Source organism: Mesorhizobium sp. B283B1A, from assembly GCF_020165735.1.
GTDB lineage: Bacteria > Pseudomonadota > Alphaproteobacteria > Rhizobiales > Rhizobiaceae > Mesorhizobium > Mesorhizobium opportunistum.
This window is the reverse complement of the sequence record NZ_JAIUIQ010000045.1, coordinates 1-48,606: the sequence shown is the minus strand read 5'-3', so window position 1 is coordinate 48,606 and position 48,606 is coordinate 1. Positions and strand designations below refer to the sequence as shown.

Below are 48,606 nucleotides of genomic sequence, written 5' to 3'. Positions count from 1 at the left end.
CCTCGCAGGCGATGAGATAGCGGCTGGCGAAGTCGGTGATGGTCAGGGGATAGCAATAACGTCGGTCGGCGAGCATGAACTCGCCCTTGTAGTCGGCACACCAAAGATCGTTGGGTCGATAGCCGTTTGAAAGCGGTGTCCCCGTCGCCCTGTTGCGCCTTCGCTTGCGGTGCTCGACCATGCCGTGCCGGTCGAGCACCGCATGCACTGTCGAGATCGCGGGCCGGTGCACATCGGGATACAGCCGGGCCAGCCGCTCGCGTATCTTCGGCGCCCCCCATGTCGGCTTATCTTGCTTCAGGCGCACAATCAGCTTCTCGATTTGAAACGGAAGCTGATTGGCGTGGCGATAGGGCCGGCGCGATCGATCCGTCAGCCCTTCAAGGCCGCTGTCATTGTAGCGCGTGAGGATCTTGTAGCCGGTCTTGCGCGAGATATCGAACTCCCGGCAAAGCACCGCCATCTTCTCGCCGTCCAGCAACCGGGCGACGAACTTCAGCCGCTCTTCCATGACGTTACACTCCTTCCAAGGCACCTTGCTCTCCTTGCAAAGGGCCGAAAGTGTAACCCATCTATCCGGAATGAACTGTCACCCATCTCTCGGGAAGGGCAATCTGTACGATCCTCGAGAACCGAAAGCCTTCCAAGGGCGATCGCAGCGCCGATATCCTATGAGGCGCTAGCGACTTGCTCAGATGCATTCGTCCTGGTGAACGTGTTCCTCACCCTGACGGACCTGCAGACATAGGCGACCCAGATGCCGGTCCCCACAAAGGAGGCTATCGGCGTCACCAGCGCATCACCTGCGAGCACCTGGCTCACCGGAACGCCCAGAAATGAAGAAATCCAGATCGTGTCCAGGACAAAAACGACAGGGATCGCAAGCCACTGGAGCAGAAACAATTGCGGGAACCGGCGGCTTTTCCGCAGCATTGAAACGAGCACAACCAACTGAAGAGCCAGAAAGGCCAGATTGAGTGTAACCTCGCCATAAACCGCTAGTGGCCCATTTGAGAGGGTCATGAGTTGCTGGTAGCCGTCGGCCGAGTTGGCCAAGTCGGCGAGTGTGCGCAGTGGTGACAACGCCTGACCGATCGCCAGCAGCATCAGCCAGCCGCCGAATCCGACAAGTGGCTCAGGATTCTGTGACGGCTTCGCGGCTGACCGAACAGCGAAGAAAACAGGTACGCCGATCAACAGCAGTACAATCGCCCAATGCCAGATGGAAAACGTCCCCATTTCACTCCCCCTTTTTTATGCCCTCCTAAGTTGTATCAGATTTCAACCTCAACTCAAGACGTGAAACTGATGCGGAACGACGAAGCGACGGTTTCTCCTGCCTGCTCCTGACTCGCTCACACCCCGATCGCCGACACCAATATCCGGTTCTGCCTCCGTATCGCCGCGCGCAGTTCCGGTATCCTGGCCTCGTCGCGCTTCACGAACTCGATGAACATCATGTTCATGTTGTTGAAGATCAGTTCGCCGAGCGCTGCCCCGTCGATGTCCTGCCGTACCAGCCCAATCTCCTGCAGCCGGGTGATCAGGGCGCGGATCTGCTCCGTCAGCGAGCGGTCCAGCGCCGTATAGGCCTGGCCGAACGGACTGTCGGGCAGTTGCGTCGAGATCGCCATCGCCTGCCGCCACATCTCCTTGCTGAGGTAATGCAGCGAGTGCTCGATATAGATGCCGACCAGCGTGTCCAGCGCGTCGCCGACATTGGCCGGCGGCCTGGCGACGACGCCGCGGCCGGCGTTGAGCACCTCGTTGACCTCGAGCGAGACGATGGCGCCGAGGATGTCGCCCTTGTTCTCATAGTAATTGTAGATGGTGCCGACCGACACCTCGGCTTGCATGGCGATCGCCTCGATCTTGGCGCCCTCATAGCCGGCGTCGCGGAAAAGTGCGGCCGCCGCCTCGATGATGCGCCTGTGCCGATCCGCCTTTTGCCTTGCCCGCAATCCGCTCATATCAGCCTCTTGCCACAAAAATAGAATTGACTCAATTTTAAAACTGGTTCAATTTTTTGCGAGAAGCCACAAAGGCAGGGAGAACACTCGATGTCCGCACAGTCAAAAGCCATGAATCCGCTTTCCGTCCTGAAGAACCAACTGCGCGCCGCCTGCGCTGCCACGGCGCTGCTGCTTGGCGCCGGCAGTCTCGCCGAGGCCGCCGATCTCAACGCGCTGATCTGGTGCGATCATTCCGATCCGGCGCTGCTGCAGCCCTTTGAGGAAGCCAGCAACGTCAAGGTCAACGTCAAGGAATTCGAGGGCACCGGCGCCGGCCTCGCCATCGTCGAACAGTCGCAGCCCGGTGACTGGGATGTGATGGTGATCGACAGTATCGATGTGCTGCGCGGCGTCGAAAAGGGCCTGTTCGAGCCACTGCCGGAAGACAAGCTGCCGCTGGCCGACCTGTTCCCGCAGGTGAAGATGGACGGCTCGACCGTGGTCGGCGGCAAGCGCTACGGCGTCACCGAGAAGTTCGGCTACAACACGATCGGCTTCAACAAGACCAAGGTCGACCCGGCCGACATGCAGTCATTGGCGTCGCTGACCAGCGACAAGTACAAGGGCAAGGTCGCCATCTACGACTATTACCTGCCGGTCATCGGCATGGCGGCACTCGCCATCGGCAAGAAGACGGCGGAGCTGACCGAGGCCGACCTCCCCGCCATCAAGGCCGAGCTTCTCAAAATGAAGGCCAACGCCAAGCTGGTCGGCGAAGTCACCGCCAGCCAGACGGCGCTCGCGACCGGCGAGGTCGACATACTGGTCGGCGGCGGCGAATGGGTGACGGCGGGGCTGGCCAGGGAAAACCCGGCGCTCGACTTCTCCATTCCGAAAGAAGGTGCGGTGCTGTGGTCGCAGTCGCTGGCCATGTTCAAGGATTCCAGGAACAAGGACATGGCGCTGAAGTTCATCCAGTACATCATGAGCCCGGAAGGCCAGGCGCGGCTTGCCACCTCGTCCTGCTATTGGGGCATGCCGTCCAACTCCAAGGCGGCGCTGACCGACGACCAGAAGAAGATCCTGCGCTTCGACGAGCAGCCCGGCTTTCTTGCCCGCGCCCAGGCCTATCCGGCGCCGAACGCCGATCTCGACAAGAAGATGCAGGATATGTGGACTGAAATGCTGCAGGCGAAGTGAGCGGATACCGCTCGTGAATTCGACTGCAAAAAACGGGCGCGCCCTGCCCCGGGCGGGCAATGCCCTGCCCCGAGCAAACCTGGCCCTGCCCTGGGCGCTGGTCACGCCGGCACTTGGCTGGACGCTGCTGTTCTTCGTGCTGCCCTTCATCGCCATGGGGTTTTCCAGCCTGACAGCGCATGAGGGCGGCGGCTTCACGCTCGCCAATTACAGCCAGTTCTTCACCGACCCGTCCTACTGGCAGGCCATGGTGAACTCGCTCCAGGTGACGGCGATCGTCACCGTGGTCTCGGTGCTGCTCGCCTACCCCTTCGCCTGGATCCTCGCCGAACAGGTGCCGGAACGCTGGCAGCGGCTGGCGCTGATGCTGGCCGTGCTGCCGTTCTGGACCTCCTATGTCGTGCGCTCCTACTCCTGGCTGCTGGTGCTGGCGCAGAACGGCGTCATCAACCGCGCGCTGACCGGCGCCGGCCTCATCACCGAGCCGCTGCAGCTCGCCAACACTCGGCTGGCCACGGTCACCGGCTTCGTACATTTCTTCGTCATGCTGTTGACGCTGACCATCTTCGCCAATCTGAAGCAGCTCAGCCCGAGCTACCGCAAGGCCGCGGCAGATCTCGGCGCCGGGCCTATACGCACTTTCCTGCACGTCGTGCTGCCGCTGACGCTGCCCGGTATCATGGTCGGCGCCTTCCTCACCTTCGTGCTGTGCATCGGCGACTACATCACGCCGCAGATCCTCGGCGGCAACAACGAGCTTCTGATGCCGCAGCTGGTGATGATGCAGATCGGCCGGCGCGGTGACTTCCCGCTCGCCTCGGCGCTGTCGATCATCCTGATGGCGGTCGTCACCGTTGCCTATCTCGCCTGCGCCCGCTGGCTGAAGATCGAGCGGGCCTGACCATGCGCAGGATTGTCCGCGTCATTTCCTGGCTCTACGCGCTTGCGGTCTACGGCTTCATCTTCCTGCCGGTGTTCGTGCTGGTGCTGTTTTCGCTGCAGGCGACGTCATTCCCCATCCCGCCGTTCACCGGCCCGTCGCTGCGCTGGTACGAGGCCATTCTCTCCGACACGCGGCTGACCTCGGCGCTGGTCAATTCACTGCTGGTCGCATCGATCTCGTCCCTCGCCGCGGTCACGCTGGGTTTCCTCTCGGCCTGGGGTTTTGCGCGCTTTGTGCTGCCCGGCTCGGGCCTGCTGCGCGGGCTGATCACGCTGCCGCTGACGGTCAGCTACCTGATCATCGGCATGGGGCTCCTGGTGCTGTTCAACTGGGCCGGCGTGCCGAAATCGCTGCTTGCCGCCGGCATCGGCCATGTGGTGATCAATTTGCCGCTCTGCTTTGCCATCATCTACAGCCAGATGGGCGACCACCAGATCAACATCGAGCGCGCCGCGCGCGATCTCGGCGCGCCGGAAGGGAAGGTGCTGCTGCTGATCACGGTGCCGGTGATGGCACCGGCGATCTTCGCCGGCTTCTTCCTGTCGATGACCTTCTCCTGGGATGAATTCGTGATCTCCTTCCTGCTGACGCGCTTCGACACCACGCTGCCGGTGGAAATATGGAACCTGCTGCGCTCCGGCCTCAATCCCAAGACCAATGCCGTCGGTTCGCTGGTCTTTGCCGTTTCCATCGTGCTGGTCGTGCTGTTCGAACTGACATTGCTGCGCAGGAGAAAGACATGACCGCGCCCCTGGTCGACATACGCAGCGTCTCGCACCGTTTCGGGCAGTTGGCCGTGCTGAAAGATGTCTCGCTGCAGATCGAGCCCGGCAGCTACACCATCCTGCTCGGACCGTCGGGTTCCGGCAAGACGACGCTGTTGTCCATCCTTGGCGGCTTCGTCACGCCCAGCGAAGGCAAGGTGTTGATCAGCGGCAAGGATTGCACCTTGGTGCCACCGGCCAGGCGCCCGACCACGACGGTGTTCCAGGACTATGCGTTGTTTCCGCATATGAGTGTCGGCGCCAATGTCGGCTTCGGGCTGCGCATGCAGGGCGTCGACGGCGCAACCCGTGCCGCCCGGGCGCGCGAGGCGCTGGCTCTGGTTGGACTTGCCTCGGCGTTCGACAAGAAGCCGCACCAGCTTTCGGGCGGCCAGCGGCAGCGCGTGGCGCTGGCGCGTGCGCTGGTGATCGAGCCGGCGGTGCTGTTGCTCGACGAGCCGCTCGGCGCGCTCGACCTCAAACTGCGCCGGCAGATGCAGGACGAATTGAAGGCGATCCAGAAGCGCGTCGGCACCGCCTTCATCCATGTCACCCATGACCAGGAAGAAGCGATGGCGCTCGCCGACCACTGCGTGGTGATGAATGACGGCCGCATCGAGGACGAAGGACCGCCCGAGCGCGTCTATGCCCGGCCGGCGACGCGCTTTTCCGCCACCTTCATGGGCGAAAGCACGATCCTCGCCGGCACTGTCACCGAGGCCAAGGACAAGACAAGCACGGTCGCGACGCCGGTCGGAGCGGTTTCGCTGCCCGGTGCGTTGCCGGTGGGCTCGGCCGTTGCGTTGGCCATACGGCCGGAACATCTGAGCCTGGGCGCGGCCTCGGGCGCCACAAGGCTGGGCACGGCCAAGGTGAGCGACGTCGTCTTCCAGGGCAGCTTCAAGCGTGTGCTCGCGATGTCCGTCGAAGACCCCTCGGTGCGGTTCATCGCCAAACTGCCCGCAGCGGCCACGGTCCAGCCGGGCGACACGGTCGCGGCTTCGTGCGATACCGACCAGATCATCCTGCTGACGGATTGAAAATGGGCACGCTTGCGGTCATCGACGCACCCGACTGGTACGAGACCATCCGCATGGCCGACGGCGTGACGCTGATTCATGAGCCATGGATAAAACCGTTCTTCCGCTGCAACATGTGGCATGTGCGCGGCCGTGACCGCGACCTTCTGTTCGACACCGGGCTCGGCCATTTCAGCCTCAGGCAGCACGTGCCGCTGGTGGCCGAGCGCAAGCTGACCTGCGTGGCCAGCCACACGCATTTCGACCATATCGGTTGCCATCACGAATTTCCCGACCGCTGCGTGCACCGCGCCGAGGCGGAAATCCTAGCCGATCCGCGCAACGAATGGACGGTAGCCGATACCTATGCGACCGACGAGATGTTCGATGGCGTCCCGAAAGGTTGGGACACCGCGCGCTACGGCATTTCAGCCGCGCCGGCCGGTCGGCTGCTCGAACATGGCGACGTTATCGATCTCGGCGACCGCGCCTTCGAGGTGATCCACACGCCTGGCCATTCACCGGGCGGCATCGCGCTCTACGAGAAAAAGACCGGCATCCTGCTGTCCGGCGACATCGTCTATGACGGCCCGCTGATCGACGACGTCTATCACTCGGACATCCAGGATTATGTCGAGACACTCGCCGCCCTGCGCGACCTCGACGTCTCGGTCGTGCATGGCGGCCATTTCCCGAGCTTCGGCAAGGTCCGCTATCGTCAGTTGATCGACGAGTACCTGGCGCGAAAACGGCAGGTCGGCTGCCATCTGCGCAAGAGCCGCTGACGATCTTAACGCACCAGTTCAAAAGTGTCGCGGAAATGCCTGATGCAGCAGCAGCAGCATGGTTTTGCGCAGCACATCGGTGTCACGGCCGGAAGGGTTCAGATGGTCCCAGTACCAGGCGCCATGAACCAGATAATTCAGGCTCTCCGACAGGGTGTGTATGTCGACGCCGGTGTAACCACCGCTGCGCGAAATCTCGATCAGCAGTTCGCGCGCTTCGGCGGTGTAGGCGAGATCGCTCGGCAGGCCGATTTCATTGTAGATCTGCATGCTCTTGCGGTCGCTGGAGAACACGACAAAGACCGAAACCCATTTCGGATGCTGCCGGGCAAAGCGTTGCGCGCAGTCGACGGCGCCCAGCAGTCTTTCGACCGGCGACAGGCCGGGCGCCCGCACCAGAGTGACCCACAGCTCGTCATATCGATCGCTGAGATGCTGCAGGACGGCGCGGAACAGGTTTTCCTTGCTGCGAAAGTGAAAGACGACCAGCGCGTTGGACGAGCCGACATGTTCGGCGATGCGCTGCATGGTGACGCTCGCCAGGCCCTCCTCCGCGATGAGCTCGATCGTGGCGTCGATGATGCGCTGCACGCTCGCTTCGCCGCGCTCGCGCCGACGGTCCTTGGGGGGAGCATCGTTTGCCGCGCCCCTGCCCTTGGCCGTTACAGCTCTGCGTTTCTCCGGCTTTGCGGTTGCCTTGTTTTGCGCCATTTTCGTCAGGCCTTTCGGACCCACGGCGGGAATATCCCGCCGCATAGTTACTTCGCTCGCTCCAGAGGTCACTCAGAGCGAAGGGCGTGTCCCGGCGTCTCCATACCATTGCCCCCGGGCCGTTTCATAGGCCAGCCCGGCCCTGAAGACATCGGCATCGCTATAGGTACGGCCGACGATCTGGATGCCTGTCGGCACGCCGCTTGCCGCATGCCCCGAGGGTATGGACAGAACCGGGCAGCGGCTCATCATGTTGAACGGCGTCGTCATCACCCAGCCGAGCGACGGGTTCACCTCTTTGCCATTGATCTCGACCCTGTCCCTGGTCTGGTCGAACTCCGCCGGCACCGCCGGAAGCGCGTTGGTCGGGCAGATCAGCACGTCATGGGTTTCCAGCAGCGGACCCAGCGTCTGGTACATCCTGGCCGCCACATCGAGCGTCGCGACAAAATCCGTTGCCTTGGATTTTTGTCCATCCTCGGCGAACTGCCGGGCGTAGCTGGTCATGTCCTTGCCGTGCTTCCCGAGCAGTTGCGACAGCGATGCGCCGAAAAGATGCTCCAGGTAAGCCATGCCGGCCTTGAGCACATCATCCCCCCAGCCCAGATCGACCTCCTCGACGGTGGCGCCGAGCGAGCGGAACACGTCGCAGGCGGCAAGAGTGTTCTTGCGCACGTCAGGGTCGACTTCAAAGGAGCCGAGATCCATGGAAAAGGCTATTCTCCAGCCCTTGATCGGCTTGTGGTCGAGCGGCAGGCGCAGCTTCGGGCGTAGCGTGGCGATATCGAGCGGGCTCGGTCCGGCCATGACGTTCTGCAGCAGGATCGCATCCCTGACGTTTCGCGCCAGCGGACCGGTGTGGCAATAGAAGTCGAGGTTGAACGGCGGTTCGTCCGGATTGCGCCCGTAAGGCGGCTTGAAGCCGACGAGGCCGCAGGCCGAGGCCGGAATGCGGATCGATCCGGCAATGTCCGAGCCGGTGGCGATCGACGACGTGCCGGAGGCAAGCGTGGCCGCCGAACCGCCGGACGAACCGCCCGGCGTGAAGTCGCGGTTCCACGGATTGCGGGTGACGCCCCAGCGCTTCGACCAGGTGTAGCCGGCACAGCTGAACTCGGGCGTCGCCGTGCGGGCATGGATGATACCGCCTGCCTTGATAACGCGCTCGTTCATCGTCGAGGTGTGGCCGCCAATGGCGTCCTTCGACAGCAGGGAGCCGTGCGATGTCGGCTTGCCCTTGATGTAGCTCTCGTCCTTGATGCCGATCGGCAGGCCCTCGAGCGCGCCGGTGCGGGCGCCCTTGGCATATTTTGCCTCGGCCTTGGCCGCCAGCCCCATCGCTTCCTCGAAATGCGTGAAGGTGAGGCAGTTGATCGCCGATTTGGTGGCTTCGGCACGGCGGATGGTGGCGCGCATCAATTCGACGGGCGACAGTTTCTTCGCCTTGAACAGCCTCAGTGCTTCATGGGCCGGCATATAGCAAAGGTCGAGATCGGACATCGGAAATCTCCCGCGATCGCGAGACCGCACTTGGCATCAAGGGTCGGATATGAGGGTGGCCGGACCGCGCGCTGCGGTCCGGTGGCTGTTCGTAGGGTCGGCCGGCGGCGCTACTTCTGCAGGTCGGTCCAGATCTTCGTGTAGAGCGCCTGCACATCCGACGGACAGGCCGGCATGAACTGGCCCTTGGCGGCGAATTCGGCCGGAACGTTGACCTCCGGTGCGTTTTTCATGTCGTTGGGCATGAAGGCTTCCGAACCTTTTATGCCGTTCGCGTAGCGCGCAAAGGCCGAGATCATGGCAGCGTTCTTCGGGTCCATGATGAAGTTCTGGAAGAGCTTGGCATTCTCGACATTCTTGGCGTCCTTGAGCACGGCGACATTGTCCATCCAGATCGGAAAGCCTTCCTTGGGATAGCCGTAGACGATCTTGTCGTTCTGCAGTCTCTGCCGCAGCGAAATGCCGTTCCAGTTGACACCGGCGGCGATGTCGCCCCTGCCCAGGCCGTCGACGGCCGCGTAGTCGAGCGAAAGCCATTTCGCCTTGGCCTCGACCAGCTTGTCGTGGACCTTCTTCAGCACCTGCATGTCGCTGGTGCAGTACTGGCCGCCTTCATAGGCGATGGCGAGGAACATGATGTCCCCCATTTCGGGGACGACATTGATCTTGCCGACCAGCTCGGGCGGCGGGTCGAGGAAGAGCGCCGAGGTGTTGGGGTCGCCGGCATAGACCGACTTGTTCACCGAAATGCCTGTCGTGCCCCACTGCCACGGAACGGTATATTTGCGGCCCGGATCGAAGGGAACGTCTGCCCATCTGGGATCGACGTTCTTGAAATTCTCCATCTTGTCGGGATCGGTTTCGAGCAACAGGCCTTCGCTAATCCAGATCGGCACGACGCTGGCGGAGGGCACGACGATGTCGTAGCCGGAAGCGCCCTGGCGGACCTTGGCCAATGCGGTGTCGTTGGAATCATAGTCGGTGACGGTGACCTTGACCTTGTAGGTCTCCTCGAATTTCTTGATCAGGTCCGGGTTGGTGTAATTGCCCCAGTTGTAGATGTTGAGTTCGCCATCGGCGCGGGCGACGCCGGTTACGGCGAGCAGCGACAGCCCGACGGTTGCCGCGGTCAATTTCCAGTTCATGCGAGTGCTCCCATTGTTGGGACCGGCAGCGTATCGCCTCAGGTCCATTTCCTGCTGATGAACAAGCCTGATGACGCCTTCGCCCCGATTGCGGGCCGGATGGCCGTCACGATATTCCCCTTTTCGCGGCCATTCACCGGCGCATGCCGGCTGGCCAACTCTTAACGCCAGGAATAATTGTAACTAACCATACAGTCAATATGTTTTCACAGGCTTTGCCAGTGCGGCCGGCTTCATCGGCGTGCGCGGCCGCTGCCTTCCCGAGCGATTTCCAAAGGGACGTCAGCGACTGGAGGACGGGCCGGCTTGCCTAGTGAGACCATGCAAGGCGCCGGCAGGCGCTGCCACGAAGTCCGCGACCCGACAGATCTTGCCTGGACGCCCGACGGCGATGCCAACCTTCAGGTTGTGACGGGTGGAAGCGAGATCGTATAGTGCGGTGGTGTCGACGCCTTCCGGCCTCTCCTCCACTGCTTCAACCGATCTCTCAGGCGGATCGGAGGCTTCTCGTAGATCGGAGGAACAAGGCCAGCGAGTTCATAGTAGCCATCGAGGATGTTGGTGCGCAGCAATTGGCGTTCCTGCGGATAGAAGCTGAAATGCGCCACGATCAGGTTACCAAATATCTTGCCCGGCCGGTCCAGTCTGGTGGGCAAGGTCGCCGAAAGCCACTCCTCCTCGTCGCCCGACGGCGGATGAAAACTCTCTCCCAGGCTGACGATATCCGATCCAAAAAAGCCGAGTGCATTGATCGAGAAGCGCGACAGCCTGATCTCCCTATCCGGCACGCGGAAGTCATCAAGCCGGTTGGCGCGGACGGCGTCGATGAAGACCGGATGAAGCGCCTGTGGAAAGCTGGCATGAGCCCAGGAGAATTCGCATGACGCCTGGCAAGTCAGCGGCCCGTCCACCAGGACCCTGGAAAGCTGCTTGATCAGTGAATTGCAGATGGCGTTGTTGATGATCAGCGGCGCGTACCAGATGGCCGATCCTCTCTCGGCCATGACCCTCGTCATGAACTTTTGAAAGAAGCCATCCTCGACAAAAACCACATCGTCGTCGAGGCGCAGGTAGAAAGCCTCGGCATCATCGCAGAAGCGATAGAAGTCACCGATGACGTTAAACCCGCCATCGGCGTGTGGAAGTTTCTTGATCCGGCATCGCGGGTCGGAGGCGGCCAGCCGTTGAAGGTAGGCGCGATCGGCTTCGTTGCGGCAGTTGTCCCACAGGTGCCATTCGTGCACGTCGGGGCTTTTCAAAACGTGATGGCTGAGCAAGCGAAGATATTTCTCGCGCCCTGCCGGAGTCACAACGATCAGCTTCATGAAACGTACAATCCTGTGACGGCGGTGGTGTAGTCGGCCGATTGACCAACGATGACAAATCAGGTGGTCGAATACTGATGTTTCTTTCAGGCTACAACAAAGCTGATGTAGCTTGCCTAAAAATCTTTCCATCCATTCGGACTGCCACCGCGAGTTCCAAACACTTCAACCCCATGTCGTTTTTCGCTTGTGTCGTGAGCGGCGGCAGCGAATAAGGCACGGACTTCAAACGCTGGATGGATCGGCCGAATGGACAAGAACCTGCTGACCGACGCCGATATCCTCATCGTCGGCGCGGGATTCTACGGCGCGACGCTGGCGGAGCGTATCGCCACCCAACTCGGCCGGCGGGTCTTGGTGATCGACCGACGCACGCATATCGGCGGCAATGCCTATACCGAGCAGGATCCCGTCACCGGCGTCGAGATCCATCGCTACGGGCCGCATCTGTTCCACACATCCAACGAGGAGGTCTGGACCTATCTGCGGGGTTTCACGGGCTTCACGTCCTATCGCCATCGCGCATTCTCGACCTATCGCGACAAGGTCTATCCGCTGCCGATCAACCTCGCCACGATCTGCCAGTTCTTCGGCAAGCGGCTGAGCCCGGACGAGGCACGCGGCATGATCGCCGAGCAGGCTGCGGAACTTGGCGATCGCCCGCCGGCCAATCTCGAGGAGAAGGCGATCTCCCTTGTCGGCCGTCCCCTCTACGAAGCCTTCATCAAGGGCTACACCGCCAAGCAATGGCAGACGGACCCGCGCGAACTACCGGCGCAAATCATCGCGCGCCTGCCGGTCCGCTATACGTTCGAGGACGGCTATTTCAATGACCGTTTCCAGGGCCAGCCCGTGGACGGCTACACCGCGATCTTCGAAAAGATGCTTGCACACGACCTCATCGAAACACGGCTTGGCGTCGACTTCTTCGACATCAAGCCCCTGCTGCCGAAAGACCTGCCGGTCGTCTATACCGGCCCGATCGATCGCTATTTCGACTATTGCGAGGGCGAGCTTGGCTGGCGGACCATCGATATCGATCTGGAGGTGATGAACGCAACGGATCATCAGGGCACGGCGATCATGAACTATGCCGACGAAGCCGTGCCCTACACCCGCGTGGTCGAATTCCGGCATTTCAATCCGGAACGCCAGCACGGAAGCGACAAGACACTCATCGGCCGTGAGTATTCCCGTTTCGCCGGCCGCGCCGACGAACCCTACTATCCAATCGACACACGCAAGGACCAGGCGGTCTACCGCCGTTACCTCGAAAGGGCGGCGGCCGAGAAAAACCTGCATCTGGGGGGACGGCTGGGCACCTACCGGTATCTCGACATGCACCAGGCGATCGGCGCGGCTCTCAAGGCCTTCGAAACCGTCTTTGCACCCCATTTCACAGGCAAGCTCGATTCACTTCCGCGATCGGCATAGTTTCACGATCGCAACGACTTCACGGTCGGAAATAATTTACGATCGGAATGAAGGCCGTACGGCTTACAGCTCCGCCCGTTGCGGGCAAGGCATTCCGGCGGCGTCGCCACAGCGAGATGCCGTGGGCACTGGTCTGTTGCTCATTTCTTCCGACTGGCGAACCAGCTCGGCGAAGACCAGCGCAAAGCTTCCCAGGATGACAAAAACGATGATCAGGCGTGCTAACGGCAATGTGTCGGCCTCGTCTGTTAGCGCGCACATCCCCGAACATCAGGATATTCTCGAGGGATCATGCACACAGATCAAAAGTGCCGCAGCGTCCTTTTGATGTCCCGAGGGATCCGGCAATGCTGCGGGCGCCCCACGCCACCCATGCCGGCTAACATGATCGATCCAGCTTTACGAGAGGTTACGCCCGGCCTTAACCATCACATTCGTTGGTGCCTTGACATCAACCGCGACCGGCCCGCTTCGGCAGGCCGCGGCGCGATCGCTTTGCCGGCCGACACAACGGCTCTCTTTGCAGACCTGCCCGCCCCATGCTACCCCGGCGCTGGCGCGGTCGGAACTGCCGCCAATCGGTCGCGATCGGGAAGCCATGAGCACAGCCGCCAACAGCATCGCCTTCGTCTCGTCCGACACAGCAGACGCCAAGGCGGCGCTGGAAAGCCTGTCGGCGCGCTATGGCCAATGTCCAGTCGCGGATGCCGGGGTTGTCGTGGCCTTGGGCGGCGACGGCTTCCTGTTGCAGACCTTGCGCGACACGATGGGGACGGGAAAGAAGGTGTACGGCATGAACCGTGGCACCATCGGGTTCCTGATGAACGAGTACCGTTCCGGTGGGCTCACCGAGCGCATCGCGGCAGCGGTCGCCGAGACGATCCGCCCGCTGGAGATGCTGGCCGTCACCTCGGAAGGCGAAACGGTCTCGGCTCTGGCGATCAACGAAGTGGCGCTGTGGCGCCAATCCTATCAGACGGCCAAGATTCGCATCAGCATCGATGATCAAATACGGCTTGAAGAGCTGAATTGCGATGGCGTCATGATCGCGACGCCGGCCGGATCCACGGCCTACAATCTCTCCGCACATGGCCCGATCCTGCCGCTCGATGCGCCGCTTCTGGCGCTGACCCCGGTCAGCCCGTTCCGTCCGCGCCGCTGGCGCGGTGCATTGCTCTCGAACAAGGCGACCGTGCGCTTCGACATTCTGGAGCCGCAAAAGCGGCCGGTGAACGCCGCCGCAGACCATACGGAAGTCAAGGCGGTGACCTCCGTGACGGTGCGGGAGTCGCCGACGGCGACGGCGACCTTGCTGTTCGATCCCAACCACTCCTGGAACGAGCGCATCCTGGCCGAACAGTTCCGGTATTGAGCCGGCACAGACACAAGCAGCCGGATTAAGCATCGCGATTAAGGTTACGACTTCACAATCGCGCCAATCCCGCCCGTTTCTGTTGACAAATCGCGGGCTTGCGCCTAATCGCAATACCAATCTTGCAGGCGCGTGGCGCTTGCCGCGACGAACAACGTTGCGCTTCCCCGAACCAGCCAAAGACAGCAACACTTGTCCTCAGACACCACGACCGCTCAAGAAGCGTTGACCTTTTCAGACCTCGGCCTGTCGCCGAAGGTGCTTTCCGCAGTTACCGATGCCGGCTACACGCAGCCGACTCCGATCCAGGCCGGCGCCATTCCGCACGCCTTGCTCGGCAAGGACGTGCTGGGCATTGCCCAGACCGGCACCGGCAAGACGGCTTCCTTCGTACTGCCGATGCTGACCCGGCTGGAAAAGGGCCGCGCGCGTGCCCGCATGCCGCGCACATTGATCCTGGAACCGACGCGTGAGCTTGCCGCGCAGGTCGAGGAAAACTTCATCAAGTACGGCAAGAATCACAAGCTCAACATCGCGCTCCTGATCGGCGGCGTGTCGTTCGACGAACAGGACAAGAAGCTGGAGCGTGGCGCCGACGTGCTGATCGCGACGCCCGGCCGCCTGCTCGACCACCGCGAGCGCGGCAAACTCTTGCTCAACGGCGTCGAAATCCTCGTCATCGACGAGGCCGACCGCATGCTCGACATGGGCTTTATCCCCGATATCGAACGCATTTGCGAGATGATCCCGTTCACCCGGCAGACGCTGTTCTTCTCGGCGACGATGCCGCCGGAAATCACCAAGCTTACCGAAAAATTCCTGCACGCGCCGGTGCGCGTCGAGGTCTCCAAGGCCGCGTCGGCCGCGACCAACATCATCCAGCGGCTGGTCAAGTCGGGCTCGAAACCCTGGGACAAGCGCGAGACGCTTCGCAACCTGATCAAGGCTGAAGATGCCGAGCTGAAGAACGCCATCATCTTCTGCAACCGCAAGGTCGAGGTGTCGGAGCTTTTCCGCTCGCTGCTGAAGTATGATTTCGACGCCGGTGCGCTGCATGGCGACATGGACCAGCGTGCCCGCATGCAGATGCTGGCCAATTTCCGCGATGGCAAGCTGCGCTACCTCGTCGCTTCGGACGTTGCCGCGCGCGGCCTCGACATCCCCGATGTCAGCCACGTCTTCAACTATGACGTGCCGATCCATGCCGAGGACTATGTCCACCGCATCGGCCGTACCGGCCGCGCCGGGCGCTCGGGCAAGTCCTTCACCATCGCGACCAAGTCCGACACCAAGTATATCGACGCCATCGAGCGGCTGATCGGCACCAAGATCGAGTGGCACGACGGCGATCTGTCGACGGTGGTCGCCAGCGAAGGCGAGGACGACGCGCCGCGCCGTGGCAAAGGCGCGCCGCGCCGTGCCGGCCGCAAGGATGACGACCGTAAGGACAGGGGCGAGCGTAAGGACGGGGGCGAGCGCAAGAAGGGCGGCGAACGTCGCGCCAGACACAGCGAGGAAGACGCCCCGGCCGTGGCTGCCCAGCAGCACGAGCAGTCCGATGCGGCAGAGACGCCGGTCGCCGACGTTGTCGAACGGCGCGCGCGCAAGGATGCAATCCGTTCGGAAAACACCGAGCGTAAATCCTCCGATCGCAATGAGCGCGCACCGGAGCGCGGTGATACCAGGCCGCAGCGCGGCGACAACAACCGCCCTGGCCGTCAACGCCATCAGGAAGACAACGACGCTACCGTCGGCTTCGGCGACGACATGCCGGCCTTCATGCGAATCGTCGCCAAGGTCTGATTCCCGGGCGGGCAAGCCAGCGATCCGGCTTGCCCTCGGTAGACGCACAGATGGATGTCGACAAGCCTCGGCTTGGCGTGCCTGTTACATCGGGCCGGGCATCATCTTGGTCGGTTTCTCCAGCATCGGAAACTCGGCCTTGTTGCATTTCACCTTCGGGTTCGTCGGACTGAACATGCCGTTGGGATTGTCGTTCAGCCAGGCGTGAAGGTCGTAGTGGACGAATTCCCTCGGGATGAGCGGGTAATGCCCCTCCATCGGGCCCATGAAGGTCTGGCCAAACAGCTTCGGCGGCGCTTTGACGTCCGGCGTCAGCGGCACCAGCCATTCCACACCGACCAACTTCAGGCCTTTCTTGGTCGGCTCGTAGATCAGGACGTTGGGCTTCATCGGGTCGAGTTTCTGGCCGACACTCGGGACATTGACGAAATGGATGCCCATGGCGCCCTTCGGGTAGTCCATCGAGCCCGCTATCTTTTCTCCGCTGTAGTAGACGCAGCCGACCGTCGACAGATAGAGGTCGCGGACGGCGGCGGTGTAGTCCTCATATTTGGCGAGCGATTTTTTCAAGGCGTCTATGTCGGCCTTGTTGGCGTCCTCGGCCCTCGCCGCAGCGAGGCCCAGCCATACAGTTGCAATGCCTGTCAAAGCAAGGACGCCGCAGCGCCCAAGGGTGGCTGTTCTTGTCATGCATTCCTCCCAGACTTCTGATCTGGCCGTGCAAGACCGAGGCGGAAAAATGCTGATTGCGCGGCCGATTGTACCGCCTCATCCCCTCCGGAACAGGAATAACAATATTCCTTTCCCTGGTCGCGGGAAAGAAATTTATTAGAAATTGCTAAAATATAGCGCACCCCCGCTCAAGCGAAACGGCTCCCCGTGGGAGCCGTTTCGTAGTGGCTTGCCGAACAGGTCGGGGCGCTTGCCGGACAGATCAGGTGAGCGGCGAAAGCTGTATCTCGACGCGACGGTTCTGGGCGCGGCCCTCGGACGTCGCATTGGAAGCGACCGGACGCGTCTTGCCGAAGCCGGTGACGGCAAAGCGGCGCTGATCGACGCCCTGGCCAGACAGATAATTGGCGACCGCCAGCGCACGACGCTGGGACAGATCGAAATTGTGCTGGTCGCCACCGGTCGAATCGGTGTGGCCGAAAACGTCGACCGTGGTCTGCTTGAACTTCTTCAGCACCAGCGCAACCGAGTTCAGCACCTGGTAGAAGCCCGGCTTCACCGCATCCTGATCCGAATTGAAGGTGATGTCGGACGGCATGTTGAGTATGATCTGGTCGCCGCTGCGGGTGACGCTGACGCCAGTGCCCTCGAGCTGCCGACGCAATTCCGCTTCGTTCTGATCCATCGTGGCGCCGATGGCGCCGCCGGCCAGCGCGCCGATGCCGGCGCCGATCAGCGCATTGCGACGGTCATTGCCGCCAGCAAGGAGACCCAGGCTGGCACCCGCCAAGGCACCAAGACCGGCACCCGCGGCCGTGTTGGAAATCTTCTGGTCGCCCGTATATGGATCTGTGGTGGTGCAGGCGCTCACGAGCAAAGCCGTCGCCACGACGACGAGCACGGTCTTCTTCATAGATGGTCCCTCTCCAAGTCGCGCCTTTTCGACGGCGCCAAATCAGCCCTTGCCGCGACTTGTACCATGAAATGCGGCGAAAAGCGGAACAGGAAAATCGACCGCAACGGCTTTTCCCCGGAGCCGGTCAGGTAACGAACCGTGTTGGCTGGCTACCAGAGATTCTTGCCGTCAATGACCACCACTTCGACCTTGTCGAGATCGAAATCATCGAACAGCCGTGAATTGACGCTGATCTTTGGATTGTCGAAATCCGGCTCGCCGGTGGACCAGTCCGGTGTTTCGGTGAAAGTGCCGCAGCCGCAGATGGCGCAAAACCCATGTTTTACGGTTTTCGATCCCCACTGATAGAAGGAAACCTTGTTCGGCGGCGTGATGAGCTTGAACTGCGACGGGATGTAGTAGGCCCACAGCGAACCGCGCTTCGAGCAGAACGAACAGGTGCATTGCGTCACCGTTTGTGGGGCCTGCGAGACCTCGAACATCGTCGTCTTGCAGTGGCAGCTTCCCTTGATGATCATGAAACATCACCTCTCCGTTGTCCGCCGCCCCTGCAAAAGGGCACCATAAAGAAGCGATGCTGACAACTGTCCGTCAGCAGGCTACGGCTGAAAGCGGCCTCGGCCTTCACCTGCCGATATAGGCGGCCAGTTCGTCCGGCGTCCCATTTGGGAAAGCCTGTTTCAGGAAGTCCAAGAACGCCGATACGCGCGCACTGAGCAGCCGCCGAGATGGGTAGAGCGCCCATAGCGAGATCTCGGGGCCGTCGATATCCCCCCAATTCACCAGTGTGCCGTCAGCCAAATCGTGGGCCACCAATGAAATGGGAAGCCGTCCCGCACCGACGCCGGCTCGCACCGCATCCCGGACCATGATGAGCGTTGACAGAGCGAGGACAGGCTCGACTGTAATCGTCGAGCGGCCAGCTTGTGTCTTCACGTGCCATGTTTGCCGATCGCCTGGGCCGCGGGCAACGCCAGGAGCGGCGAGTCCATCTGTCGTGCGAGGAAGGCCGGGGCTTGCCACCACGACCAGACGGTCGCGCAGAAACGCCCGTCCGACCAGGCTTTCGTCGGGATCTGGATTGACTCGAATTGCCAGGTCATAGCCTTCCTCGATCATGTCCACATACCGATCCTCGGTCGTGATCTCAAGCCTAACCTCCGGATACTTAACGGCAAATCCCGCGGCAATCCTCCCCATTGCGGTCTGAGAAAAATGGAGAGGTGCACTGATCCGTAATCTGCCCTTGGGTCTCTGACCGCCCGAGGCAATCGCCGCCGCCGTCTCGTCCAGTTCGGCAAGCAACGTCCCCGTCCGCTCGAAGAGGGCCCGTCCTTCCTCGGTCAGCTTCAAGTCACGCGCGCCCCGTTCAAACAGGCGCAGATCAAGACTGCTTTCCAACTCTCCAACGCGCCGGGACAGCGTTGCCTTGGGCCGGCCGGTGGCCCTTGCAGCCTTGCCGAAGCCAGCATGACGGGCAACGAGATTGAAATCCGCGAGAGCAAGAAGATCCATGGCGCGTTCCACCAGTGAGACGATGCGTCTAAATTTTCCGCCTGTTGGGCGCTTTGTGAGCCACGCATATGGGAGGCGTCAAGCACCCCAACAGGAGAAATTCCATGACCATTCTCGTTACCGGCGCCACGGGCAACATTGGCCGCCAAGTCGTCGACCACCTCGTCAAGCGCGGCGCCGATGTCCGTGCCCTCGTCCGCGATTCATCGAAAGCCAGCTTCCCGGCAGGCGTATCCGTCGTGCAGGGCGACTTCCTCGATGTCGATTCGCTGCGCAAAGCCATGTCTGGAGTTTCCACTCTGTTCCTCTTGAACGCCGTGGTACCGGACGAGTTCACCCAAGCCTTGGTCGCGCTGAACGTCGCCCGATCGGCCGGCATCGAGCGGATCGTCTATCTGTCGGTGATCCACGCTGACGTCTATGTGAACGTGCCGCACTTCGCCGGCAAGTTCGGCGTCGAGCGGATGATCGAGCAGATGGACTTCAAGGCCACGATCTTGCGCCCGGCCTACTTCATCCAGAACGATCTGATGGTCGAAGACACCATCACCGGCTACGGCACCTACCCAATGCCGATCGGCGCGAAGGGTCTTGCCATGATCGACGCCCGTGATATCGCCGAAATCGCCGCCCTTGAGCTGTTGCGCCGTGAACAGTCCGCGGAGCCGCTTGCGCTGGAGCGGATCAACCTCGTCGGTCCGCAGACACTGACCGGGACGGCTATCGCCGCAATCTGGTCAGACGTGCTCGCCCGTCCGATCAACTATAGCGGCGACAACACAGAGGGCTTCGAGCAAAATCTCAAGCAGTTCTTGCCTGCCTGGATGGCCTACGACATGCGTTTGATGGGCGAGCGCTTCTTCACCGACGGGATGCTGCCGGAAGCCGGCGACGTCGAGCGCCTGACCGCGCTTCTGGGCCGCCCACTCCGCCCATATCGCGACTTCGCCTCGGCACTCGCGGCTTCCGCCTGAGGCAACAGCGCCACAGGCCAGCCATCTCAACAAGGTTGTGGAACGATGGCCGGTCTTCCGATGCATTTGTCACAACCTAAAAAGAGCGCGGCGGGACGAACAGGCAGATCGTCCTGCCGGCATCGAGACCGCCTTGATGAGCGCACCAGTGAAACTCGCCGTCAGGACTGTCCTTGATGCGCTTGTCTGTCATGGGAACGACCTCGCCGGTGCCGGCGATCACATAGCCTTCGGGTTTCTCCAGCACTTCCCCGGTGTGTGTGGCACGACAATCATAGTTGGCACAGCAAGCGAATGGATAACTCCAGCCTTGCGGCTTTGCCGCCGTGGGCTTGGCGTCATGGGCAAAGGCAGCTGGCGTAAGCATCGCGAGCGCACCGATGGCGAGCAGGGAAAACATAAGTCGGCCAGCCGGTTGAACGGCTCTGGCCGATCGGAATGTGGCAGCAGACATGGAAACGTTCCTTTCAACGAGCATCAAGCGTTTCGCTTGCCCGTTCCCGGAACGTGTCTTCCCAGTGGCCGGATCGTCAGGTCGCAGATATGCCGCGTCCGGCCATAAATGCTTTTTCTCTCCCAGCCTTTGGATGCTGGGCTGATTCCCTGGCAGGCGCAAGAAGTTGCTGCTATCGGCGATATCGCCGTGCAGGCGCCAACCCTCTGCCATTGCTGACGAGATTCAGGCCAGGTCCCCCTCCCGGCATACGAGTTTCGAATAACGGGCGAGCATCGAAATAACGGCGATTGCCCGAATCGGTTCCAGCCTATCGAGCGTCGGAGCCGGCGATCACGTGCTCTTGATATTGCGGCAGGTCGTCGGTGATGTCGAACCAGGCCGCCTTGGAGCCGACGAAAATGTGCGCGGTCGGATGAATGGAAGGATCGTCGACAAGGGTTCCCATCGGCACATGGAAAAAGGCTCCTTCGCGTACGAGCGAATAGAGCAAGGAGCCGCACAGTCGGCAGTGGGCGTCATGAGCGCCGCTTTGATCGCCGAAGATCAGGAGCCTGTCCTTGCCTGCGACCAAGGCAAGCTTGTCTCGCTCGATCCCGGCAAAAGGTTTGAAGGCCGAACCGGTGGTCCGCCGGCAATTCGAGCAGTGGCAGTTGGCCGCGTAGACGAATTCGTCGGCGACGTCGTAGCGGACTGCTCCGCAGAGGCATTTTCCCGAGAGCCTGCGTGCCATCGTCGGTTCAGCTCCGTCGTTCAAGCGGCTGCTTTAATCCAGGTCCGCCACCACTTCACCCGCACCGCCCTCGATGCGTTGCGACAGCGAAGCCTCCATGAAATCGTCGAGGTCGCCATCGAGCACACTGGAAGGGCTGGTGCTTTCGACACCGGTACGAAGGTCCTTCACCAGCTGATAGGGCTGCAGCACATAGGAGCGGATCTGGTGGCCCCAGCCGATATCGCTCTTGGACGCTTCGGTCGCGTTGGCAACGGCTTCGCGCTTCTTCAGCTCCTCCTCATAGAGGCGCGAGCGCAGCATCTCCCAAGCCTTGGCCTTGTTCTTGTGCTGCGAACGCTCGGCCTGGCAGGCAACCGCGATACCCGTGGCGATATGGGTGATGCGCACGGCCGAATCGGTGGTGTTGACGTGCTGGCCGCCCGAACCCGACGAGCGATAGGTGTCGATGCGGACGTCGGATTCGGACACGTCGATCTCGATCGTGTCGTCGATGACCGGATAGACCCAGACGCTGGCGAACGAGGTGTGCCGGCGCGCATTGCTGTCATAGGGCGAAATGCGCACCAGGCGATGGACGCCCGATTCCGTCTTCAGCCAGCCATAGGCATTGTGGCCCTTGATCAGCAAAGTCGCGGACTTGATGCCTGCTTCTTCGCCGTCATGCACTTCCAGCACCTCGACCTTGAAGCGGCGGCGCTCGGCCCAGCGCGTGTACATGCGCAAAAGCATCGAGGCCCAGTCCTGGCTTTCGGTGCCGCCGGCGCCGGCGTGGACTTCGAGATAGGTGTCGTTGGCGTCGGCTTCGCCCGACAGCAGTGTCTCGACCTGGCGGGCTTTCGCCTCGCCCTGCATGGAGCGAAGCGCGGCCTCGGCCTCGGCGATGACGCCTTCGTCGCCCTCTTCCTCGCCGAGCTCGATCAGGCCGATATTGTCCTCCAGCGCCTGCGTCAGGCCCTTGACCGATGCAATGCCTTCCTCGAGGCCCTGGCGCTCGCGCATCAGCTTCTGCGCCTCCAGCGGTTCGTTCCAGAGGCTGGCGTCCTCGGCGCGAACGTTCAGGTATTCAAGCCGCTTGATGGCCTGATCCCAGTCAAAGATGCCTCCTCAGCAGGGTTATTGCCTGCCTGATCTCGTCGACAATATTCTGCGTTTCCGCGCGCATGGCCTGGTATTTTGTCCTGTTGCTGAAGTGACACTTCGGTCGGCGCGATACATAGGGACGGCGCCGCCATGTGTAAAGCGAACATGTGTAAAGCGAATGGGCCGGCCCCAAGGTCAGCCCCCAAGGCCAGCCGTGCCGACGACCGACCGTCAGTAGAGTCCGCCGCCGCCGTCCTGGATGGCCTGGTTGGCCTGTGGCGACAAGGTGCCGCCGGAGGCATTGGAGCCGTCGGCGCCCATGCCGATCACCCAATAGCTGTCGGCGGGGCCGGTGCCCGGCTTGAAGGCCTCGACGATGGTGCCCGGATCGCCCGATGCCGCCCGCATGCCGGTCTTGCGGTTGATGGCAACCAGGTTCATGCCATCGGGAACCTTGAAGTCGACATTGGGCGTGCCGTCCAGCGCCACGCGCATGAAATCCTTGAAGATCGGGGCCGCGAGACCGCCGCCGGTGGCGCCATGGCCAAGGCCGCGCGGCGTGTCGTAGCCCATGTAGAGGCCGACCACGAGGTTCGGCGTGTAACCGATGAACCAGGCGTCCTTTTCGTCGTTGGTGGTGCCGGTCTTGCCGGCGATGTGCCGGCCGAGCTCACCGATCGTGGCGCCGGTGCCGCGCTGGACGACGCCTTCCATCATCGAGGTGATCTGGTAGGCGGTCATCGGATCGAGAACCTGCTCGGAATTGTCGACCAGTTCCGGCTCCGGCTGGTTCTTCCATTCAGGCGCGTTGCAGCTTTCACAGCCACGTTCATCCTGCTTGAACACCGTCTTGCCGTAGCGATCCTGGATGCGGTCGATCAGCGACGGTTTGATCGACTTGCCGCCATTGGCCATGATCGAATAGGCCGAAACCATGCGCATGACGGTGGTCTCGCCAGAGCCAAGCGCCATCGGCAGATACGGCGCCAGATGATCGTAGACGCCGAAGCGCTCGGCATATTCGACGACGAGCTTCATACCCATGTCGTTGGCAAGCCGCACGGTCATCAGGTTGCGCGACTTCTCGATGCCGGAGCGCAGCGTCGCCGGACCGGCGACGGTGCCGTCATAATTCTTCGGCGTCCAGGTCGTGTTGCCGCTCTGGATGGTGATCGGCCCGTCCATGATCACCGAGGCCGGCGTGTAGCCATTGTCGAGCGCGGCCGAATAGACGATCGGCTTGAATGAGGAGCCCGGCTGACGCATCGCCTGGGTGGCGCGGTTGAATTCCGACTGCGAATAAGAGAAGCCGCCGACCATGGCCAGTACGCGGCCGGTGTGCGGATCCATGGCGATCAGGCCACCCTCCACCTCGGGAACCTGGCGCAGGCTGTAGGTGTTGTCGGAGCCTTCGTTCTTCTGCACGAAGATGACGTCGCCTGGCTTCAGCACGTCGGCCGGTGACTTGGCCCTGACTGTCTTGCCATCGACCAAATGGCGCATGGCGAAACCCATGTCGTCCTTGCTGACGGTGCCTTCGACGCGTTCCTTGACGATCTCGCCCGACGCCTGGCGTGCGGGCTGCAGGCCGATCGACAACCCAGTCGCCGAACTGTCGAGCACGACGGCAAGCGACCATTCGGGAACGTCCTCCAGCCCCTTGACGGCGCCCAACGAGACGCCCCAGTCGCCGGACACGTCGATCGTCTTCACCGGCCCGCGATAGCCGCGCAGCGTGTCGTATTTCATCAAACCGTTCTGCATCGCCTTGCGGGCAATGAGCTGGACCTTCGGGTCGAGGGTGGTGCGAATGGACAGGCCGCCCTCATAGAGCGCGTTCTCGCCGTAACGGGCGATGATCTGCCGGCGAACCTCTTCCGTGAAATACTCGCCGGCGAAAAGATAGGAACCGGTGCGGCGCGGGGCAACGCCAAGCGGTTCGGCCTTCGCTTTCGCACCCTCTTCGGGAGTCACGTAACCGTTCTCGACCATCTGGCCGATGACCCAGTTTCGCCGCTCAAGCGCCCGATCGGCATGTTTGAAGGGATTGTAGTTGGCTGGGCCTTTCGGCAGCGATGCCAGATAAGCGGCCTCGGCCACGGTCAATTCGTTCACCGACTTGTCGAAATAGGTCAGCGCGGCGCCGGCGACACCGTAGGCGTTGAAGCCAAAGAAAATCTCATTGAGATAGAGTTCAAGGATGCGATCCTTGGAATAGGCCTGTTCGATGCGAAACGAAAGGATGGCCTCCTTGACCTTGCGTTCCAGGGAGCGCTCGTTGGTGAGGAGGAAGTTCTTGGCAACCTGTTGAGTGATCGTCGAACCGCCCTGCATCGGTCCACCCGAAACGTAAGTGAGCGCCGCCCGGCCCAATCCCGTTATGTCCACGCCAGGGTGGTTGTAGAAATTCTTGTCCTCGGCGGACAGGAAGGCAGCCTTGACGCGATCCGGGATCGCCTGAATCGGCAAATACAGGCGCCGTTCGCGCGCATATTCCGCCATCAGAGAGCCATCCGAGGCATGGATGCGGGTGGTCACCGGCGGTTCGTACTTGGCCAGCACTTCGTAGTCAGGCAGATCCTTTGCCACATGGCCGATGTAAATCGCAACGCCCGCCGCGACCAGAAGGGCCAGCGTCGTGCCGATGCCGAAGAAATAGCCAATGAGACGAATCATACCCGCTCCAGTCCTTGGTTCGGGAATTTCCTAAACGAAGCCGCCTTCCGCGCAAGCTTTCGTGCCGGGCCCAAACCGTAATCGAAAACCCATGTCGCCGCCATGTGGACAAAATACGGCAAGGCCTTGTTTCGTGGCCGCGTGCTGGAAATAAAGGCATCGGGTGTTGTCATACAGCAACGCCGCCTTTGGTTGTAGGCGTGGCCAGGCATGTCAGCCTCCGGTTCCGGCTCCGGCACGGGCGGAAGCAAAAAGCGCGACGGCGTTGGTGATGCTTTGCGCGGCTTTGTCGCGCCAATCGGCGTTGAGCAGCTGCGCCTCGTCCTTGGCATTCGAGAGATAGCCGAGTTCGACCAGCACCGATGGCACGTCTGGCGCCTTCAACACCTTGAACCCAGCCGAACGCTGCGGATTGTTGATAAGGCCGACGCTGGTCGAAAGCTGGCCGACCAATGTGTGGGCGAAACTCATCGAAAAGGTGTGCGTCTCGCGGCGGATCAGGTCGATCAGGATGTCCGTCACCTCCTTCTTATCGTCCTTGATCACCATGCCGGCGAACTGGTCGGAGAGATTTTCACGGTCGGCCAGCGCCTGCGCCTCGGGATCCGACGCCTTGTCGGAAACCGTATAGACGGTGGCGCCGCGGATTCCCTTGACGCTGATGGTGTCGGCGTGGATCGAAATCAGCAGATCGGCCTCATGCTGCCGCGCAATGCGGACTCGGTCGTCCAGGCGCAAATATTCATCGCTGTTGCGGGTCATGAAGACATCGTATTTGCCGGCCGCGGCGAGCTTGTCGCGCAATTCCGTGGCGAAGGCGAGCGTGACGTCCTTCTCGATGGTGCCGTTCAGGCCCTCGGCGCCGCCGTCGACGCCGCCGTGGCCGGGATCGATGACGACCGTGAAGCGGTGCCCGGGATTGGAGACCGGCCCGGTGCCGACCCGCCCGCCCTTGTCGGTCGAAACCGTGGAGCCGGTGGTCAGCGCCTGGTTGGCAAGGGCTGCATCGAACTCGCGCGCGGAGGCCGCCGACATATCGATGGCTATGCGGTAGCCGGTGCCGTCCTCGTCCTTGAGTACATCGAGCCTATCGACGGCGAACGGCCCCTTGCCGGTGAGGATCAGCCGCGAAACGCCGTCGCCGAGTTCGCCCAGGCGCACGCCCCTGACCAGGCCGCGCGGTTTCAGATCCTTGGCGTCGATGGCCAGCTTGGTGTGCGCCAGGTCGATGACCAGACGATTGGGGCCACGCAGCAGGAACCATTTGATGTCAGGCTCGCGATCGAATTCCATGACGATGCGCATCTTGGTGGCATCGCCCGCCATTTTGTAGCCTTTCGCCACCAGCGGTGCGTCGGCGGCATTGGCGAGGGAGGAAAAGGTGGAACAAACCACCAGCAGCACGAGACAGAAGGCGCCGAGAATCCGGCCGCCGACACGACATCCCTTGTCTGCGAGGTCTGCCCGTCCCATCTCTCTTCCAGTCGCTCCCGGTTTGGCGCCCGGCGCCCGTTCGTTTCGTCGAAGTGCCGGTTAGGCCGCGAAGTCGATTAACGATTGGTATCCAGAGAAGGTTAACCAAGCCTTTTCATGCAGGGCTGGAGCCCAGGTTTACGCTACGGAACTGCTTTTTGCCGGCATCGGAAATCGGGGTTGCCTTCCACCCCGCCAAATCATAAAAGCGATAGTGGATCACTGCAATCCTGGAACCGCCCTCCTCCGCAGCTTCCTGCTACAGGGTCAGATGAAAGGCGGCTCCTTTCGCTTCACGCGAAAAGGCTTCAGGTGATCGCGACGAATTTCGCAGGTGTGCGCCCGTGGCGGGGGAATCGCCTGCGTGAGGAAAACGGCCGGGTTTGTTCCCGCGCCGGCTCTGTACGAGCAAACAAGCTGGTCCGGTTTCCGGGCTTTGGTTCAAAGGTTCTGCTGGTGACGATGGCTTCAAGCGCAATCATGGAAAGGTCCGCATCAAACCGCGCCAATATGGCAGCGGGCGGCACCGCCATGACACGCAGGCAGCGTCCGGCGGACGTTCAATTATCCGGCACCCATATTCATCCAGACACACAGCAGCGGGCTTTGCCCCGCCAGCTGCGGCTGACGGCTGCCGGGGGGAAACGAAATAATGCCCAACAAAATGCTGATAGACGCCTCCCACCCGGAGGAAACACGAGTTGTCGTCGTACGCGGTAACCGCATCGAAGAATTCGACTTTGAATCCCAGGACAAGAAGCAGCTCAAAGGAAACATCTACCTCGCCCGCGTAACGCGCGTCGAACCTTCCCTTCAGGCAGCCTTTGTCGAATATGGCGGCAACCGTCACGGTTTTCTCGCCTTCAGTGAAATACATCCCGACTACTACCAGATCCCGGTCGCCGACCGTCAGGCACTGCTGCGCGCGGAAGCGCAGGAAGCCGAAGACGAGGAGAACGAGGATAGCGAAGGCGAGGATCGCCAGAGCCGCGATCGCGGTCGGCGCGGACGCCGGCGCGGCGGCAAGAGCCGCGACCGCGGCGAGCACCCGCGCGACGCAGGCGGAGCCGAATCCGGCGAGGCAAACGAAGCCGCTGGCGAGGCAAGTGAAAACGGCGACAGTGGCGCCGATGCCGTCGCCGAGGACACCTCCAATGTTTCCGAGACCGTCGAACACGCGGCGGATACGTCGGCGGATGCCGATGCATCCTCGCATGAAGAGGCTTCTGCCGAGCAGGAGGAAAGCGAAACCCGCGAAGGTGGCCCCACCTCGATCGCCGCCTCCGTCGAAGCCGATGTGATTTCCGAGCCCGTCTCGCAGGCGGACCAGGGCAGCGAAGCCACCTCCGCCGACAACGATCGCGGCATGCTCGAAGAGGTGTCGTCCTCGCATCCGGACGATCATGAGATCGAATCGGTCGGTGCCGAGGATGCGCTGGAAGAAGTGCGCAACCGCCGCAAGCCGGTGCGCCGCCAGTACAAGATCCAGGAAGTGATCAAGCGCCGGCAGATCCTTTTGGTGCAGGTCGTCAAGGAAGAGCGCGGCAACAAGGGCGCCGCACTCACCACCTATCTGTCGCTTGCCGGTCGCTATTCCGTGCTGATGCCGAACACGGCGCGCGGCGGCGGCATTTCCCGCAAGATCACCAGTGCGGTCGACCGCAAGCGCCTCAAGGAGGTCGTTGCCGATCTCGAAGTGCCGCAAGGCATGGGCGTCATCCTGCGCACCGCCGGCGAAAGCCGCACCAAGGCCGAGATCAAGCGCGACTACGAATATCTGATGCGGCTTTGGGAGAACGTGCGCAACCTCACGCTCCAGTCCACGGCCCCTGCCCTGGTCTATGAGGAAGGCAGCCTGATCAAGCGGTCGGTGCGCGACCTCTACAACAAGGATATCGACGAGATTCTCGTCTCCGGCGACGAAGGCTACCGCGAGGCCAAGGACTTCATGCGCATGCTGATGCCGAGCCACGCCAAGGTGGTTCAGCCGTTCCGCGACACGACGCCGATCTTCGTGCGCAACGGCATCGAGGCGCAGCTCGACCGTATGCTGCAGCCGCAAGTGACGCTGAAGAGCGGCGGCTACATCATCATCAACCAGACCGAAGCGCTGGTCGCCATCGACGTCAATTCGGGCCGCTCCACCAAGGAGCACTCGATCGAGGATACGGCGCTCCACACCAATCTCGAAGCAGCCGAGGAAGTCGCGCGTCAGCTCCGGCTGCGCGACCTTGCCGGCCTGATCGTCATCGACTTCATCGACATGGAGGAGAACCGCAACAACCGCTCCGTCGAAAAGCGGTTGAAGGATCACCTCAAGAACGACCGTGCGCGCATCCAGGTCGGCCGCATCTCGCATTTCGGCCTGATGGAAATGTCGCGCCAGCGCATCCGCGCCAGCGTGCTGGAATCGACCATGAAGCCCTGCCCGCATTGCGGCGGCACCGGCCATGTGCGCTCCGATTCGTCGGTCGCGCTGATGGTGGTGAGGGCGATCGAGGAATTCCTGCTCAAGGATTCGCGCAGCCACATCACGGTGCGCACGCCGTCGGCTACCGCACTCTACGTGCTCAACCACAAGCGCGGCACGCTGGTGGAACTCGAAAGCCGCTTCGGCCTGACCATCACGATCGAGGCCGACGATGCGGTTGGTGCCCAGCACTATGCGATCTTCCGCGGCGCGCTGGCCGAAAAGCCGGAAGGCTTTGTCGAGGCGCGCAGCCTGCCGGCCTATGTCGAGCCGGAAGAACCCGACGACGAGATCGTCATCGAGGAAGACGAGGAAGCACCGGCCCAGGCCGAGCAGCCAAGGCACGCCCAGCCATCGCAGCACCAGCAGCCCAGGTCGGGTGAGCCAAGGTCTGGTGAGCCAAGGTCTGGCGAACCCAGGACGGGCGAGCCGAGGTCGGGCGAGGACGGAGAAGGCCGCGACCGCAAGCGCCGCAAGCGCCGTAGACGGCGCGGCGGCAAGGATCGCGACCGCGAACATGGCGCCCCGACGGACGGCTCGTCCATCTCCGCACCGGCCGGCGATTTCGCCGAATCGGCACATGAGGCGGACAATGACGACACCGAAACGGACGATGCCGCTGCGATCTCTGCCAGCGCGTCCGACGAGGCGGTACAGGCTTCCGATGACAGCCAGGGCAAGAAGCGCCGACGCGGCAAGCGCGGCGGCAAGCGCAACCGCCGCGAGGACGGTGAAGGCGAGACCGAGGCCGAGGCCGGCGAAGCAGCCGATGCCTCGGTGGTCGATGCCGCTGAAGCTGAGACGGTCGCTAGCGAAGCCGTAGCAGTTGAAGAAGCTGCTACTTCTGCGCCGGCGAACGACGACGCCCCAGCCGAAAAGCCGAAGAAGAAGCGCGCTTCAAGGGCAAAGAAGGCCCCGGCCGAAGTCCCCGCCGAGGCGGTTACTGAGGCAGCTCCCGAAGCTGCCGTCGAGCCCGCTCCTGTGGACGATGCGACCGTCGTTGCCGAGCCGTCCGTTGCCGAAGAGGAGCCGGCGAAGGCCCGCCCGTCGCGGCGCAAGGCGGTGGCTGCGGATACTCCGGTCGTGCCGGTAGTCTCTTCGAGCGTCGCCGATGAGGCCAAGACCGAAGAAAAGCCGAAGCGTGCCGGATGGTGGCAGCGGAAGGGCTTTTTCTAAGCTTTTCAGTTAGTTGAGCTTATTTTCTGACAAGAAGAAATCCCGCGCGATCGAAAAGATGGCGCGGGATTTTTCATATCCGGCGTTCCGATAGGGCGGGAAACGCTAAGGCGCGAAGATCGACCAGTTCATCATCCTGGCCAGCTTTTCCAGTGCGATCGAACCGAGCTTGGAGTTGCCGTTGGCATTGAGGCCGGGCGACCAGACGGCAAGCGAGGCGACACCCGGCACGATGCCCAATATGCCGCCGCCGACGCCGCTCTTGCCGGGAATGCCGACGCGGAAGGCAAAATCGCCGGAGCCGTCATAATGGCCACAGGTCAGCATCATGGCCCCGATGCGCCGTGCTCGCTCGGCCGACACCACGGAATGCCCCGTCGCCGGGTTCTTGCCGCCATTGGCGAGGAAGCGGCCGGCCATCGCCAGTTGCCGGCAGCTCATGGCGATGGCGCAGTGATGGAAATAAACGCCTAGCGCAAGCTCCGGTGCATGATGGAGGTTGCCGAAGGATTTCATATAGTTGGCGAGCGCAAAGTTGCGGTAGCCGGTGGCGCGCTCGGAGGCCGCCACCTCGCGGTCGATGATGATGGTCTCGTCGTCGGCCAGGAACTGTATGAAACGCAGGATCTCGCCAATCGCCTCGCGCGGCTGGTGGCCGGCAAGCAGGATGTCGGAAATGACGATGGCGCCGGCATTGATGAACGGATTGCGCGGAATGCCGTTCTCGTGCTCGAGCTGCACGATGGAGTTGAACGGATTGCCGGACGGCTCGCGCCCCACCCGCTTCCACAGCGCATCGCCGACATTGCCGAGCGCCAGGGTCAAGGTGAAGACCTTCGAGATGCTCTGGATCGAGAACGGCTGGTCGGCATCGCCCGCCACCAGCACGCGGCCGTCATTGGTGACGGCGGCAATGCCGAATTTCCTCGGATCGACCTTGCCCAGCTGGGGAATGTAGGTCGCGACGTCGCCGCGATCGGTGCGCTCGGCCATTTCGGCGGCGACCTCGGCCAATGCCTGATCAAGTTTGGGGGCCTGATCAAGTTTGGGGGCCTGATCAAGTTTGGGGGCCTGATCAAGTTTGGGGGCCTGTTCGAGTTCCGGCATGGCGCTACCTCAACCAGCGTTCGATGCGCGCCATGGCCTCGACCATGTCGTCATGGCTGCCGGCATAGGAAAACCGCATCGTGCGGTGCCCCGCCTGGGTATCGAAGTCGCGGCCAGGCGTCGCCGCCACATGGGCTTCCGCCAGCATCTTGCGCGCGAATGCCATGCTGTCGTTGCTGTGCCGGGTGACATCGCAAAAGGCATAGAAGGCACCATCCATGGGCGCGGCCAGCGGAAAGCCGAGTTCGGGCAAACGCTTCATCAGCAGCTCGCGATTCCAGGCGTAGCGGTCCTTGACCGCCTCCAGTTCCTCCGTCGCGGCAAAGGCCTCGATCGCGGCGATCTGCGACAGCTCCGGTGGCGAGATGTAGAGGCTCTGGGCGATGCGCTCGACCGGCCGCACCAGCTCCTCGGGCAGCACCATCCAGCCGATACGCCAGCCTGTCATGCAGTAATATTTCGAGAACGAGTTGATCACCGTCACGCTATCCCCGAAGGCGAGCGCCGTGGTGTCGGGGGCTCCGTAGGCCAGCCGGTGGTAGATCTCGTCGGAAATGACGGCGATGCCGAGCGCCTCCGCCGTGCTGACCAGCGCCGACAGTTCGTCGGCCGGAATGATGGCGCCGGTCGGATTGGCCGGACTTGCAAACAGGACGCCCTTCAGCGGCTTCTGGCGATGCGCCGCCTCCAGATGGCCGGCATGCAGGTAGGCCGCCTCGCCGAGCTCGATCTCGACGACATCGATGCCGAGCGCCGCCATGATGTTACGATAGGCGGGATAACCGGGTGCTGCGATGGCGACGCGGTCGCCCGGATCGAACATCGCCAGGAAGGCGAGATTGAAGGCGGCCGACGATCCGGTGGTTACCGCGATCCGCCCCGGCTCGACATCGAGCCCGTAGTGATCGGCGTAATGCCGGGCGATCGCCTTGCGCAAATCGGCCAGACCCAGCGCGTCGGTGTAGCCGATGCGGCCTTCCTGCAGGGCCTTGGCCGCCGCGGCGCGAACCTTTGCGGGCGCCGGATCGGATGGCTGGCCGACCGCCATGGAGATCACCGGCACGCCCTGGGCCTTCAGCCGGTTGGCTTCAGCCAGCACATCCATGGCGTGGAACGGCTCGACATTGCCACGGCGTGAGAGCGAAACGACCATTTTATCTATCCCGACGGTTGAGCACGGCATGCCCTGGACGCATGCGCCGCACAAATGCCCGATTGGTGTGAGGATCACAAGTTGAGGAAGTTTTTCCGGTGCCGACTTTTCATCTTTCGCCCGCTCGTCTACCAGTGGACACGTCATGTTGAGCCGACCCAGATCGACAATTGCAGAGGTGGCGCGTGTTTTCGCGACATTTTCGCTCGGCCTCGCCGTCGCGGTGGCGAGTTCGGTCACCGCCTTTGCCCAGTCCGTGCCGGTGGTGCGCGACGCCGAGATCGAGGCCCTCGTTCGCGATTACGCACGGCCGATCTTCAGGGCGGCCGGGCTGGCGAATGACGGCATCGACATCGTCCTGGTCAACGATTCCAGCTTCAACGCCTTCGTTACCGGACGCCGGCTGTTCATCAACACCGGCGCGCTGATGATGGCTGAAACGCCGAACGAGATCATTGGCGTCATCGCCCACGAGGCCGGCCACATCGCCGGCGGCCACCAGCAGAAACTGCGCGACCAGCTCGAACGCGCCAAGACGATGGCCATCATCGCCACTTTGCTCGGCGCCGGCGCCATGGTTGCCGGCGCCACCACCAACAGCCGCGGCCTTGCCGGCGCCGGCATGGGCGTGGCGGCTGGCGGCGGCGAGATGGCGCAGCGCAGCATCCTCGCCTATCAGCGCACCGAAGAGACGACCGCCGACCGCTCGGCGATCACCTATCTCAACGCCACCGGCCAGTCCGGCATGGGCATGCTGAAGACATTCGCCCGCTTCCAGAGCGCGCTGTCCTTGTCCGGCACGCAGGTCGATCCCTATCGGATCAGCCACCCGATGCCGCAGGAACGCATCGCCAATCTCGAAGTGCTGGTCAAGCAGAGCCCCAATGTCGGCAAGGTCGATCCGCCCGCGCTGCAGCAGCGCCATGACATGATGCGGGTCAAGATTGCCGTCTACATGGAAGGCCAGGCGGCTGGGTCACGGCTGATGCGAAAAATGCAAGGGACGCTGGCCGGGCTATATGGCGACGCGCAGTCGACTTACCTTTACGGCAATATCGCCGCAGCGCTCGCCAAGACCAACGCACTGATCAAGGCGCAGCCCAGGAATGCCTACTTCCAGGAGTTGCGCGGCGACATACTGATGAAGGCGAACAACCCCAAGGATGCGGCGGAAGCCTACGCCAGGGCGGTCAGCCTCGACCCGGCACGGTCCGGCTTGCTGCCGGTCTCGCTTGGACAGGCGCTGATGGCCATCGGCACACCCGATTCACTCAAGAAAGCCGTCGCGCAGATCAACAATGGTCTGGGGCGCGACAAGGAAAATTCCATCGGATACCGCTATCTGGCGCAGGCCTACGGCGAGTTGGGGGACATACCGGGCGCCGAGCTCGCCACTGCCGAAGGTCATTTCTATTCCGGTAACTACAAGGATGCGAAGATATTCGCCATGCGGGCGCAGCAGCAGATGAAGCGCGGCGAGCCGCGCTGGATTCGCGCCCAGGACATCATAAACTACAAATCATCAGGCAAGATCTAGTGAACCCTCCGGCCATGCGCTGCGACATAGCCAGACCGGGAAACAGGCAAAAGGAACGAGAACAATGAAAAAGGCACTGCTGCTGGGCACCACGGGAATCGCTGTAGCCCTTGCGATGCTCGCTTTCGGTTTCGTCGCCGGCAACCCGCAGATCGCCAAGGCCGGCACGGCCCAGCCTGCCCAGACGGCCGAGCCTGTCCAGATGGCAGGCGCCGACACCAAAATCGACCGCGCCGAGGTCGAAGGTATCATCCGCGACTACCTCTTGAAGAACCCCGAGGTGCTGCTCGAAGTGCAAGACGCGCTCGAGGCCAAACAGAAGGAAGAGCAGCGCATCGCCCATCTCGGCGTCATCAAGAACGCCAAGGACCAAATCTTCAACTCCGCCTTCGACGGCGTCGTCGGCAACCCGAACGGCAAGGTGACGATCGTCGAGTTCTACGACTACAATTGCGGCTTCTGCAAACGCGCCATCGAAGACATGCGGGCGCTGACCAAGACCGATCCGGACCTGCGCTTCGTGCTCAAGGAATTCCCGATCCTTGGCCCGGATTCGCAGAAGGCCAGCGTCGTCTCGATGGCGTTCCACCTGATGATGCCGGAAAAATACGGCGAGTTCCACAATGCGCTGCTTGGTGGCCAGGGACGCGCCACGGAGGCGGTCGCGATCAAGATCGCGCTTTCGCTCGGCGCCGACGAGGCCACGTTGCGCGAGAAGATGAAGGATCCGTCGATCCCCGAAGCCTTCTCCAAGACCTACGATCTCGCCAACAAGCTGTCGATCACCGGGACGCCGTCCTATGTCGTCGGCAACGAGGTCGTGTTCGGGGCTCTCGGACAGGATGTGCTGGCGGAGAAGATCGAGGCGGCGAAAGCCGGGCTTTGATCCGCCGCCGATTTTCATCACGGGTGCATTTCGGCCTGTTGTGGACAGTGAAAGAACGCACTTGCGCTCTTTCCGCGGGCGACTATGCCCGGTATAGAGGCCCAGCGAGCCGGCTTGATGCCGGCGCCGAAAAAGGTCGGCTTTTTTGAAAACGGTTTTCGTCCTGAACGGTCCCAATCTCAACGCGCTCGGCAAGCGCGAGCCGGGCATCTATGGCGGCAAGACCCTTGCCGCGATCGCCGACGACTGCAAGCAGGCGGGCGCGTCGCTTGGGATCGAGATCGATTTCCGCCAGTCGAACCATGAGGGCGACCTCGTCGACTGGATCCAGGAAGCCGGCGACAAGGCTGCAGGCATCGTCATCAATCCAGGCGCCTACAGCCACACCTCGATCGCGATCCACGACGCCATCCGCTCGGTCGCGCCGCTGCCGGTCGCCGAAGTTCATCTTTCCAACATCCACGCGCGGGAACCATTCCGCCATGTCTCCATGGTCGCGCCGGTCGCCGTCGGCATGATCTGTGGCTTTGGGCCGCTCGGCTACACGCTGGCGCTGCAGGCGCTGGCCGCGCGCCTATGACCGGCCCACAAACAGAAGGCTCGAAAATGTCGATAAAGAAGACCGGTGTTGACCAGCAGCTGATCCGCGATCTGGCGGGCATACTGAACGACACCAACCTGACCGAGATCGAGGTTGAACTGGGCGACCTGAAGGTGCGCGTGTCGCGGCAGGCGCCCGCTGTCCACGCGATTGCGGCCCCCCAACCCGCCTATGCGCCAGCGGCAGCCGCTCTGCCCGTGGCCTCGGCCCCGGCGGCCGCGGATGTGTCGAAGAACGCGGTGGCTTCACCGATGGTCGGCACCGCCTATCTGGCGCCCTCACCGGACGCCAAGCCGTTCATCGAGATCGGCCAGAAGGTCAAGGAAGGCCAGACGCTGCTGATCATCGAAGCGATGAAGACGATGAATCAGATCCCCTCGCCGCGCGCCGGCACGGTAACGGCGATCCTGTTCGAGGACGCGACGCCGGTCGAATACGGCATGCCGCTTGTCGTGATCGAGTAGAGCGGGCCGGATGTTCCAAAAGATCCTCATCGCCAATCGCGGCGAAATCGCCCTTCGGGTGCTGCGCGCCTGCAAGGAACTCGGCATACAGACCGTTGTGGTGCATTCGACCGCCGACGCCGACGCCATGCATGTCAGGCTTGCCGACGAGAGTGTGTGCATCGGCCCGCCGCCGTCGCGCGACAGCTATCTCAACATCCACCAGATTGTCGCGGCCTGCGAGATCACCGGCGCCGACGCCGTGCATCCGGGCTACGGCTTCCTGTCGGAGAACGCCAAGTTCGCCGATATTTTGGCAGCCCACAACATCACCTTCATCGGCCCGTCCGGCGACCATATCCGCATCATGGGCGACAAGATCGAGGCCAAGCGTACCGCCAAGCGCCTTGGCATTCCGGTGGTGCCGGGTTCCGACGGCGCGGTGACCGAGGAAAAGGAAGCCAAGCGCATCGCCGCCGAGATCGGCTATCCGGTGATCATCAAGGCATCGGCCGGCGGCGGCGGACGCGGCATGAAGGTTGCCCATACCGAGGCCGACCTCGAGGTCGCCTTGCAGACGGCACGCTCGGAAGCGGGCGCCGCCTTCGGCGACGACGCCGTCTACATCGAGAAATACCTGCAGAAGCCGCGTCACATCGAGGTGCAGGTGTTCGGCGACGGCTTTGGCCGCGGCGTGCATTTCGGCGAGCGCGACTGCTCGCTGCAACGACGCCACCAGAAGGTCTGGGAAGAGGCCAATTCGCCTGCTCTCAACGCCGAGGAGCGGTCCCGTATCGGCAGCATCTGCGCCACGGCCATTGCCGATCTCGGCTATTCGGGCGCCGGAACGATCGAATTCCTGTACGAGAACGGCGAGTTCTATTTCATCGAGATGAACACGCGCCTGCAGGTGGAGCATCCGGTGACGGAAGCGATCACCGGCATCGATCTCGTCCACGAGCAGATCCGGGTCGCCTCCGGCGGCGGACTTTCGGTCAAGCAGGAAGACATCAAGTTCAACGGCCACGCCATCGAGTGCCGCATCAATGCCGAGGATCCGCGCACCTTTACGCCCTCGCCCGGCACCATCACGCATTTCCACACGCCTGGCGGCCTCGGCATCCGCGTCGATTCCGGCGTGTATTCCGGCTACAGGATCCCGCCCTACTACGACAGCCTGATCGGCAAGCTGATCGTGCACGGCCGCAATCGCGTCGAGTGCATGATGCGGCTGCGCCGCGCCCTCGACGAATTCGTCGTCGACGGCATCAAGACAACCTTGCCGCTGTTTCGCGATCTCGTCGGCAATGCCGACATCGCCAATGGCGACTATGATATCCATTGGCTGGAAAAATACCTGGCCAAGGAAGAGTAGTCCGGGGACGCGATGACCCGCCCTTACGCGCCTGGCTATCGCATCCCCACCGACCTCCTGCTCAAGGCGTACGCCTCGGGCGTCTTTCCCATGGCCGAAAGCGCTGCCGACCCGGAGGTGTTCTGGGTGCGGCCGGAGACGCGCGGCATCATTCCGCTGCACGGGTTCCACACGCCGAAGAGCCTGAGGAAGACAGTCCGCAAAAACCTGTTCGACATCCGCTTCGACTTCGACTTCGAGGCAACGATCGACGGCTGTGCCGAAAAGCGTGAGGAGCGCCGCTCGACCTGGATCAACGCGCCGATCCGCGAAGCCTATGTGCAACTGCACCGCATGGGTCATTGCCATTCAGTCGAGGCCTGGCGCGAGGAGCGGCTGGTCGGCGGCCTCTATGGCGTGTCGCTTGGGCGGGTGTTTTTCGGCGAAAGCATGTTTTCCAAGGAGACGGACGCGTCGAAGACCTGCCTCGTCCATCTCGTCGAACGCTTGAAGGCGCGCGGGTTCGCGCTACTCGATACGCAGTTCACCACCGAGCACCTCAAGCGCTTTGGTGCTGTCGACGTGCCGCGCGGCAAATACGAGAAGATGCTGGCCGAGGCCCTGAAGGGCGAAGCGGTCTTCTTTCCGTAGGGATCAAGCCTTATCGGCCGCGGCCTCGATCGGGGTCTGCGAATGGAACATCATCTTCCAGCCGTTGACGCGGTGGACGTAGCCGGTGCTGACCAGCGCGGCATAGGGTTCGCCGTTCTCCCGCGTCGCATGCGCCTCGTAGGTCAGCATGATGACATCACTGCCCGGTTCGATTATGCCCTTGAGCTCGATATCGAGGTCACGCCATCGGTTGGGATTGGTCGCCGTCTTGGCCAGATCGGCATTGTCCATCGCTCGTGCCATCCGCGGAAATGCCACTAGGCACTCCGTGTCGACATTGGCCGCATAATAAGCGGCATCGCCTGTCCAGAACCCTTTTTCGAGTTCGAGCAACTCTGTCTTGCTGGCCGTGATCCGCTTGCTGTCCGACATCGGAATGTCCTCCGGGCGCATCGATGCGCGGTCGTCCGTGGCCCAACGCATGATAACCACGACGGTTCCCGGGGATCAGTTGGTGTCGGTGGTGTCCGGCTCCGTGGGATCGGGCTGTTCCACATCCGGGCTGACCTCAGCGTTCGGCTTGGCGGCAGCCGGCTTCGAAGCGTCGGCCTTGGTGGCGTCCGGTTTGGTGGCATCCGGCGCCGGTACATCGGACTTCTGCTTGCACGCCTTCAGCCAGACGTCATAGACGGCATGTTCGACGGCGTTAAGACCCGGGCTTTCGGCAAACATCCAGCCGGTGAATATGCGGCGAATCTTGCGGTCCAGCGTAATCTCGTCGACCTCGACGAAGGAGTCCGTCTTCGGCTCCTCGTTCTGCGGCCGGGAATAGCAGACACGCGGCGTCACCTGCAAAGCGCCGAATTGCACCGTCTCGTCGATATAGACATCGAAGGTGATGATGCGGCCAGTGATCTTGTCGATGCCGGCGAACTCGGCAACCGGGTTGGTGATGCGATCCGATCCCGCAGGCGGAGCCGGCGCGGGTGCCGCGGGTGCGGGCGACGCGGCAAAGGCGGCGGTGCTGACGGCGAGGCTGGCGGCTACCGTCAGACCGCCTGTCGAGATTCGGTTGAAAAAGCTCATGCAAGGGTACCGGTGGTTCGCGCCCAGGTGATTCCGTCGATCGCCAAGGCTAGTCGGCGTTTTCTGATGAGCAAGCAGCTAAACACCAATTGTGGCGATAAAGGACCAGCCCTGCAATTCGTGCTGTGACAAGTCGGGGCGCCGTTGCAAGCCGGGGCTGTTACGACCCGGGCGTCCAAGCGTCGTAGTCGCCGGTAACCTGCGGGCGGTGCTGGTTGGTCAGCACCGAGCCCTTCGGGCGATAGGCTGCCGGTGTTCCGGTCAGATTGGGCTGATGCGACTTCTGCCAATCGCGCGGCTTGTAGTCGTCGCTCGGTGGCGCGACATCGACCCGGTGGTGAATCCAGCCGTGCCACCCTGGCGGAATGGCGGAGGCTTCCGAATAATTGCGGTAGATCACCCAGCGGCGTGTGCGGCCTTCCGAATCGACACCGCCTTCGTAATAGACGTTGCCTGTCTCGTCCTGGCCGACCTTCTTGCCGTACCGCCAGGTGTGCAGGCGCGTTCCCAGCGTCTGGCTGTTCCACCAGGTGAAAAACTGCGTCAGGAAAGTCTTCATCTCAGAACCCTCGCGCTGGCGGCGCCTGTTTCCTGCTTATGGCGTCAGGCCTTCGGGAAGGCAAGGGTTTTGCCACGCAGAGCGCGCAAATGGCGCGCCCGGGATCGACACCGATTTGTGATCTTTCCACACCACGGGATGCGCGCTTGCCAAGTCTTCCCGGTGTTTCTAAAGCTCGGCGCGGTCCGCGCGGCAATATCAAAACTGACCGCGAGCCCAACGGAGGTGACGATTGGCCACGGAATTGCCGACCACCGACAGCCGCATCAGCCCGAGCCTGATTCGCCAGCGCAAGGGAGGCACGCCGCTCGTTTGTCTCACGGCCTACACCTATCCCGTCGCCCGCCTGCTTGATCCCCATGTCGAGCTGCTTCTGGTCGGTGACAGCGTTGCCATGGTCCTGCATGGCCATCAGACGACGCTGGGCGCCTCGATCGAGATGATGGTCGCGCATGGGCAGGCCGTGATGCGCGGTTCCGCCAGGGCCTGCGTGGTCGTCGACATGCCGGCCGGCACCTATGAGGATTCAGCCGCACAGGCCGTTGGCTCGGCGCGGCGCATCGTCGACGAAACCGGCTGCCAGGCGGTCAAACTGGAAGGCGGCGTCGACATGGCCGGACGGATCGCCGCGATCGTGGCCACCGGCATTCCGGTCATGGGCCATATCGGCCTGCTGCCGCAATCGGTCGAGAAGGAAGGTGGCTACAAGATCAAGGGCCGTACGAACGAGAACGTCGCGGCGCTGGTGGCGGACGCGCTGGCCGTCGAAAAGGCCGGTGCGTTCTCGGTGGTCATCGAAGGCACCATCGAGGCGATCGCCGCCGACATCACGCACCGCATCGCCATTCCGACCATCGGCATCGGCGCCAGCGCCGACTGCGACGGTCAAATCCTGGTCATCGACGATATGGTCGGACTGACCGTCGATCGCGTGCCGAAATTCGTCAAGGAATATGCCGATCTGCGCGGCGTGATCGCCCATGCCGCCGAGCGCTACGCATCGGAGGTGCGAAGCCGCACATTTCCCGGCCCTGCCCATGTCTTTTCGAGCAAGAACACAAGTGGCGGAGATGACGCATGAGCCGGCCTGCCGTCGTCGACAGCGTTGCCGCCCTTCGCGCGCGGATCCGTGACTGGCGGCGCGATGGGCTTCGCGTCGCCATGGTGCCGACCATGGGCGCGTTGCATGAGGGGCATCTCTCCCTGATCAGGATCGCACGTGAAAGAGCCGAGCGCTGCGTGGTGTCGATCTTCGTCAACCCGACGCAGTTCGCGCCGAGCGAGGATCTCGACAAGTACCCGCGCCAGCTCGCCCGCGATCTCGATATGCTGGCGACGGCCAGGGCCGATCTTGCGTTCACACCGACTGTCGATGCGATGTATCCTGCCGGCTTTGCCACCAGGATCTCGGTCGGCGGCCCGTCCGCCGGGCTCGAATCGGATTTTCGCCCCACCTTTTTCGATGGCGTCGCCACCGTGGTGGCCAAGCTTTTTCTCCAGGCAACGCCCGACTATGCGGTCTTTGGCGAGAAGGATTACCAGCAGCTTTGCGTCGTCAGGCAGCTCTGCCGCGACATTGACCTGCCCGTCGAGATCATCGGCGCGCCGACCATACGCGATGCGCATGGCCTCGCCATGTCATCTCGCAACGCCTATCTCGGCGAGGCCGAACTCCAGATCGCTCGCCAGCTCAACGTGGTCCTGCGCAAGACAGCAGCCGCGCTGGCGGCGGGCGCCGACCAGAAAGACACAATCGCCGAAGCCCGCCGCACCTTGATCGCCGCCGGCTTCCAGACGGTCGAATATGTCGAGGCCCGTGAGAGCCTGACGCTCGGGCCATGGCGGCACGACCGCGCGGGCCGCGTTCTCGCCGCCGCCTGGCTTGGCAAGACGCGACTGATCGACAATGTGGAAGTTCCCACTGCTTAAGTCGGAAGTGGAGCTATTCCTCGGTCGGCATATGCAGGTACATCGACTGGATGCCGACCCGGCCCGGGCCGGTGAAGCGATTGACGATGAAATTCATGCTGGCGCCGAAGAAGCCGCTCGACAGGCGGTCGATCTTGGTTTCCATCTTGACCGAGGTGTCCTTGAACAGCCAGCCGCCCGGCTCGATGTCGATGGTCTCGCCTGGTGCAAGCGTCTTTTCGAAGACATTACCGTAGCCGTGCAGCCAGACGATGCCGTCGCCGGCATCGCCGCGAAAACGGTCGATGAAAAAACCGCTCTGGCCAAACAGCATCGTCGCCAGGCCGCGCACCCGCTCGAACGTGTAGTCGACATTGCCGGTAGCGGCGAGAAACTGGTGTTCGCGCACCTGGATCTCCTCGCCGCGCCTGAGATGGATCGGCACGATGTGGCCGGGTCCGTCGCGGCTGAAGGCGATGATGCCGGCCCCCGACGCCTCGGTGACAAAGATCTGCATGCCGGCCATCATGCGCTTCAGCGCGCCCTTCAGCGATTTCAGACCGATGGTGATGGTGGAGTTCTTCCACAAAAGGATGTGGTGCTCGAAATAGACCGGCATCCGCGTCACGTCGACGGAAAGCACGGGCACCAGCTCGCCCGCAATATGATAGGTGACGCCACCAAAAGTTTCGTCCGACACTTGTGTCGGCATCAGTTCCGGCAAGCTTGGCATGATCCCCCCAGCGCCGCCTTGCGTACCGGTTCATTCCGGTTTCCGCACGGTCAGCTGAGGCAGCTTTGGGGCCGGAGCCAAGGAGCGTCAAACGAAAACAGCCCTCGACAACGCCGCTCGCGCGAAGGTGATCCAGGCCGGTCCGCGGGGAAGGAATCAGCCAGCGAGCGGCCGGTGATAGACGAGCGTCGCCTCACCAGTCGCGCGTGCGCGCTCGCCGGCATCGCCGGACCGCACGAAGCCGTTCGCCTCGTAGAAGGCGATGGCGTGCGTGTTCCGCTTCTCCACCTCCAGACGGACGGCCTGGGCTTCGGGGAAGCATTCGATGACCTCGTCGAGGAGCATGCCACCAATGCCCCTGCCCTGCAGGGTTGGAAGCACGTAGAGCTGTTTCAGGACAACCAGTTCTCCGCCATCGACGCTTTCGGCAAAAGCCACGCCGCCAATGCGCTTGCCGTCATCGGCGACGAGGAATTCGCTGTTCGGCTTGGTCAGCCGCGCCTTCAGCGCGGCGATCGAATGCCATTCCTCGGTTATCGCGGTGACCCGCGCGGGGCCGTAGATGGCGTCATAGGTCGCGTGCCAGGTTTCGACCAGCAACGCCCGGATGGCAGCAAGGTCACGATCCCCTGCGGTGCGAACGAACATAGCCCTACTCGATGCCGAGCTTGGCCTTGACCAGGTCGTTGACCGCCTGCGGGTTGGCCTTGCCGCCCGTTGCCTTCATCACCTGGCCGACGAACCAGCCAGCCATCGTCGGCTTGGCGCGCGCCTGCTCGACCTTGTCGGGATTGGCTGCGATCACCTCGTCGACGGCCTTCTCGATGGCGCCGGTGTCGGTGACCTGCTTCATGCTGCGGCTCTCGACCAGCTGGCGCGGATCGCCGCCCTCGTTCCAGATGATCTCGAACAGATCCTTGGCGATCTTGCCGGAGATCGTGCCGTCCTTGATCAGGTCGATGACAGCACCAAGCTGGTCGGGCGAAACCGGAGCGTTTTCAATATCCTGGCCGGCCTTGTTCAGTTGCCCGAGCAGATCGTTTATGACCCAGTTGGCGGCGAGCTTGCCGTCGCGGCCGGCGGCCACCTTCTCGAAATAGTCGGCGATCGGCTTTTCCGAGACCAGGATCGAGGCATCATAGGTCGAGAGGCCGAGCGAGGCGATCAGCCGTGCCTTCTTGGCGTCGGGCAATTCCGGCAACTCCTTGGCCAGCGCATCGACATAGGCCTGGTCGAACTCGAGCGGCAGAAGATCGGGATCGGGGAAATAGCGGTAGTCGTGCGCCTCTTCCTTGGTGCGCATGGAGCGCGTCTCGCCCTTGACGGCATCGAACAGGCGCGTCTCCTGGTCGATCTTGCCGCCATCCTCGATGATGGCGATCTGGCGCCTCGCCTCGTAGTCGATGGCCTGGCCGATGAAGCGGATCGAGTTGACGTTCTTGATCTCGCAGCGCGTGCCGAATTCGCCGCCGGGCTTGCGCACGGAGACATTGACGTCGGCGCGCATCGAACCTTCGTCCATGTTGCCGTCGCAGGTGCCGAGATAGCGCACGATGGTACGCAGCTTGGTGACGTAGGCCTTGGCCTCGTCGGCGGAGCGCATGTCGGGCTTGGAGACGATTTCCATCAGCGCTACGCCCGAGCGGTTGAGATCGACATAGGACATGGTCGCATGCTGGTCGTGCATCGACTTGCCGGCATCCTGTTCCAGATGCAGGCGTTCGATGCCCACCTCGATGTCCTCGAATTCGCCCTGGCGGTCGGGACCGACGGAGACGATCACCGTGCCCTCGCCGACGATCGGCTGCTTGAACTGCGAAATCTGGTAGCCCTGGGGCAGATCGGGATAGAAATAATTCTTCCGGTCGAAGACCGACTTGTGGTTGATCTGCGCCTTCAGGCCGAGGCCGGTGCGGATCGCCTGCTTGACGCATTCCTCGTTGATGACGGGCAGCATGCCGGGCATCGCCGCATCGACCAGGCTGACATTGGCGTTGGGGGCCGCGCCGAAAGTGGTCGAGGCGCCGGAAAACAGCTTTGCTTCCGAGGTCACCTGCGCATGGACCTCGAGGCCGATGATGATCTCCCAGTCACCGGTGGCGCCGGGGATCAGGCGTTTTGCGTCGGGCGTGCGGGTATCGATGAGTGTCATGGTAGCCTGCGCTTCTAGCTCGCGAATATTGCGATTTTCGCGAATTTGGGTGTTGGCCTTCGCTAGTGCAAACCGCCCGGCGAGACAAGCGCAAAGCCGCAATCTGGCCTTTTCTGACCTGTTCGCCTATAGGACTCCCATTCCAATGGAGAGTGGATGTCCACTTACGCTCAGTCCCGGTAAGGCCCTGACCATCTCGACCTGTTTCGAAAGCTGAAACGCAAGAAGGCGGTTTCGTCGTCGGGTGGCGGTCCCTACCGCATCACAAGGCGCGGACTTGAACTCGTCCGCTCCGAACTCGACAACAGGTAGCCTTGTGCCGCCGGCCGGAATATCGGCCGGCGGTTTCCTTCGCCGCTCAGGCGGTGGCGATGTAGGCGCGTATTTCCTCGGCCTCACGCTCGACATCCTCGATGCGGCGCTTGACCACGTCGCCGATGGAGACGATGCCATCGAGCAGGCCGTCCTTTTCCACCGGGAGGTGGCGGAAACGCCCCCTGGTCATGATCTCCATCACCTCGTTGACGGTGTGGTTCTCGTTGCAGATCTTAACCTTCGGCGTCATGGCCGAGCGCACGGGAATGTCGAGCGCGGCGCCACCTTCCCTGGCGACCACCCGCACGATGTCGCGTTCGGACAGGATGCCGACGATCTTGTGATCGCCGTTGGTGATGACCAACGCGCCGATCTTGTGTTCGGCCAGGATGCGGATGGCTTCGCTCAGCTTTTCGTTCGGCCCGAGCGTCAACACGTCATGGCCTTTTCTTTCCAGAATTGCCTTAACCGTCATGGCGTCCTCCTCTGCTTCGCCTGCCGGTCCCCTGCCCAGACCGGCCTCACGCAAGAGTGAACATCGTGCGCCGTGATCGGTTGCATTTCAAGTGCGGTCGGGGGTCTCCCATTCCGGCGCCTGCCATCCTCTGTCGAACCACCGCAGGCCGAAGAAGCCCGCGATAAAGCCGCCAATATGAGCCTCCCAGGCAATCTGGCCGTCTGTTCCCGGCGCGAAGCCGAGAAGGCCGGTGGCGAGGTTGATGATCATCCACATGGCAAGGAAGATGACGACCCCGCGCGAGCGCAGCACGATCGAGACCGGCAGCACCGGGCCCGCGAAAGCCGCCTTGCCGGCCGAACGGTCGGTGTGGAAGCCAAAACGCGCCGCGGCACCCATCATGCCCGATATGGCGCCGGAAGCGCCGACCAGCGGCGCCTCTCCGTACGGATGCATCGCCCAGAAGAGCGCCACGGAAGCCAGTCCGGTCACGGCAAAGAACACTGCGAACCGGAGTGCGCCCAGACGATTGGCCAGCGGCGAGCCAAAAGCCGCGAGCCAGACCATGTTGATGGCGATATGGGCAAAACCGCCATGCATGAAGGCATAGGTGAAGGGCCGCGTGAACAGGAACCAGTCGAAGCCGTATTGTCCGGTGTAGAGGACGGGAATGAAGGCCCCGTCGTACAACAGCGTCATCTGCTGCGTGTCGTTCAGCACATACTGCTGCAGCAGAAAGACAGCCGCGCAGATGCCGATAATCGCGAGCACGATCGGCGGCAGGTTGAACACCGGCTCGCGACGCCGCTCCGGCTCCAGGCCGGTCTGTTCCATTTCGGGGGGACTTTCGGGTTCGCTCATAAGCGCCAGCACTCGATCCAGGGAATTCAGTCGGGCGAGCATCTAGACCACTGGCAGCCGACTCACAAAGGGCGAATCGCCCCAGCGCGAATCAAAAAAGAAGCCGTCCAAGGTTTCCCTTGAACGGCCGGTCGAGCCCCCTGCTCCCCTAAAACTCTTGACTGAAGTGCTGCCGATCGTCGCGAAACGACCGCTTCTGGAGTGGTTTTGGTGTGCCACAGGGCTCGCCCGGGCGCAACGTAAACCACTTGTTAACCTTAACGGCCCCGACCCGTGAACAAGTGTTAACGAGGCTGGCACGCTTCCTGCTCGGCAACGCATGTAGGTCATCGGAGGGCGCCCTTCTGTTCACCGATGGGACATCAGACGACAGAATGCGCGGAGCTGCATAGCATGAACCAGAACGGATCGATCACGCTGTTCCACTATTGGAACCGCCTGCGTGACGGACGCCCCGCTCCGAAGCGGTCCGAGGTCGAGCCGGCCGACATCAAATCGCTGCTGGCCGATACGTTCATCCTGGAACGGGACACGCGCGGGCAACCCGTGTTCCGCCTGGCCGGCACCAGGCTGTGCGCCTGTTATGGCCGCGAACTCAAAGGGTTCTCGTTCCCGTCATTGTGGCGCGAAAAAGACCAGCGGCTGGTATCGCGGCTGATCCATGGCGTGTTCGACCAGAAATCGGTCGTGCTGATCGCCTTTGAAGGCTTTAGCCGCAACGGCCGCTCCAACAAGTTCGAATTGCTTGCCCTGCCGCTTGACGGCGGCGTCGAAAACCCGCGCTGCCTCGGCGTGATCAGCGCCGTGGAGAAGCCGTTCTGGCTGGGTGCGGATCCGATCACGGACGCATTGATCGATTCGATCCGCGTCATCGACCCGGAAAAGGAACTCCTCAACAACCGCCCGGCGATCAGCGTTCCGTCTCTCGTTCCCGACGAGATCGACACGCCCGAAACGATCTCGGAACTCGGCCGCGCGCGCCGCATCCGCCATCTCGTCGTGTTCGACGGCGGGCGCGAGGAATAGTTGACGATCCGCCGGTCCGACGGGCTCACTTTTCCCCTTTGTTAACCCGTTTTGTTGTAGTTCTGCGATGAAGTTCCCCGCATCGACGCGCGGAATGCCAAACGGGGTGTAGGCAGACATGAGGTCAGCGGCGGTCGACTACGCGCCGTCCCAAGCTGAAAGGCGTAACTTTCAGCGCGTCCGGGTGAAGATATACGGGCGCTTCATGCTGGAAGACCGCACCGAACATCCTTGCCAGGTCGTCGACATGTCGCCCGGCAACGTCGCGTTTCGCACCGATCGCATCGGTATGCCCGGCGAGAAAGTCATTGCCTATATCGACCATATCGGCCGCATCGAAGGTGTCGTGACACGCACCCTGCAGGACGGCTTTGCGATGACGGTGATTGCGTCCGACCGCAAGAAGGACAAGCTTGCCGCGCAATTGACCTGGCTTGCCAACAAGCACGAGCTCGACCTGCCGGAAGACCGCCGCCACGAGCGCGTCGCGCCGCGCAATCCGACCAGCGTGCTGCAGCTCACCGACGGCCGCCAGTATCAGTGCCGGATCATCGACCTGTCGCTGTCTGGTGCGGCGGTCGAGATCGACGTCAAACCGGCGATCGGCGTCCAGGTCACGCTCGGCACCATGCGCGGGCAGATCGTTCGCCATTTCGAGGATGGCGTCGCCATCGAATTCGCCGTCATCCAGCGCCCCGAGACGCTCGATTCCGAATTCAACACACCGCGCGCCTGACCGGATCGGTCAGGTCAGGACGCCCCAATCGAACCGGCCCTTCGCGGCCGGTTTTTTGTTCAATGCAACAGCGATCGAAATCCCGCCAGGCAGCCCAAAATCGCGGTTGTCGACAGCCTGCATACCCGAAAGGCCGGGCTCCGCAATCCAAACAATTCAATACTCACATGATTCAAATTTTATGTTTATTCTACAGGCGTTTTACTTAATATCTACTTCGCGCCTTTGCGTCAAATAAATCCACCTGTGGCAATGTCTCCTTCGAACGGGGAGACTAGAAATGAAAAAAACGAGGGGCAAGCTATTGCTGCTGGCAATGGCGATGCAGCTTTCCGCTTGGGGATCAGCATATGCCGCGGGACCGGCCTATATGCACACCGGCGGCCGCACCACACAGCCTGTTGGCCATTATGAATTCTGCCAGCGCATTCCCAGCGAATGCAACGAGAAGACGCCCAAGGGAGCGCCGGTCGACCTGACCCGCAAGCTCTGGGCAACGATCATCAACATCAACAACTCGGTCAACACCCGCGTCAAGCCGCGCACCGACATGGAAAACTACGGTGTCGAGGAATACTGGGCCTATCCCGGCAATGGCTATGGCGATTGCGAGGACTACGCGCTGGAAAAGCGTCGCGAGCTGATGGATATCGGCGTGCCGGCCGGCGACCTGCTGATGACGGTCGCGCGCCAGCCAAACGGCGACGGCCATGCCGTGCTGACCGTGCGCACCAGCCTCGGCGAGTTCATTCTCGACAATCTGCAAACCAAGGTGCTGTCCTGGACGGACACCGACTACACCTATCTGAAGCGCCAATCGACGGAGAATTCCGGCGTTTGGGTGACGATCAACGACGGCCGTTCCGACGCGGTCGCCAGCGTACGCTAAGGGCGCGCAGAGAACTGAGATCAAGCGCGTCGCACGAATGGGACGCGCTTCAGGAGAAACCCGGTCGAGTCCCCCCCCCCCCCCGCCCCCACCCCC

General features: G+C 62.3%; 47 protein-coding genes and 1 pseudogene. 22 read left to right on the top strand and 26 right to left on the bottom strand.

Going from position 1 to position 48,606, the window contains the following annotated elements; all coding sequences use genetic code 11:
- The 3 genes from LB577_RS27940 to LB577_RS27930 form a co-directional block, all read right to left on the bottom strand.
- The coding region (locus LB577_RS27940) for a helix-turn-helix domain-containing protein (RefSeq protein ID WP_411969345.1) at positions 1-535 on the bottom strand (535 nt) is incomplete at its 3' end.
- A 134-nt stretch (positions 536-669) separates the two neighbouring features.
- Positions 670-1,239: a DUF2569 family protein gene (locus tag LB577_RS27935; protein WP_224689776.1), complete on the bottom strand. Its 570-nt coding sequence runs from the start codon at positions 1,237-1,239 to the stop codon at positions 670-672.
- 116 nt (positions 1,240-1,355) lie between these two features.
- Positions 1,356-1,970: a TetR/AcrR family transcriptional regulator gene (locus tag LB577_RS27930; protein ID WP_224689775.1), complete on the bottom strand. Its 615-nt coding sequence runs from the start codon at positions 1,968-1,970 to the stop codon at positions 1,356-1,358.
- A 90-nt stretch (positions 1,971-2,060) separates the two neighbouring features.
- Between LB577_RS27930 and LB577_RS27925 the strand changes: the two genes are divergently transcribed.
- The 5 genes from LB577_RS27925 to LB577_RS27905 are packed head-to-tail and all read left to right on the top strand — an operon-like array spanning position 2,061 to position 6,663.
- Positions 2,061-3,152 (top strand): spermidine/putrescine ABC transporter substrate-binding protein, encoded by a 1,092-nt coding sequence (locus tag LB577_RS27925; RefSeq protein WP_224689774.1) that lies wholly within the window; start codon positions 2,061-2,063, stop codon positions 3,150-3,152.
- A gap of 13 nt (positions 3,153-3,165) precedes the next feature.
- Positions 3,166-4,053, top strand: a complete 888-nt coding sequence (locus tag LB577_RS27920; protein ID WP_224689773.1) for an ABC transporter permease — start codon at positions 3,166-3,168, stop codon at positions 4,051-4,053.
- Between the two features lie 2 nt (positions 4,054-4,055).
- A complete protein-coding gene (locus LB577_RS27915) occupies positions 4,056-4,838 on the top strand; it encodes an ABC transporter permease (RefSeq protein WP_224689772.1) in 783 nt (260 codons plus the stop codon).
- Positions 4,835-5,899, top strand: a complete 1,065-nt coding sequence (locus tag LB577_RS27910) for an ABC transporter ATP-binding protein (protein ID WP_224689771.1) — start codon at positions 4,835-4,837, stop codon at positions 5,897-5,899. Before LB577_RS27915 ends, LB577_RS27910 begins: the two co-directional genes overlap by 4 nt.
- 2 nt (positions 5,900-5,901) lie before the next feature.
- Entirely contained in the window at positions 5,902-6,663 is a 762-nt protein-coding gene (locus LB577_RS27905; RefSeq protein ID WP_224689770.1) for an MBL fold metallo-hydrolase, read from the top strand.
- An 18-nt stretch (positions 6,664-6,681) separates the two neighbouring features.
- Here the strand turns inward: LB577_RS27905 and LB577_RS27900 are convergent, their stop codons facing one another.
- The 4 genes from LB577_RS27900 to LB577_RS27885 form a co-directional block, all read right to left on the bottom strand.
- Positions 6,682-7,398 (bottom strand): TetR/AcrR family transcriptional regulator, encoded by a 717-nt coding sequence (locus LB577_RS27900; protein WP_224689769.1) that lies wholly within the window; start codon positions 7,396-7,398, stop codon positions 6,682-6,684.
- A 48-nt stretch (positions 7,399-7,446) separates the two neighbouring features.
- Entirely contained in the window at positions 7,447-8,874 is a 1,428-nt protein-coding gene (locus tag LB577_RS27895; RefSeq protein WP_224689768.1) for an amidase, read from the bottom strand.
- A 110-nt stretch (positions 8,875-8,984) separates the two neighbouring features.
- Complete coding sequence (locus tag LB577_RS27890) at positions 8,985-10,019, bottom strand: extracellular solute-binding protein (RefSeq protein ID WP_224689767.1); 1,035 nt, start codon at positions 10,017-10,019, stop codon at positions 8,985-8,987.
- Between the two features lie 401 nt (positions 10,020-10,420).
- On the bottom strand, positions 10,421-11,476 hold the full coding sequence (locus LB577_RS27885) for a hypothetical protein (RefSeq protein WP_224689766.1): 1,056 nt from the start codon (positions 11,474-11,476) through the stop codon (positions 10,421-10,423).
- A gap of 117 nt (positions 11,477-11,593) precedes the next feature.
- On the opposite strand from LB577_RS27885, the gene glf reads away from it, so the two are divergent.
- The 3 genes from glf (at position 11,594) to LB577_RS27870 (ending at position 15,953) form a co-directional block, all read left to right on the top strand.
- Positions 11,594-12,778 carry a UDP-galactopyranose mutase gene (glf, locus tag LB577_RS27880; protein WP_224689765.1) on the top strand — a complete coding sequence of 395 codons (1,185 nt, stop codon included), beginning with the start codon at positions 11,594-11,596 and terminating at the stop codon, positions 12,776-12,778.
- Between the two features lie 598 nt (positions 12,779-13,376).
- Positions 13,377-14,150 (top strand): NAD kinase, encoded by a 774-nt coding sequence (locus LB577_RS27875; protein WP_224689764.1) that lies wholly within the window; start codon positions 13,377-13,379, stop codon positions 14,148-14,150.
- Positions 14,151-14,342: 192 nt separating this feature from the next.
- A complete protein-coding gene (locus LB577_RS27870; protein WP_224689763.1) occupies positions 14,343-15,953 on the top strand; it encodes a DEAD/DEAH box helicase in 1,611 nt (536 codons plus the stop codon).
- Between the two features lie 84 nt (positions 15,954-16,037).
- Here LB577_RS27870 and LB577_RS27865 read toward each other — a convergent pair whose 3' ends face one another.
- The 4 genes from LB577_RS27865 to LB577_RS27850 all read right to left on the bottom strand — a co-directional run bounded on the left by LB577_RS27865 (position 16,038) and on the right by LB577_RS27850 (position 19,056).
- On the bottom strand, positions 16,038-16,643 hold the full coding sequence (locus tag LB577_RS27865; RefSeq protein ID WP_224689762.1) for a hypothetical protein: 606 nt from the start codon (positions 16,641-16,643) through the stop codon (positions 16,038-16,040).
- A gap of 244 nt (positions 16,644-16,887) precedes the next feature.
- On the bottom strand, positions 16,888-17,538 hold the full coding sequence (locus tag LB577_RS27860; protein WP_023764311.1) for an OmpA family protein: 651 nt from the start codon (positions 17,536-17,538) through the stop codon (positions 16,888-16,890).
- Positions 17,539-17,690: 152 nt separating this feature from the next.
- Positions 17,691-18,059, bottom strand: coding sequence for a GFA family protein (locus LB577_RS27855; protein WP_224689761.1), 369 nt, complete (start codon positions 18,057-18,059; stop codon positions 17,691-17,693).
- A 106-nt stretch (positions 18,060-18,165) separates the two neighbouring features.
- Positions 18,166-19,056 (bottom strand): LysR family transcriptional regulator, encoded by an 891-nt coding sequence (locus tag LB577_RS27850; protein ID WP_224689760.1) that lies wholly within the window; start codon positions 19,054-19,056, stop codon positions 18,166-18,168.
- Between the two features lie 104 nt (positions 19,057-19,160).
- Here LB577_RS27850 and LB577_RS27845 point away from each other — a divergent pair, with 104 nt between their 5' ends.
- Positions 19,161-20,030 (top strand): NmrA/HSCARG family protein, encoded by an 870-nt coding sequence (locus tag LB577_RS27845; RefSeq protein ID WP_224689759.1) that lies wholly within the window; start codon positions 19,161-19,163, stop codon positions 20,028-20,030.
- Between the two features lie 76 nt (positions 20,031-20,106).
- Here the strand turns inward: LB577_RS27845 and LB577_RS27840 are convergent, their stop codons facing one another.
- The 5 genes from LB577_RS27840 to LB577_RS27820 form a co-directional block, all read right to left on the bottom strand.
- Complete coding sequence (locus LB577_RS27840; RefSeq protein ID WP_224689758.1) at positions 20,107-20,484, bottom strand: hypothetical protein; 378 nt, start codon at positions 20,482-20,484, stop codon at positions 20,107-20,109.
- 310 nt (positions 20,485-20,794) lie between these two features.
- Complete coding sequence (locus LB577_RS27835) at positions 20,795-21,217, bottom strand: GFA family protein (protein ID WP_224689757.1); 423 nt, start codon at positions 21,215-21,217, stop codon at positions 20,795-20,797.
- Positions 21,218-21,250: 33 nt separating this feature from the next.
- Positions 21,251-22,382 (bottom strand): peptide chain release factor 2 gene (prfB, locus tag LB577_RS27830; protein ID WP_150111225.1). Its coding sequence is split into 2 segments (ribosomal slippage): positions 21,251-22,315 and positions 22,317-22,382, totalling 1,131 coding nucleotides; the frame shifts between segments, so codons are not numbered across the junction.
- Between the two features lie 149 nt (positions 22,383-22,531).
- Entirely contained in the window at positions 22,532-24,976 is a 2,445-nt protein-coding gene (locus LB577_RS27825; protein WP_224689756.1) for a penicillin-binding protein 1A, read from the bottom strand.
- Positions 24,977-25,189: 213 nt separating this feature from the next.
- Positions 25,190-26,449: an N-acetylmuramoyl-L-alanine amidase gene (locus LB577_RS27820; protein WP_224689755.1), complete on the bottom strand. Its 1,260-nt coding sequence runs from the start codon at positions 26,447-26,449 to the stop codon at positions 25,190-25,192.
- A 652-nt stretch (positions 26,450-27,101) separates the two neighbouring features.
- Between LB577_RS27820 and LB577_RS27815 the strand changes: the two genes are divergently transcribed.
- On the top strand, positions 27,102-30,095 hold the full coding sequence (locus tag LB577_RS27815; RefSeq protein ID WP_224689754.1) for a ribonuclease E/G: 2,994 nt from the start codon (positions 27,102-27,104) through the stop codon (positions 30,093-30,095).
- A gap of 105 nt (positions 30,096-30,200) precedes the next feature.
- On the opposite strand, the gene LB577_RS27810 is transcribed toward LB577_RS27815, so the two are convergent.
- Both LB577_RS27810 and LB577_RS27805 read right to left on the bottom strand, forming a co-directional pair.
- Complete coding sequence (locus LB577_RS27810) at positions 30,201-31,202, bottom strand: glutaminase (protein WP_224689753.1); 1,002 nt, start codon at positions 31,200-31,202, stop codon at positions 30,201-30,203.
- A gap of 4 nt (positions 31,203-31,206) precedes the next feature.
- Positions 31,207-32,355: a pyridoxal phosphate-dependent aminotransferase gene (locus LB577_RS27805; RefSeq protein WP_224689752.1), complete on the bottom strand. Its 1,149-nt coding sequence runs from the start codon at positions 32,353-32,355 to the stop codon at positions 31,207-31,209.
- Positions 32,356-32,500: 145 nt separating this feature from the next.
- Between LB577_RS27805 and LB577_RS27800 the strand changes: the two genes are divergently transcribed.
- The 6 genes from LB577_RS27800 to aat all read left to right on the top strand — a co-directional run bounded on the left by LB577_RS27800 (position 32,501) and on the right by aat (position 37,827).
- Entirely contained in the window at positions 32,501-33,892 is a 1,392-nt protein-coding gene (locus LB577_RS27800; protein WP_224689751.1) for a M48 family metalloprotease, read from the top strand.
- Positions 33,893-33,956: 64 nt separating this feature from the next.
- On the top strand, positions 33,957-34,778 hold the full coding sequence (locus tag LB577_RS27795; RefSeq protein WP_224689750.1) for a DsbA family protein: 822 nt from the start codon (positions 33,957-33,959) through the stop codon (positions 34,776-34,778).
- 145 nt (positions 34,779-34,923) lie between these two features.
- On the top strand, positions 34,924-35,358 hold the full coding sequence (gene aroQ / locus LB577_RS27790) for a type II 3-dehydroquinate dehydratase (RefSeq protein ID WP_013895760.1): 435 nt from the start codon (positions 34,924-34,926) through the stop codon (positions 35,356-35,358).
- Positions 35,359-35,384: 26 nt separating this feature from the next.
- Positions 35,385-35,843: an acetyl-CoA carboxylase biotin carboxyl carrier protein gene (accB, locus tag LB577_RS27785; RefSeq protein ID WP_013895761.1), complete on the top strand. Its 459-nt coding sequence runs from the start codon at positions 35,385-35,387 to the stop codon at positions 35,841-35,843.
- A 10-nt stretch (positions 35,844-35,853) separates the two neighbouring features.
- Positions 35,854-37,197: an acetyl-CoA carboxylase biotin carboxylase subunit gene (accC, locus tag LB577_RS27780; protein WP_023764297.1), complete on the top strand. Its 1,344-nt coding sequence runs from the start codon at positions 35,854-35,856 to the stop codon at positions 37,195-37,197.
- Between the two features lie 12 nt (positions 37,198-37,209).
- Positions 37,210-37,827 carry a leucyl/phenylalanyl-tRNA--protein transferase gene (aat, locus tag LB577_RS27775; RefSeq protein ID WP_013895763.1) on the top strand — a complete coding sequence of 206 codons (618 nt, stop codon included), beginning with the start codon at positions 37,210-37,212 and terminating at the stop codon, positions 37,825-37,827.
- 3 nt (positions 37,828-37,830) lie between these two features.
- Here the strand turns inward: aat and LB577_RS27770 are convergent, their stop codons facing one another.
- From LB577_RS27770 to LB577_RS27760, 3 genes are all read right to left on the bottom strand, one after another.
- A complete protein-coding gene (locus tag LB577_RS27770) occupies positions 37,831-38,220 on the bottom strand; it encodes a hypothetical protein (protein ID WP_023764295.1) in 390 nt (129 codons plus the stop codon).
- Positions 38,221-38,295: 75 nt separating this feature from the next.
- Positions 38,296-38,874: a DUF2155 domain-containing protein gene (locus LB577_RS27765; protein ID WP_140573548.1), complete on the bottom strand. Its 579-nt coding sequence runs from the start codon at positions 38,872-38,874 to the stop codon at positions 38,296-38,298.
- A 160-nt stretch (positions 38,875-39,034) separates the two neighbouring features.
- Positions 39,035-39,433: an NADH:ubiquinone oxidoreductase subunit NDUFA12 gene (locus LB577_RS27760; RefSeq protein ID WP_023764293.1), complete on the bottom strand. Its 399-nt coding sequence runs from the start codon at positions 39,431-39,433 to the stop codon at positions 39,035-39,037.
- Positions 39,434-39,665: 232 nt separating this feature from the next.
- On the opposite strand from LB577_RS27760, the gene panB reads away from it, so the two are divergent.
- A complete protein-coding gene (panB, locus tag LB577_RS27755; RefSeq protein ID WP_224689749.1) occupies positions 39,666-40,514 on the top strand; it encodes a 3-methyl-2-oxobutanoate hydroxymethyltransferase in 849 nt (282 codons plus the stop codon).
- A complete protein-coding gene (panC, locus tag LB577_RS27750; protein WP_224689748.1) occupies positions 40,511-41,362 on the top strand; it encodes a pantoate--beta-alanine ligase in 852 nt (283 codons plus the stop codon). Before panB ends, panC begins: the two co-directional genes overlap by 4 nt.
- A 13-nt stretch (positions 41,363-41,375) precedes the next feature.
- Here the strand turns inward: panC and LB577_RS27745 are convergent, their stop codons facing one another.
- The 3 genes from LB577_RS27745 to gatB form a co-directional block, all read right to left on the bottom strand.
- Positions 41,376-42,074 carry an AIM24 family protein gene (locus LB577_RS27745; protein ID WP_224689747.1) on the bottom strand — a complete coding sequence of 233 codons (699 nt, stop codon included), beginning with the start codon at positions 42,072-42,074 and terminating at the stop codon, positions 41,376-41,378.
- A 156-nt stretch (positions 42,075-42,230) separates the two neighbouring features.
- The gene (locus LB577_RS27740; RefSeq protein WP_224689746.1) at positions 42,231-42,722 is read right to left on the bottom strand and encodes a GNAT family N-acetyltransferase; all 492 of its coding nucleotides are present in this window, start codon (positions 42,720-42,722) and stop codon (positions 42,231-42,233) included.
- Between the two features lie 4 nt (positions 42,723-42,726).
- A complete protein-coding gene (gatB, locus tag LB577_RS27735; protein ID WP_224689745.1) occupies positions 42,727-44,226 on the bottom strand; it encodes an Asp-tRNA(Asn)/Glu-tRNA(Gln) amidotransferase subunit GatB in 1,500 nt (499 codons plus the stop codon).
- A gap of 195 nt (positions 44,227-44,421) precedes the next feature.
- Between gatB and LB577_RS27730 the strand changes: the two are divergent.
- A pseudogene (locus LB577_RS27730) lies at positions 44,422-44,538 on the top strand (YjhX family toxin); the annotation flags it as partial.
- A 46-nt stretch (positions 44,539-44,584) separates the two neighbouring features.
- Here LB577_RS27730 and LB577_RS27725 read toward each other — a convergent pair.
- A complete protein-coding gene (locus LB577_RS27725; RefSeq protein ID WP_013895773.1) occupies positions 44,585-45,016 on the bottom strand; it encodes a CBS domain-containing protein in 432 nt (143 codons plus the stop codon).
- Positions 45,017-45,103: 87 nt separating this feature from the next.
- Entirely contained in the window at positions 45,104-45,859 is a 756-nt protein-coding gene (locus tag LB577_RS27720) for a rhomboid family intramembrane serine protease (protein ID WP_224689744.1), read from the bottom strand.
- A gap of 393 nt (positions 45,860-46,252) precedes the next feature.
- On the opposite strand from LB577_RS27720, the gene LB577_RS27715 reads away from it, so the two are divergent.
- The 3 genes from LB577_RS27715 (at position 46,253) to LB577_RS27705 (ending at position 48,510) form a co-directional block, all read left to right on the top strand.
- Positions 46,253-46,885, top strand: a complete 633-nt coding sequence (locus LB577_RS27715) for a PAS domain-containing protein (protein ID WP_023764285.1) — start codon at positions 46,253-46,255, stop codon at positions 46,883-46,885.
- A gap of 118 nt (positions 46,886-47,003) precedes the next feature.
- Positions 47,004-47,621 carry a PilZ domain-containing protein gene (locus LB577_RS27710; RefSeq protein WP_013895776.1) on the top strand — a complete coding sequence of 206 codons (618 nt, stop codon included), beginning with the start codon at positions 47,004-47,006 and terminating at the stop codon, positions 47,619-47,621.
- 280 nt (positions 47,622-47,901) lie between these two features.
- Complete coding sequence (locus LB577_RS27705) at positions 47,902-48,510, top strand: transglutaminase-like cysteine peptidase (RefSeq protein WP_023764283.1); 609 nt, start codon at positions 47,902-47,904, stop codon at positions 48,508-48,510.
- The last annotated feature ends 96 nt before the right edge of the window (positions 48,511-48,606 follow it).

Excerpts from the sequence above, each read along its gene's own strand:
- LB577_RS27935 (WP_224689776.1), bottom strand. The coding sequence starts at position 1,239 with ATGGGGACGTTTTCCATCTGGCATTGGGCGATTGTACTGCTGTTGATC.
- LB577_RS27930 (WP_224689775.1), bottom strand. The coding sequence starts at position 1,970 with ATGAGCGGATTGCGGGCAAGGCAAAAGGCGGATCGGCACAGGCGCATC.
- LB577_RS27925 (WP_224689774.1), top strand. The coding sequence starts at position 2,061 with ATGTCCGCACAGTCAAAAGCCATGAATCCGCTTTCCGTCCTGAAGAAC.
- LB577_RS27915 (WP_224689772.1), top strand. The coding sequence starts at position 4,056 with ATGCGCAGGATTGTCCGCGTCATTTCCTGGCTCTACGCGCTTGCGGTC.
- LB577_RS27910 (WP_224689771.1), top strand. The coding sequence starts at position 4,835 with ATGACCGCGCCCCTGGTCGACATACGCAGCGTCTCGCACCGTTTCGGG.
- LB577_RS27905 (WP_224689770.1), top strand. The coding sequence starts at position 5,902 with ATGGGCACGCTTGCGGTCATCGACGCACCCGACTGGTACGAGACCATC.
- LB577_RS27895 (WP_224689768.1), bottom strand. The coding sequence starts at position 8,874 with ATGTCCGATCTCGACCTTTGCTATATGCCGGCCCATGAAGCACTGAGG.
- LB577_RS27890 (WP_224689767.1), bottom strand. The coding sequence starts at position 10,019 with ATGAACTGGAAATTGACCGCGGCAACCGTCGGGCTGTCGCTGCTCGCC.
- LB577_RS27885 (WP_224689766.1), bottom strand. The coding sequence starts at position 11,476 with ATGGAAAGATTTTTAGGCAAGCTACATCAGCTTTGTTGTAGCCTGAAA.
- glf (WP_224689765.1), top strand. The coding sequence starts at position 11,594 with ATGGACAAGAACCTGCTGACCGACGCCGATATCCTCATCGTCGGCGCG.
- LB577_RS27875 (WP_224689764.1), top strand. The coding sequence starts at position 13,377 with ATGAGCACAGCCGCCAACAGCATCGCCTTCGTCTCGTCCGACACAGCA.
- LB577_RS27865 (WP_224689762.1), bottom strand. The coding sequence starts at position 16,643 with ATGACAAGAACAGCCACCCTTGGGCGCTGCGGCGTCCTTGCTTTGACA.
- LB577_RS27860 (WP_023764311.1), bottom strand. The coding sequence starts at position 17,538 with ATGAAGAAGACCGTGCTCGTCGTCGTGGCGACGGCTTTGCTCGTGAGC.
- LB577_RS27855 (WP_224689761.1), bottom strand. The coding sequence starts at position 18,059 with ATGATCATCAAGGGAAGCTGCCACTGCAAGACGACGATGTTCGAGGTC.
- LB577_RS27850 (WP_224689760.1), bottom strand. The coding sequence starts at position 19,056 with ATGGATCTTCTTGCTCTCGCGGATTTCAATCTCGTTGCCCGTCATGCT.
- LB577_RS27845 (WP_224689759.1), top strand. The coding sequence starts at position 19,161 with ATGACCATTCTCGTTACCGGCGCCACGGGCAACATTGGCCGCCAAGTC.
- LB577_RS27840 (WP_224689758.1), bottom strand. The coding sequence starts at position 20,484 with ATGTCTGCTGCCACATTCCGATCGGCCAGAGCCGTTCAACCGGCTGGC.
- LB577_RS27835 (WP_224689757.1), bottom strand. The coding sequence starts at position 21,217 with ATGGCACGCAGGCTCTCGGGAAAATGCCTCTGCGGAGCAGTCCGCTAC.
- LB577_RS27825 (WP_224689756.1), bottom strand. The coding sequence starts at position 24,976 with ATGATTCGTCTCATTGGCTATTTCTTCGGCATCGGCACGACGCTGGCC.
- LB577_RS27820 (WP_224689755.1), bottom strand. The coding sequence starts at position 26,449 with ATGGGACGGGCAGACCTCGCAGACAAGGGATGTCGTGTCGGCGGCCGG.
- LB577_RS27815 (WP_224689754.1), top strand. The coding sequence starts at position 27,102 with ATGCCCAACAAAATGCTGATAGACGCCTCCCACCCGGAGGAAACACGA.
- LB577_RS27810 (WP_224689753.1), bottom strand. The coding sequence starts at position 31,202 with ATGCCGGAACTCGAACAGGCCCCCAAACTTGATCAGGCCCCCAAACTT.
- LB577_RS27805 (WP_224689752.1), bottom strand. The coding sequence starts at position 32,355 with ATGGTCGTTTCGCTCTCACGCCGTGGCAATGTCGAGCCGTTCCACGCC.
- LB577_RS27800 (WP_224689751.1), top strand. The coding sequence starts at position 32,501 with ATGTTGAGCCGACCCAGATCGACAATTGCAGAGGTGGCGCGTGTTTTC.
- LB577_RS27795 (WP_224689750.1), top strand. The coding sequence starts at position 33,957 with ATGAAAAAGGCACTGCTGCTGGGCACCACGGGAATCGCTGTAGCCCTT.
- accB (WP_013895761.1), top strand. The coding sequence starts at position 35,385 with ATGTCGATAAAGAAGACCGGTGTTGACCAGCAGCTGATCCGCGATCTG.
- accC (WP_023764297.1), top strand. The coding sequence starts at position 35,854 with ATGTTCCAAAAGATCCTCATCGCCAATCGCGGCGAAATCGCCCTTCGG.
- aat (WP_013895763.1), top strand. The coding sequence starts at position 37,210 with ATGACCCGCCCTTACGCGCCTGGCTATCGCATCCCCACCGACCTCCTG.
- LB577_RS27770 (WP_023764295.1), bottom strand. The coding sequence starts at position 38,220 with ATGTCGGACAGCAAGCGGATCACGGCCAGCAAGACAGAGTTGCTCGAA.
- LB577_RS27765 (WP_140573548.1), bottom strand. The coding sequence starts at position 38,874 with ATGAGCTTTTTCAACCGAATCTCGACAGGCGGTCTGACGGTAGCCGCC.
- LB577_RS27760 (WP_023764293.1), bottom strand. The coding sequence starts at position 39,433 with ATGAAGACTTTCCTGACGCAGTTTTTCACCTGGTGGAACAGCCAGACG.
- panC (WP_224689748.1), top strand. The coding sequence starts at position 40,511 with ATGAGCCGGCCTGCCGTCGTCGACAGCGTTGCCGCCCTTCGCGCGCGG.
- LB577_RS27745 (WP_224689747.1), bottom strand. The coding sequence starts at position 42,074 with ATGCCAAGCTTGCCGGAACTGATGCCGACACAAGTGTCGGACGAAACT.
- LB577_RS27740 (WP_224689746.1), bottom strand. The coding sequence starts at position 42,722 with ATGTTCGTTCGCACCGCAGGGGATCGTGACCTTGCTGCCATCCGGGCG.
- gatB (WP_224689745.1), bottom strand. The coding sequence starts at position 44,226 with ATGACACTCATCGATACCCGCACGCCCGACGCAAAACGCCTGATCCCC.
- LB577_RS27725 (WP_013895773.1), bottom strand. The coding sequence starts at position 45,016 with ATGACGGTTAAGGCAATTCTGGAAAGAAAAGGCCATGACGTGTTGACG.
- LB577_RS27720 (WP_224689744.1), bottom strand. The coding sequence starts at position 45,859 with ATGAGCGAACCCGAAAGTCCCCCCGAAATGGAACAGACCGGCCTGGAG.
- LB577_RS27715 (WP_023764285.1), top strand. The coding sequence starts at position 46,253 with ATGAACCAGAACGGATCGATCACGCTGTTCCACTATTGGAACCGCCTG.
- LB577_RS27710 (WP_013895776.1), top strand. The coding sequence starts at position 47,004 with ATGAGGTCAGCGGCGGTCGACTACGCGCCGTCCCAAGCTGAAAGGCGT.
- LB577_RS27705 (WP_023764283.1), top strand. The coding sequence starts at position 47,902 with ATGAAAAAAACGAGGGGCAAGCTATTGCTGCTGGCAATGGCGATGCAG.